This is a genomic window from Desemzia sp. C1 (assembly GCF_020882875.1).
Classification (GTDB): domain Bacteria; phylum Bacillota; class Bacilli; order Lactobacillales; family Carnobacteriaceae; genus Desemzia; species Desemzia incerta.
In genome coordinates this window covers 2165868-2223538 of record NZ_JAJIZP010000003.1, presented here as the reverse complement: position 1 = coordinate 2223538, position 57671 = coordinate 2165868, and the positions used below count along the sequence as shown (strand labels likewise).

The following is a 57671-nucleotide window of genomic DNA, read 5'->3' as shown; positions in this document are numbered from 1 at the left end:
CGAAATTTACTGGAACCAAACTGATCCGACAGATGCAATGGGGCAATTTATGGATCGCGGCAGCAGTTATCGACCGGTGATTTTTGTAGAAAATGAAGAACAACGTGCAGTTGCAACGGCTTCTAAAGAAACTTTAGCGGCAAGCGGCAAATACACTAAACCGATCGTTACTACTATAGAAGATAGTTGTCCATTCTACGAAGCCGAAGAAGAGCACCAAGAGTTTTACCGTAAAAATCCAGAGCGCTACCAGCAAGAAAAAGAAGAACGAAAAGAGTATACAAATAAACAAAAAATGGGGCAAGTTTGATGACTAGATCGTTTTACCATTATTTAATGACCGAAAGAGACGGCAACATGAAAGACCCGATAACGGTTTTTTCCAACGCTGCTTTTCGAGACACTGATTTTCCAAAACAATCAAAAGATTATCATGAAATCAGCCATTATTTAGAAATGTATGGCACCTATTTAGATTCGATGACTATTTTTGATGACGCATGGGAAAGATACCAATCAACAAAAAAATAAAAATTATTGGAGGAATTAGACATGAGTGTACATATTGAGGCTAAAGAAGGACAAATTGCAGAAACGATTTTATTACCTGGAGACCCATTACGTGCAAAATACATCGCAGAAACGTTTTTAGAAGATGTAGAACAATACAATTCTGTCAGAAATATGTTTGGTTATACAGGCACCTATAAAGGGGAACGCATTTCTGTTCAAGGAACCGGCATGGGGTTGCCTTCAATCATGATTTATGCAGAAGAATTGATCACACAATACAATGTTCAAAATTTGATTCGTGTAGGAACTGCCGGCGGAATGAAGGAAGACATCAAAGTACGTGACGTTGTTATTGCTCAAGCAGCTACAACTGATTCTAGCGCAGTAGCAAATACGTTTAATGGACAAGTTCATTTTGCCCCTATTGCTGACTTTGACTTATTGAAAGCAGCTTATGATTCAGGAATCGAAAAAGGATTGAATATGCGTGTAGGAAACGTATTGTCAGCGGACCGCTTCTACAACGAAGAATTGGACAAGAAAAAATTGGCTGATTATGGGGTAATGGCCGTTGAAATGGAAGCTGCGGGTCTTTATACATTGGCTGCTAAATACAATCGTAATGCATTGGCTATTTTGACAATCAGCGACCATTTGATAACCGGTGAAGAAACATCTGCTCAAGAACGCCAAACTACTTTCAATGATATGATCGTTATCGCATTAGATGCAGCTTTGAAAGTCAAAAAATAGTCTTAGAGAAGGAAAAGTGATACACTTTTTATCAAGTAAACAACTTGCCAACTTATGGTGATCAGAAAGGAGCACTTTATGAAAAATGACGATCAAAACAAGAAAAAGTTAAAACGTGTTCATCCTGCAGCTTTCGGCGCTTCTTTAGTGGTAGTAGCATTGCTATCCGTTGGCATGACACTGTTGGCGACACATGCTGCTGGACCGGATGTTCCAACTGCAGAGTCTTCCAGCTCAGCAGCTTCCAGTCAATCTGAATCTGCTGCAACCAGCAGCAGCGGAATTGATTACACTAAATTTGAATCGGTTTATAATACATTGATGACGACTTATTATGAAGAAGTCGATGGTGCAGCTTTAATGGAGGGTGCTCTTTCAGGTATGACAGAAGCTGTTGGAGATCCTTACACCGAATACTTGGACTTATCCGATTCAGCTAATTTGAATGAAAGTATTGATGCTTCGTTTGAAGGTATTGGAGCAGAAGTTCAAAAACAAGGCGATAATATCATGATCGTTTCTCCTATCGCAGGCTCCCCGGCTGAAAAAGCAGGATTATTGCCAAACGATATTATTCTTAAAGTAGATGATCAAGAATTAAATGGTCTTTCGTTAAACGAAGCCGTTTCTTACATCCGTGGAGAAAAAGGCACACAAGTCGTACTGACTATCCAAAGAGGAGATAGTACTTTTGAAGTAACGATCACAAGAGATACGATTCCTGTAGAGACGGTTATTTACAATCTTGATAAAGAAGACCCTACGATAGGATATGTAAGTATTACCAGCTTTTCGACACCGACTTATGAGGAATTAGTAGCGGCTGTTGAAGACTTGAGATCGCAAGGAGCGAAATCATTTGTCTTTGATGTTCGACAAAACCCAGGTGGTCTATTAGATGGCGCTATCACTATTTCAAATATGTTCTTAGAAGATGGAGAAGTAATCCTGCAGACAGAAGAACGGAATCAAGAACCTGTGCCTGTAGTAGCTGATGATGCTTCCTATGGCGAATTCCAAATCACAGAGCCTTCTGTTTTATTGGTTGATGAAGGAAGCGCCAGTGCCTCTGAGATTTTAGCAGGGGCCTTGCAAGAATCAGCTGAATTGCCGATCATCGGATCAAAAACATTTGGTAAAGGGACTGTACAGTCTGTTATTCCTTATGCAGATGAAAGCGAACTGAAACTAACGATTGGGAAATGGTTGACGCCTGAAGGCAACTGGGTCCACGATAAAGGATTAGAACCGGATGTTGTTGTTGAGCTGCCTGACTATGCCTACTTGTTGATGATCAATTCATCAGAAACTTACCAACAAGGTGACACTTCAGCGGAAGTGGAGAACTTAGAAAAAGTGATCGAAGCTTTAGAATATGAAGTTGGTTCTGCTGACGGTTACTTTGATGAGGACACTACTAAAGCAGTAGAAGAGTTTCAAGCGGATCAAGATCTAGAAGTGAATGGCGTTGTCACTGGAGATACCGCATTGGCGTTAATTACGGAGTTGCGCGAACTGATCGATGCAAATGATACACAATACGAGGAAGCAGTTGAATACCTTAAACAATAATTAATGAAAAAAGAAGACCCAGTGTCTTCTTTTTTTTCTGGAAACCAACAAAAACATAGTTATTTCAGCAAATTTTTAGTATGATAAAGATAAATGAAGTTTGGAGCGGGAATAAGATGAAAAAATATTGGAAGGAAAATTTGAAAGGTTGGCTGAAAGCAGCTTTATTTGCCTCTGTGGCAGTAGCCATTATAAAAAGCTTTCTTTTTCTTCCTGTTGCTATTGAAGGATCATCGATGTTTCCAACGTTTCAACAAAACGATCAAATCATCGTGGGAACGATCCATCAAATCGAACGGTTTGATGTCATTGTTTTTCGAGATGATGTCAATCGGACATTTGTCAAACGTGTGATCGGTCTTCCTGGTGAGAGTATTCGGTATGAAAATGATCAATTGTTTGTGAATGACCAACCAGTAAAGGAGTCTTTTTTGAACAATGATTATGTCGAAAAAGCAGGCGGAGTTTGGACTTCTAATTTTACTCTAGAAAGTTTGACCGGAGAAGCCGTGATTCCAGAAGGCCATTATTTTGTTTTAGGCGATAATCGACGGCTTAGCCATGACAGCCGATATTACGGGCCTATTCCTGCAGAGATGATCGTAGGAGAAGCCATTATGGTATACTATCCATTACCAAGAATATCTGTGGTCAATTAAATGATGAAGGTAGGAGATAGAAGTGCAAAACAATCATGACTCAACTAATAAGCAAGAGAATTCATCGTTTGAACCAAGAAAAACTAAATACCCTTCCCAGAAAAAGAAAGGGTCTAAGACACCTGATAAAGAACCTGTGAGTAAAGTAAGAGAATTTATCAGCACGCTGTTATATGTGGTAGTGGCTTTAGCCATCTTTTTACTAGTGAGACATTTTCTGTTTGCTCCGGTAAGTGTTGAAGGAGATTCTATGGTGCCGACGTTGCATGACAATGATCGGTTGATCTTAAACAAGGTAGCGGATATCGACCGGTTTGACATTGTGGTTTTTGACGCTCCCGACGAGCCTGGCAAACAATACATCAAACGAGTCATCGGTGTTCCTGGAGACATGGTGGAAATGAGAGACGATCGGTTGTATGTCAATGGAGAAGAAGTCCCTGAAGAGTATTTAAACAGCGAATATTTCACAATTGACGAGACAGATCAATTTACGGAAGATTTTAATCTGGCTATTCTAACAGGTCAAGATGTTGTTCCGGAAGGGCACTATTTCTTGATGGGAGATAACCGGATCAATTCAAAAGACAGCCGCTATTTTGGGTTCGTAAAAGACAGTCACATTACTGGAACGACGGATTTGAGAATCTGGCCGTTGAAAGATTTTGGAGACGTCAATCAAGCTAACGAGTAATCAGGAAACAAAACAAGGTGAATATACAATAGGATAAGACTAATCAAGAAACTTTGACCTAGCGCTTTGAGGTCAAGTTGTGATTAGTTTTTATTTTTGGAAAAAAAAAGAAATAAAGGACGTGAGACTTATGGCGACAATACAATGGTATCCAGGTCATATGGCAAAAGCAAAGAGACAAGTAGCAGAAAAATTGAAATTGGTAGATGTTGTTTTTGAATTGGTTGATGCACGACTTCCAGAATCTAGTCGAAACCCTGTGTTGGATGAGATCATTCAACACAAACCTCGTATTTTGATTTTAAACAAAAGTGATCTGGCGGACAGACGAGCAACTCAACAGTGGATCAGTTATTACGAAAAACAAGGTATTCCAGCTATTCCTATCGTAGCTCAAGAAGGAAAAGGAATGAAAGAAATCACCGCAAAAGCTCAAGAGTTAATGAAGCCTAAATTTGATCGTATGGCTGAAAAAGGAATGAAGCCGCGTCCGATTCGTGCAATGAGTATTGGTATTCCAAACGTAGGAAAATCTACACTGATCAACCGACTAGTGAAGAAAAACATTGCTAAGACTGGAAACAAGCCAGGTGTTACTAAAGCACAGCAATGGTTGAAACTAGGAAAAGAAATCGAATTATTAGACACACCAGGTATTCTATGGCCAAAATTCGAAGATCCTGCCATTGGAAAAAAATTAGCATTGACAGGAGCTATCAAAGATACTTTGCTGAATATAGATGACATTGTATTATATGGATTAAACTTTTTGAAAGAAAATCATCCGGATGCATTGGCTAAGAGATACAATTTGGACAAAGAAGACTTGAACTTGAGTGATGCTGAATTATTGATGCTGATCAGTGAAAAAAGAAACTTTAGAGACGATTACGAACGAGCAGCTGAAATGGTCTTACATGAGATCCGCAGTGGTAAAATAAGTCCTTTTACCTTAGACGTAGTGCCGGTTAGTCTGTCTGAAGGAGATAGCGAGAATGACTGATGCACAAAAGCCGCTGAGTATAACGGAAGTAAAAAACATTTTGCAAACGATTGTTGATCCTGATGATGAACGCTTAAAGGAATTTCGCTTAGACGCGCGTAAAGGCGTGATTGCGGCTGTAAGAAGCTGGGACAAAAAAGCAGAAAAACAGCAATTGGCACAAGAAAAACTCCAGGAAATGCTGGCGTACGAAAGACGAGCATGGGCTCATGGTAAAGGGTTTATTGCCGGAGTAGATGAAGTAGGCCGTGGACCATTGGCTGGTCCTGTTGTTTCTGCGGCTGTTATTTTACCGGAAGATTTCAATATCGTAGGTATCAATGACTCGAAACAACTTTCATTAGCTAAACGAAATGAGTTATTTGATATCATCCAAGAAAAAGCATTGGCTGTTGGAGTTGGCATCAAAGACGCTGCAGTTATTGATCAAGTCAATATTTATGAAGCCTCAAAATTAGCTATGCTGGAAGCGATCGAACAAATGCCGATTCAGCCTGATCACTTGCTGGTGGATGCTATGACGTTGCCGCTACCGGTCTCTCAAGAAAGCATCATTAAAGGAGACGCCAAAAGTGTCTCGATCGCAGCTGCTAGTATCATTGCAAAAGTCACTCGTGACCGAATGATGGAAGAATATGATGTTATGTATCCGGGATACGGTTTTCCAAACAATGCGGGATACGGCACAAAAGAACACCTGACTGCCTTAGAAGACTTAGGGGTTACTCCTATTCACCGCAGAAGTTTTGCTCCAGTGAGAGAAGCCTTACTCAACTAAGGTATATTCCATTGTCGCGAATATAAACAAGTTAAACACCCATAAACTGAGGTTTTTTAAACCTTTTTATGGGTGTTTTTTAGGTTTTTTTTATCTTTCACGTACTTCCTCTTTGTTTACGTATCTTTTAGGTAAAGGAGTGTGAAAGAGCATGTTGGAAATAGATAAAATAAATCAAGTCATGCTGCATTTTTCATTGTGCAAAGGACTTGATGCGACTCAACGCATTATGATGGGCGTCATTTTAATGGAAGAACCTAATGTAACGTTAGCAGAACTCGCTGACAGAGTTGGGATGAAAGAAAAGCAAAAAGCATTGTTTTACGCTAGTTATGCTGCTATAGATTTGGAGCAAATCATAGAAGACTACAAGAAGTTGGGAATTCAGTGGGTGTCTTTTTTTGATGCTTCTTTTCCACATTATCTGAGACACATTTATGACCCGCCATCATTGTTATTCTATAAAGGAAATATTGATTTGTTAAAAGAGAATTTATTGTCTGTTGTTGGTTCAAGAGCACACAGCCGATATGCTGCAGAAGTTTTGGAAGCTTTTGTTCCAAGGCTTATCGACAATGATTTTGTATTAGTCAGCGGATTAGCTAAAGGGGTCGACACATTGACTCATCAATTGACGATCAAGCATTCCGGAAAGACCGTAGCGGTTATCGGCTGCGGATTGGATCAATGCTATCCTTATGAAAATAAAGTCTTACAAGAAGTAATTGCAAAAGAACATTTGCTGTTGTCTGAATACCCAGCGGGCACTAAACCGCTTAGACACCATTTCCCGATGCGGAATCGGATCATTGCTGGAATCAGTTTAGGGACTTTGGTGATAGAGGCTAAATACCGCAGCGGCAGTTTGATTACGGCTAATATCGCATTGAAAGAAGGACGAGAGGTCTTTGCGGTTCCGGGAAATATTACGAGTCCATTCAGCGGTGGGACAAACGATTTGATCGTTCAAGGAGCGACATGTGTATTGAGTGGAGAAATGCTGGTCGAAAACTACTTGAAATAAAAAAACTTTTATATTTTATAATGGGATTAACTATAGAGGAAAGATTGGTGAAGAAACGTTGGTGCAGATTGACTTTGGGCCCTTTTTGAATAGGCTTTTGAAATAAGGGTATTTTCCTGTTTAGTTGAAAGTCTTTCATTTGAATAGTTGACAAACGACTAGTGAATAGCATAAGATGATTTACGATTTCAGTTAGCTATTATTAATCGATTAGATAAGTATAAACAAACTGTTCAAATGAGAGGAGTTTTTATTTGGCCTATAAATATTTGGTGATCGTTGAGTCGCCTGCTAAAGCAAAAACAATTGAAAAGTATTTAGGAAAAAATTACAAAGTGGTGGCAAGTTTAGGTCATATCAGAGATCTTCCTAAAAGTCGTATGGCAATTGATACCGAAAACAACTATGAACCCGAATACATTTCTATCAGAGGCAAAGGTCCTTTGATCAAAGAATTAAAAAAATTTGCAAAAAAAGCTGATAAAGTCTATCTCGCAGCCGATCCGGATAGAGAAGGAGAAGCTATTGCATGGCATTTATGCCACTTATTAGGCTTAGATATAGAAGATAAAAATCGTGTTGTCTTTAATGAGATCACAAAAGACGCTGTAAAAGGTGCTTTTAAAGAACCGCGCTCCATCAATATGGATTTAGTAGACTCTCAACAAGCTAGACGTGTACTAGACCGTTTAGTTGGATATACAATCAGTCCTATTTTATGGAAAAAAATCAAAAAAGGCTTAAGTGCGGGAAGAGTTCAATCAGTAGCCTTGAAATTGATTTGCGACCGTGAAGAGGAAATCAATCAGTTTGAACCTGAAGAGTATTGGACGATTGATGGTAACTTCAAAAAAGGAACAAAGAAATTTAAAGCAGCCTTTTATGGAGTAAATGGTAAAAAGACTAAATTGTCTGATTCCAAAGATGCTCAAAAAATCATCAAACAAATGGATGGCGATGAATTTGAGATTACTAAAGTAGTCAAAAAAGAACGGAAACGTAACCCGTCCCTTCCATTTACTACCAGCAGTATGCAACAAGATGCAGCGCGTAAAATCAATTTCAAAACACGTAAAACAATGATGATCGCTCAACAGTTATACGAAGGTATTTCTCTTGGACGTGGTGGAGCTGTCGGATTGATCACTTATATGCGTACAGATTCTACTCGTATCTCAGATACAGCTAAAAATGAAGTGTATGAGTTCATCCAAAAGACTTACGGCGACGAATATACGAATTCAAAAGCACGTGTAGGGAAAAAAGCTGAAAGTTCTCAAGATGCGCATGAGGCTATTCGACCTTCTAGTGTCATGAGAACCCCGGAAGAGATTCAAAAGTATCTATCAAAAGATCAGTATAAATTATACAACCTGATTTGGTCTCGCTTTGTAGCTAGTCAAATGAAACCAGCTGTTTTTGACACGATGACAGTAGATTTGGAACGCAATGATGTTCTGTTTAGAGCGAATGGTCAAAAAATGAAGTTCCCTGGATATCAAAAAGTCTATATCGAATCAACGGATAGCGGAAAAGCAGAAAAAGATAATGTTTTACCGCCTTTAGAAGAAGGGGAAATAGCTACAACAGTGGATATCGAGCCAAAACAACATTTTACTCAACCACCCGCTCGTTTCTCAGAAGCTACGTTGATCAAAACGCTGGAAGAAAACGGTGTAGGTCGTCCTTCAACTTATGCGCCCACATTGGATACGATCCAAAGAAGATATTACGTTAAGTTAGCTGCTAAACGATTTGAACCGACTGAATTAGGAACTATCGTCAATGGCATGATCGCAGAATTCTTCCCTCAAATTGTAGACGTCCACTTCACTGCAGAAATGGAAAAAAATCTGGACCAAGTGGAAATTGGAGAAGAAGAATGGAAAAACGTTATTGACCAATTCTACAAACCGTTTAAAAAAACAGTTGAAGTAGCAGAAGAACAAATGGAAAAAATTCAAATCAAAGATGAACCGGCTGGTTTTGACTGTGAAGTTTGTGGTCATCCGATGGTGATCAAAATGGGTCGATATGGAAAATTCTATGCATGCAGTAATTTCCCTGAATGTCGAAATACGAAAGCTATCGTTAAAGATATTGGAGTGACTTGTCCAACGTGTAATAAAGGAAACGTCATCGAAAGAAAATCGAAGAAAAACCGTATTTTCTATGGCTGCGACCGTTACCCAGACTGCGAGTTCATCTCTTGGAATAAACCAGTTGGCCGAAACTGTCCGAAGTGTGAGCATCACTTAGAAGAAAAGAAAGTCGCTAAGGGCAAACAAGTCATTTGCAGCAACTGTGATTATAAAGAAGAACTTCAAAAATAATTGGATAAATGAGGATAAAATCTGCTATTAAGTTTCGTTTAAAGAATCCTCAATCGATTGTAATCCCTTTTCTGGTATGATAAAGTTACTTTGTCATACGAGTGGAGGGATTTTTTTGAGCAATCAAAAGTTGATTGAGCTTTTCTTAAATTATTTGATTTCAGAGCGTGATTATTCCGTCCTCACTAAGAAAGCCTATCAAGAAGATATTGAGCAATTCAATGTTTTCTTGCAACAGACAGGAGATTCGGACTTTAGTAAAGTGACGATCCAAGATGTCAGGATTTACTTAGGCGAATTAAACGAAAATAAATTAAGCCGAAATAGTGTTTCACGAAAAATATCCAGTTTACGTGCTTTTTATCAATTCTTACTGCGAAATAACTTAGCGGAAGATAATCCTTTTTCCTATGTGCATTTAAAAAAGAAGAATTTACGGTTGCCTCGTTTTTTTTACGAAAAAGAAATGGATGTTTTATTTCAAGTAGTCAAAGGAGAAAATCCACTAGATTATAGAAACGAAGCGATTTTAGAAGTGTTGTACGGCACTGGGATTCGAGTCAGTGAATGTGCAGGGATTGAGATGAAAGACATCGATTTTGAATTGAATGTCTTATTGATTCGTGGAAAAGGAAACAAAGAACGATATGTTCCATTTGGTCATTATGCTGCAGTTGCTATCCAACAATACATCAAAAAAGCGCGTGACCCATTAATGAAAAAATATCAAAAAAGACATTCTGTTTTATTTGTGAACCACCACGGAGATGGGATCTCTTCAACAGGGATCGAATACGTGCTGAACCAAGTTATCAAAAAAAGCAGTCTTACTTCAGATATACACCCACACATGCTTCGTCACACATTTGCAACTCACTTATTGAACAACGGTGCTGACATGCGTACGGTTCAAGAATTGTTAGGACATTCGAGTTTATCATCTACTCAAATCTATGCTCATGTGACCAAAGAAAAACTACAAAAAAATTATCGTCAATTTCATCCAAGAGCGTAAGAACCTCTTGGTTAAAGTAAATGGAGGAATTTAAGATGACAGAGTTTCATTCTACAACTATATTTGCGATCCAACATAACGGAAAAAGTGCTATGGCTGGTGACGGTCAAGTAACAATGGGCGAGCAAGTCATCATGAAAGGAACAGCTCGTAAAGTAAGACGCTTATACAACGATGAAGTGGTTACGGGTTTCGCCGGCAGTGTAGCAGACGCGTTCACTTTGGAAGAGAAATTTGAAAGCAAGTTAAATGAATATAAAGGAAACCTGACGCGTGCAGCTGTTGAGTTGGCACAAGAATGGCGCACAGACAGAACATTGCAAAAATTAGAAGCGTTATTGATCGTGATGAATAAAGATGAAATGCTGCTGGTTTCAGGAAATGGCGAAGTGATTCAACCTGATGATGGCATACTGGCTATCGGATCAGGCGGAAACTTCGCTTTGGCCGCAGGAAGAGCTTTGAAGAAACATGGAGCAGATCTTTCTGCTGTTGAGATTGCACGAGAAGCTCTTGAAACAGCTGCAGACATTTGCGTGTTTACCAACCATAACATCATCGTTGAAGAGCTGTAAAAACCAAAACAGTTGGATAATATGAAACAAGGACGTGAAGATCAATGAATCAATTAGATAATATTACACCTAGACAAGTCGTGACTGAGTTGGACAAATACATTGTCGGTCAGCACAATGCGAAAAAATCAGTAGCTGTTGCTTTGCGCAACCGTTACCGTCGTTCACATTTGAATGAAGACATGCAGCAAGAGATCACTCCAAAAAACATTTTAATGATCGGAGCTACTGGTGTCGGTAAAACGGAAATTGCCAGACGTTTAGCTTCTATTGTAAAAGCTCCTTTTGTCAAAGTCGAAGCGACTAAATTTACAGAGGTTGGATACATCGGCCGTGATGTTGAATCTATGGTCCGCGATTTAGTAGAATCGTCTATCCAAATCGTCAAAAAACAACAATACTCGAATGTATATGTGCAAGCAGAGAAAAGAGCTATTGAACGCATTTCTAAAATCTTGGTACCAGGAATCAAAAAAGAACAACGCCAAGATAACATGAACAACAATCCCTTTGGAGCTATGTTCCAAAATATGGGCATCAATCCGAATGATCTAAATCCTGAAGAAGAATCTGAAGAAGTCACACCTGAGATCTCTACTAATCGGACGAAGATCCAACAGCAAATTCGCGACGGTTTATTAGATACCCGTGAAGTGACCATCAAAGTAGACGAACAAAAGAAACCGATGAATTCACCAATGAATGCTGGTTTGGAACAAATGGGGATCGATTTATCTGATACTTTTGGTGCTTTGTCTCCTAAGAAAAAAGTAGAGAGAAAAGTAACGGTTAAAGAAGCAATCGATATTTTCATCCAAGAAGAATCTGAAAAATTGGTTAACGCTGAAGACATCAATGCAGAAGCAGTCAAATTGGCAGAAAACTCAGGGATCATTTTTATTGATGAAATCGACAAAATCACCTCTAAAGGGAAAAATGATGGACAAGTTTCAAGAGAAGGTGTTCAAAGAGATATCTTGCCGATCGTTGAAGGGTCATCTGTCAATACGAAGTACGGTACTGTGAATACAGATCACGTTCTGTTTATTGCTTCAGGAGCTTTCCACGTTGCCAGACCAAGCGATTTGATTCCCGAACTGCAAGGACGCTTCCCGATTCGTGTAGAGTTGGACGATTTAACCAAAGAAGATTTCGTCAAAATTTTAACGGAACCAAACAATGCTTTGATCAAACAATACCGTGAATTGCTGAAAACAGAAAATATTACAGTAACATTCACTTTCGAATCGATTGAAAGAATGGCAGACATCGCTTACCAAGTAAATGCAGAAACAGACAATATCGGAGCCCGCAGATTGCATACGATTTTGGAAAAAGTATTGGAAGACTTATTATTTGAGGCTCCAGATATGCAAATGGGAGAAATCACGATCACAGAAAAATATATCGATGACAAACTCCAACATATCGTGGCGGACAAAGATTTGAGCCGTTATATCCTGTAACTTGGTGGTGAATGAAAGATGGAAGAATTATTAGAAAAAATGCGTAAAATGAATCGCATCCTTCAAACCGTTGGAGGAATCGTGGATTCGGAAAGTGCAGATGATCAGCTGCCTTTTACAAATTTGACCAAAAATTTGGGCAATATATTAGAAGCGAATACCTATTTGATTGATGAAAAAGGTAAATTGTTGGGCTTTTTTGAAAAACATGCCATCAACAATGATCGCGTAAAACAAATGTTGATCGAAAAACAATTTCCGGCGAATTACGCAAATAGTATGTTGGAGATTACACGCACAACGTCGAATATAGGGATTGAGAGCGACTATACTGTGTTCCCGATTGAGTCGCGGGAAATAGTGACTTCGGGATTAACGACGATCATTCCGATTTTTGTTGGCGGCGAACGATTAGGCACATTGATCTTGGCTCGAGAAACACCTGAATTCGGAAACAGCGATTTGATTCTTGGGGAGCATGCGGCAATCATCGTAGGCATCGAAGTCTTGAATATCAAAAAGCAAGGAATCGAAAAAGAGGCTCGTGACGATGCTACAGTCCAATTAGCTTTAAATACCCTGTCTTATAGCGAATACAAGGTTATAAAGGCTATATTTGAGCAATTAGACGGATTAGAAGGGCGAGTAACGGCTGCAAACATCGCAGACGAAGTTGGTGTTACCCGTTCTGTGATCGTTAATGCGTTAAGAAAATTAGAATCTGGCGGGATCATTGAATCTCGGTCTTTAGGTATGAAAGGGACATACATTCGAATCAAAAACGAAAAACTGCTCCAAATGTTGGAGAAAGAAATCGTCTGATTCGATTCTTGAACTTTTATCCCATAGAAAAAGCCTCTGTAGTGGAGGCTATTTTCTTATATTAAAATTGTTCTATCGAAAACCAATTATCTTATGAGGTGAAAAACTATGTCCATCATCCTAAAAAGCAATCAATTAACAGTAGTCGTTTCAACAAAAGGTGCTGAGCTTCAAAGTATCCAAAAAACGGATACGGGTGCGGAATACCTTTGGCAAGGAGATCCAACTTATTGGAATCGAAAAGCTCCCGTATTGTTTCCTATTGTAGGTCGATTGAAAGACAATCAATACACGTATAAAGGTCAATCGTATACGATGAATCAACATGGGTTTGCCAGAGATGCAGTTTTCACTGTCCTTGAAGAAACTGAAAACCGCGTTACATTGCAATTTAAAGCTAATGAAGAAACAAAAAAAGCGTATCCGTTTGATTTCTCCCTTTGTATTACCTATACAGTAATGGAGGACAAAGTGTCTGTAGAATATGCCGTCCAAAACACCAATGAATCAGAAGTACTTTATTTCTCTATCGGAGGACATCCAGGATTTAATGTTCCATTAACAGAAGATACCGCATTTGAAGACTATTACCTTAGTTTCTTGCCTAGAAAATCGCGCAAACAAATTCCTTTGAGCGGACCATTTGCCGATCCTGCACAAACAACTCTAGCTCAAACCAATACAACGCTTAGATTAAGCAGAGAGTTGTTTGAGAACGATGCTTTGGTGTTTGAAGTGAAAGAGAAAAATACATTTAGTATTCTCTCCGACAAAACAGAGCGTTCTGTCTCTGTGATGTTTGAAAACTATCCATATGTCGGAATCTGGTCTGTACCTGGAAAAGAAGCCCCGTTTGTGTGTATCGAACCTTGGCATGGAATCGCCGATACAGTGGATGCCTCAGGTGATTTAGAAGATAAATTAGGGATTCGTTCATTGCCTGGTAAAGAAACCTTTACTACGAGTTATACGATCCAATTGACTTGATAAAACGATTCAGTATACATAAAGACGTAACACCTTGTTGGCTAAAGGTGCTCCGTCTTTTATTGATTTTTTAGAACGTCTTTCCTACATTCGACAGGCAGAAGGTTTCTAAAGAAAAAAATAACCGTCCAATTTATTTAGGACGGTTATTTCTTCATTTTGGTACCTATTCTATTGCGTATGTTGCATCAAGGTTACTGTTCCTTTTTGTAACGAAAGCCAAAAGGAATTTTACTTTCTGTACCATTTTTGATCCGAACAATGTTTTCTCGGTGACGATAAGTAATAAAAATCGTCAATACAAAAGCGATGGCCGTTAAGATCCAATCATTGATAAACAATGAAGAAATCGTAATCAGTACTAGAGCTGTCATACTGCTTAAGCTGACCATGCGTGTAAAGTATAACAGAATACCAAATACTAAGATACAATAGATAAAAAACGGCGGATTGTAAGCTAGAACTACTCCTGCACTCGTAGCAACAGCTTTCCCACCTTTAAATTGCGCAAATAACGGATAAGTATGTCCTAAGACTGCCGCAAGCCCAACGACCATCGGGCTTAAATTTGAATCAAAAAAGTAAGGCAAGCTGGCACCCAAAGTCCCTTTGAGCAAATCAGCCGCTAAAACAGCTATTCCGGCTTTTACACCTAATACACGAAATGTGTTTGTGGTTCCCATGTTTCCGCTACCATGTTGTCGAATGTCAATATTGTATATTTTTTCCCCGATCCATACACCTGAGGGAATCGATCCTAGAAGGTACGATAGCACAAACATTAGTATTGTTGTCATCGATCCATTTCTCTCCTTACCAACTTGATTTGTCGCGTACGACCATTTTACCACTTATTTTTTTAAAATACTATCATAGAAATAACGGCTTCATGGAAGAAAGAGGGAAAGAGCATGAAGAATAACCTATTGAAAAAAGGACTTATTGAATAGAAGCTGCCATTTTGGTGAAATTTTTGGTATAATAATACGAACACTTATTCGGTTTCGAACAGATATTGACTACTATTCATAAAATAGGTATGATTTGAATGTTCTTTTTTGCTCAGATCTAAGGAGCAAAAAGCTGCATGATCCGCTATTGGATACAGGAATCAAAGAAATGCAACAGTGAATCATTTTGTGCAAAAGTTTGTCTGGACCGTAGAAAATACAGCTGTTTTAAAGCATCGATTGTTATTTTTTACGTTGTAATCGCAATAAGTGTGTTAAAATGATTTGGTCTATGAGTGGATGAAGCTCAACATTAGTCGTATGAACATACGATAAGAAATTGCATGGTATAGGGAGTTTTGAAAGATATGGCAAAAAATAATTATGAATACAATGATTCTTCCATCCAAGTATTAGAAGGTTTGGAAGCTGTCCGTAAGCGACCAGGGATGTATATTGGTTCGACGGATACAAGAGGATTGCATCATCTGGTTTATGAAATAGTAGACAACTCTGTAGATGAAGTGCTTTCCGGGTACGGAGATAAGATCGTCGTGACATTGCATAAAGACGAAAGCATCTCTGTTCGAGATAATGGACGCGGAATGCCAATTGGAATGCATTCATCTGGAATCCCCACTATCCAAGTCATTTTTACTGTTTTGCATGCCGGTGGGAAGTTCGGACAAGGCGGATACAAAACTTCAGGTGGTCTTCACGGTGTAGGGGCCAGTGTAGTAAACGCTCTTTCAGAGAAATTGTCAGTTACCGTTTACCGCGATGGCATCCAGTACACTCAAGAATTTGTTGAAGGCGGGAAACCAAAAGGAAAGCTGACTAAAAAGAAAAACACGACTGAAAAGAATGGTACAATGGTTCACTTCAAACCCGACCCGACAATTTTTTCAACCACAACATTTTCTTATGATGTGTTATCGGAACGGTTAAGAGAATCGGCCTTCTTATTGAAAGATGTCCGGATCGAATTGATCGATGAACGAAGCGACAAAGAAGAAATTTTCCACTATAAAGAAGGAATCAAAGAGTTTGTTGATTACTTGAATGAAGACAAAGACATCTTGACTCCAGTAGCCTACTTTGCTGGTGAAAGTAACGGGATCGAAGTGGAATTTTCTTTCCAATACAATGACGGCTATTCTGAAAACATTTTGTCTTTTGTTAACAATGTACGGACAAAAGACGGCGGTACTCATGAAGCTGGAATGAAAACATCCTTAACGAAAACCTTCAACGAATATGCCCGAAAAGTCGGCTTATTGAAAGAGAAAGACAAGAATTTAGAAGGTACTGACGTCCGTGAAGGATTGGCCTCGGTTATCTCTATTCGAGTACCAGAAGACTTGCTGCAGTTTGAAGGACAAACAAAGAGCAAATTGGGTACTCCTCAAGCTCGTTCGGCGATTGACGCGGTTATCAGCGACCAAATGAATTACTATTTAACAGAGAACGGCGAATTGAGCCAGCAATTGGTTCGTAAAGCTATTCGAGCAAGAGAAGCTCGTGATGCAGCGCGTAAAGCCCGTGACGAGTCCAGAACGGGGAAAAAACGCAAGAAGAACGATGCCCTTTTATCTGGTAAATTAACACCTGCTCAAGGGAAAAATGCTAAAAAGAATGAATTGTACTTGGTAGAGGGAGATTCAGCCGGCGGTTCAGCAAAACAAGGTCGAGACCGTAAATTCCAAGCGATTTTGCCTTTACGAGGGAAAGTCGTCAACACGGAAAAAGCCAACATCCAAGACATCTTGAAAAATGAAGAGATCAACACCATGATCTATACGATTGGTGCAGGTGTCGGACCAGAATTCACTATTGAAGACTGCAACTACGACAAAGTCATCATCATGACAGATGCGGATACCGATGGAGCTCATATTCAAGTACTGCTGCTGACGTTTTTCTACCGTTACATGAAGCCATTGATCGAAGCAGGGAAAGTCTATTTGGCATTGCCGCCTTTATATAAACTGTCTAAAGGTTTCGGCAAAAACGAAAAGATCGCTTATGCCTGGACAGATGATGAATTGGTGGATGTTACGAAAAAATTCGGTAAAAATTATGTCTTGCAACGTTATAAAGGTTTAGGAGAGATGAATGCCGATCAATTGTGGGACACGACCATGAATCCTGAAACGAGAACCTTGATTCGAGTCCGTATCGACGATGTGGCCCAAGCTGAAAAACGTGTGTCTGTCTTGATGGGGAATAAAGTTGAGCCAAGACGGAAATGGATCGAATCACATGTAGAGTTTTCACTTGAAGAAGGCGGAAGCATTTTAGAAAACTCTCAAATTATGAACGATAATGAATTAGAAGATGAAGGAAGTGCCATAGATGGAGAATAGAAACGATATTCAAGAACTTACTTTAGAAGAAGTTATGGGAGATCGATTTGGACGGTACTCCAAATACATTATTCAAGAGCGTGCGCTGCCTGATATACGTGATGGATTAAAACCTGTACAAAGACGAATCCTCTTTTCTATGAATGTGGAAGGAAACACCTCAGAAAAAGGGTTTAGAAAATCTGCTAAGACTGTCGGAAACGTTATTGGTAACTACCATCCTCATGGGGACTCTAGTGTATACGAAGCGATGGTTCGTTTGAGCCAAGACTGGAAACAACGTCAAGTTTTAATCGAAATGCACGGGAATAACGGGAGCATGGATGGCGATCCTCCTGCAGCGATGCGGTATACGGAAGCTCGTTTGTCTTCTTTTTCAGATGAATTGCTTAGAGACATCGATAAAGAAACCGTTGATTTTATTTTAAACTTTGATGATACGGCAGAAGAACCTACTGTTTTGCCAGCGCGTTACCCTAACTTGCTGGTCAATGGAGCTACTGGGATCTCTGCCGGGTATGCGACTGACATCCCTCCTCACAATTTGAGTGAAGTTATTGATGCAGCGGTATACTATATCGATCATCCTACAGCAACGACAAAAGAATTGATGCAATACCTTAAAGCACCTGATTTTCCGACAGGCGGAATTATCCAAGGGATCGATGGAATAAGAAAAGCCTACGAGACAGGCAGAGGGAAAATCATCGTTCGCTCAAAAACGGAGATTGAAGAACTGCGCGGCGGAAAACAGCAGATTGCTGTCTCTGAGATTCCTTATGAAGTCAATAAAGCCAATTTAGTGCGTAAAATAGACGAGATTCGTTTGAACAAAAAAATCGACGGTATCTCAGAAGTACGTGATGAAACAGATAGAGAAGGCTTGAGAATTGTTATAGAACTGAAAAAAGAAGCGAATGCTGAAGGTATTTTAACGTACTTGCTGAAAAATACCGAATTGCAAGTCAACTACAACTTCAATATGGTCGCTATCGATAATAAACGTCCGATGCAAGTAGGTATCGCTCGAATGTTGGAAGCGTATCTAGAGCACAAAGAAGAGATCGTCACTAGACGTACTCGTCATTTGCTGCGTAAAGCGGAACACAGACAACACATTGTAGTAGGGTTGATCAAAGCTGTTTCGATTATGGATCAATTAATCGCTACTATTCGTAAGAGTAAAGATAAAAAGAATGCCAAAGAAAACATTATGAAAGCATTCGGTTTTACAGAGATCCAAGCAGAATCGATCGTCTCTTTGCAACTGTATCGCTTATCGAATACAGACGTTACGGCGTTGGAAAAAGAAGCTGACGAATTGAAGAAAGCCATTGAAAGTTACCAAAAAATATTGAGTACTCCAAAAGAAATGAAACGTGTCATCAAAGCTGAGTTGAAAGAAATCAAGAAGAAATACGCTACTCCTCGTTTGACACAATTGGAAGAAAAAATCGAAGAGTTGAAGATCAATAAAGAAGTGTTGATCTCTGAAGAAGAAGTAGTTGTCGTTGTTACGAATGAAGGCTATATCAAACGTTCAAGTCTTCGGTCTTATACGGCATCTCCTGCTGAACAAATCGGAATGAAGGAAGGCGACTATCCGATTTTTGTAGATAAACTGACGACGTTGGATCATTTATTGATCTTTACCACTAGAGGGAATGTCATTTATCGTCCAATCCATGAATTGGTGGATGTGAAATGGAAAGACATGGGAGACCACATTTCTCAATACATCAGTTTAGAACCGGAAGAGAGAGTTCTAAAAGCGTTTGGATTCAAAGAATTTTCTGCAGGACCTACTTTTACGTTAGTATCAAAAGAAGGGTTCATCAAACAAACCGAGGTTGAAGCCTTTAAACCTTGGAGAAGTTACAAATCGAAAACGACGTCTGCCATGAAGTTAAAAACACCAACGGATCGGTTAGTAAATGTTGAAATGAGTGAAAATACCTTGATGCAAGATGTTTTCCTTGTGACCCATCGTGGATTTGGCTTGCGTTATGCCTTAAGTGAAGTGCCTGTAGTAGGTGCTAAAGCAAGTGGTGTCCGTTCAATCAATCTAAAAGAAGAAGACTATGTAGTAAATGGACTCTTGATCGACAATGAAGCTCCTAAAGTGGAATCTTTAGTTGTGTCTCAAAGAGGAGCCGTCAAGAAAATGGACTTAAGAGAGTTTGCTCCTTTAGCTCGAGCTCAACGTGGATTGATGGTCTTTAGAGAATTGAAGAAAAATCCTCATCGTGTTTCTTTAGTGGAAAAAGTCACTCACGAAGAGAATGAGTCATACTCAATCATCACAACGAAAGACAAAGTGATTGATGTGATACCGAAGAATTACGCTTCCAGCGATCGATACAGCAATGGTTCCTTTGTTTTAGACCAAACTGCTGATGGAGAACCAAAAGCGATCAAAGAGCCTAATATCGTTCATATCAAGGAAGAAACCACCTTATAGACCAAAAGAACTAAACCGGACCTGGTTTAGTTCTTTTTTTATTATCATTCAATTATAATAACTAAAACCTATTTCATGTGATTGTCATATCTATTTAAAAATAAACAGATAATGATGATGTTCACAAAATAAAAAAGCTGTTATTACAACAAAAAGTGCAAAATCATCCCGTAGCGGATACAACAGCTTGTTTAAAAAATTCAACAGATAATAGTTTCTATTTTTTTAATATGTGATATAATGAGCTTGTAAAAATACTTATTGCGTTAAATCATTTTATTAATGGAGGTTACTATATGGAACAATGGAAGAGATTCAAAGGAAAAGTATGGAAGGAAGAAGTAAATGTAAGGGATTTTATTCAACAAAACTATACTCCTTATGATGGAACAGATGAATTTTTGGCAGGACCAACACAAGAGACATTAACATTGTGGGATCAAGTGTCTGATTTAAACCGTCAGGAACAACAAGCTGGCGGTGTCTTAGATATGGACACAAAGGTCGTTTCTACGATTACTTCACATGATGCTGGGTATTTAGACAAAGACTTAGAAAAAATCGTTGGATTCCAAACAGAAAAGCCATTCAAACGCAGCTTGCAGCCTTTTGGCGGAATCCGCATGAGCGAAATGTCAGCAGAGTCTTACGGATATAAAATAGATCCAGAAGTGTCTCACATCTTCCGTGATTACCGCAAAACACATAACCAAGGGGTATTTGATGCCTATACAGAAGAAATGCGTGCAGCTCGACGAAGCGGAGTTATTACTGGCCTGCCGGATGCATATGGTCGTGGACGGATCATTGGGGACTATAGACGTGTAGCTTTATATGGTGTGGATTACTTGATCGAGAAAAAGAAAGAAGATTTAGATAATACCGGCTTTGGTACAATGAGCGAAAACATCATTCGCGACAGAGAAGAATTGAACGAGCAGATTCGTGCTTTAGCAGAATTGAAAGAATTAGGCCACATTTACGGGTTTGATATCTCTCAACCAGCCAGAACTGCAAAAGAAGCTTTCCAATGGTTGTACCTTGGTTATCTGGCTGCTGTTAAAGAACAAAACGGCGCAGCTATGTCACTAGGACGTACCTCTACATTCTTAGACATTTATATTGAGCGTGACTTAAAAGAAGGTGTATTGACGGAAGAAGAAGCTCAAGAAATCGTGGACCACTTTGTCATGAAATTACGTTTGGTCAAATTCTCCCGTACACCTGAATACAATGATCTGTTTTCAGGAGATCCAACATGGGTTACAGAAGCTATTGCCGGCGTAGGGATTGATGGTCGCCACATGGTAACAAAAAACAGTTATCGTTTCTTGCACACCTTATCAAACTTAGGACCAGCTCCTGAACCAAACTTGACGATTCTATGGTCTAAACAATTACCAGAGAACTTCAAACGCTATTGTGCAAAAGTATCGATTGCTTCCAGTGCTGTCCAATACGAAAATGACGATATCATGCGTGTAGAATGGGGAGACGATTACGGCATCGCTTGTTGTGTGTCTGCTATGAGAATCGGAAAACAAATGCAATTCTTCGGAGCTCGCGCCAACTTGGCTAAGACATTGTTGTATGCGATCAACGGTGGTATCGATGAAAAATCTAAAACACAAGTTGGACCTAAATACCAACCAATCACATCAGAATACTTGGATTATGATGAAGTCATGGAAAAATATCAAGCGATGATGGAATGGATCGCTGGTTTGTATTTGAACACGCTGAACGTCATTCATTATATGCATGACAAATACTCTTATGAACGTATCGAAATGGCTTTACATGACAGCGAAATCTTAAGAACGATGGCCACAGGAATTGCCGGATTCTCCGTAGCGATTGATTCACTTTCAGCGATCAAATACGCCAAAGTTAAAACGATCCGTGATGAAAATGGATTAGTCGTCGATTACAGTATCGAAGGAGATTACCCTAAATTCGGAAACAACGACGATCGCGCAGATGACATCGGTATTTGGTTATTGAAAACATTCATGAATGAAGTGAAGAAACATCCTGCATACCGAGGAGCAACTCATACAACCTCAATCTTAACAATCACTTCTAATGTTGTTTATGGTAAGAAAACAGGGAATACACCAGATGGACGTCGTTCAGGAGAACCGTTTGCTCCAGGTGCCAACCCAATGCACGGAAGAGATACACATGGAGCTTTAGCTAGTTTGACTTCAGTTGCTAAGATGCCGTACAAATATTCTTTAGATGGTATTTCAAATACGTTCTCCATCATTCCAAAAGCGCTAGGGAAAGAAGATGTGATCCAACAAGAAAATCTTGCCAGCATGTTAGATGGGTATGTGACAAAAGGCGGACATCATCTAAACGTAAACGTCTTTAACCGAGAAACATTGATGGATGCAATGGAACATCCTGAAAATTACCCTCAATTGACGATTCGTGTATCAGGATACGCCGTAAACTTTATCAAATTGACTCGTGAGCAACAATTAGACGTTATCAATCGAACAATGCACGAAAATATGTAAGTGAAGTAAAAAGAGAGAAGAGCTGGGAAAATGGTTTCCTGGTTCTTCTTTAATAAAGGAGTAATCGTTATGGAAGAGAAGAAGCCTGTCATAGGGTATGTACATTCAAATGAAAGCTTTGGTTCGGTAGATGGCCCGGGAATTCGTTTTGTCTCATTTATGCAAGGTTGTCGGATGAGGTGCGAGTTTTGCCATAACCCGGATACGTGGAATATCGGCGGAGGTACACCTTATACACCTGAGGAATTGCTCGAAGAAGCTTTGCAGTATCAAGACTATTGGGGACAAAGAGGCGGTATTACAGTAAGTGGCGGAGAACCTTTGCTGCATATTGATTTTTTGATTGAATATTTCAAGTTGGCCAAAGCAGAAGGGGTGCATACCACATTAGATACTTGCGGGCAGCCTTTCACTTATGACGAACCTTTTTTCAGCCGATTTGAAGAATTGATGGCGTATACGGATCTATTGTTATTTGATGTAAAGCACATTGATGATGAAAAACATAAAAAATTGACGATGCATTCTAACGTCAATATCTTGAATATGGCTCGTTATTTGTCAGAGATTGAAAAACCTGTATGGATCAGACACGTGCTGGTTCCTGAACGTTCAGATTTCGATGAAGATTTGATTCGACTAGACCAATTTATAAAGTCATTAAAAAATGTTGTGAAAGTAGAGATTCTTCCTTACCATAAATTAGGTGCATACAAGTATGCAGCATTGAACATACCGTACAAATTAGACGGGATAGAACCGCCTACAGCAGATAGAATTGAAAATGCTAATCGACTTTTACATGTAGACGATTACAAATTGTACCAATTTGTTCAATAATCCCTAAATTATTGATGAAAAGAGCATGAATTTGATTGCTCTTTTTTATATAGCTGTTTATGATAAAGGGGTTACAGACGCAAAAGGAAGTGAAGGAAAACTTAATGAACTTAGGAGATAAAAGTATTTTTTCCGGCAAGACATTAGATTATTTTTCTGAGTTGACGGAAACAATGAATTATACGCAAACAGCACAAAAATTAGGCATTTCTCAACCTGCCTTGACCCAGAGAATCAAAAAGTTCGAACACGCTATAGGCGCTCCATTGTTCTATTTCAAAGGCAAAGAAATGCGTCTGACTGAAGCCGGAGAAAGTATGGCACGAGCAACCCAATCTGTGCAAACGATATTTAAGAATGCTTTAGACGAAATAAATTCTATTGAAAGAGAAGAATCGGGGCACCTAAAAGTAGGGGTATTGCCCTCCATAGGGGATGAGCTCTTTGTTGAGTTCCTTGCTTATTATCACTGGAAAAATTCTCGTGGAAAAGTTTCTTTGAGTATTGTCCCTAGAGAAGAATTATGGGAGCAATTAGAGAAGAATCAACTAGACCTGGCAATATTATGCCTTCCGGATCAGATTATAAAAAATTGGAACCGGTATGCATCCAAAATGATTGCCAAAGAGGAATTGTTTCTTATCCACCAAAATGATTCTTGGAATGATAAATCATCGATAAACTTAAAAGAAACGTTACAAAACAAGTGGGCATTTTACCCAAATAAATTTTACATAAATGGCACTTTAAAGGCCAGTTTCGTTTACCAGAACCTTAATTTCCCGGAGATATCCGGTTATTTTTCGTCTCCTAGACAGCTCCAACTGTTCAGCCAGCGATCAGGACACTATACTGCTTTGCCTAAGTCATACATAGACGCTAATCCATTAGCCAAAAACCAGTATATGTTGCCGTTTGATCCGCCTATTACATATAATCTAGCCTTTGTCTTTAAAAAAGATAAAGCTCATTTGGACAGGATGAAGAATTTTTTCCTTTATTTTGATAAATTTTCTAAAGAAAAAGAGTCTGCCTCTAGACTAAAAAGCTAATTTGTTCTACTATAAAAGGTGAGAATCAAAATAAAGGAGTGTCACAATAAAATGAGCAAAATTTTAGTCTTTGGACATAAAAACCCGGATACAGACGCAATAGCATCTGCTATTTCATTTTCTTATTTGCAAAATGAGCTGGGTAAAGAAACAGAAGCAGTAGCCTTAGGGGAAATTGGAGAAGAAACTGCTTATGCCTTAAATTACTTTGGTGTGGAAGCTCCTAGAGTGATCGAAACAGCAGCAAATGAAACAAATACGGTATACTTAGTAGACCACAACGAAGCACAACAAAGTGTTTCAGATATCAAAGAAGTAGAGATTGCGTCTGTTGTAGACCATCACCGTATTTCGAACATTGATACAGCGAACCCACTTTATTACCGTGCGGAACCGGTTGGTTGTACAGCAACGATCATTTTGAAAATCTTTAAAGAAAATAACGTAACGATTCCTAAACACATTGCTGGTATCATGTTGTCTGCAATCGTTTCAGATACGTTGTTATTTAAATCACCAACGTCTACACTTGAAGATGAAGCAGCTGCTAAAGAATTAGCAGGTATCGCTGAAGTTGATTTAGATGTTTATGGACTGGATATGTTAAAAGCCGGAACAAACATGGGCACTAAGACTGCTGAAGAAATGATCGATATGGACGCTAAGAGTTTCCCAATGGGTGACAAAAACGTACGTATCGCACAAATCAATGTAGTTGATATCGAAGATGTATTTGCTAAACAAAGCGAATTGGAAAAAGCTATCCAAGAAGCGAATTTAGAAAACAACTACGATTTATTCATTCTTGTAGTAACAAACATCCTAGACAGTGATTCAATGGTGTTAGCATTAGGAAATCCAATCATTGCTGTTGAAGATGCTTTCGGCGTGAAATTAGAAAACAACAAAGCTTTGTTAAAAGGCGTAGTATCACGTAAGAAACAAGTGGTTCCACAATTAACTGAAGCCTTAACAAAATAAAGGAAAAAACCAATCGTTATTTATAGCGGTTGGTTTTTTATTTGCTTAAGAATCATTTCACGGACAAGTGTATGCAAATGAAGTTGAAATGAGCTTAAAAACGTCCTGAGAACACAGAATCAAAACTGAAACAAATCATCAGCAAAATAGGATTCATAATAAGAACGAAATTAATCGGATCAGCCAAGAAAACTTCAAACAGTAAAATACGTGAGTTTAAAAAATAATAACAAACAGTTAGTTGATTATTAAAAATTGAACTGATTAAAGAAACCATTTTAGATCATTAGATAGTCAGTCAGAATAAAAACAAAGTCAATAGCCAGTTAGAATTTAAATTAGTGCAGATACTAAAAACAAGCAAAAGAAAAATAATTTTCTAACAGCAAGTATGAAAAAGAACTAAAAGACCAAAAAAGAGCAAAATTTTAAAGTTATCTTGTGGAATCGACTCTAGAAACTACTTTGTATAATATATATTATGTAAACTAGGAAAAAGGTGAATTCAGGTGCTTGATCTGCAAGTCCTCATTTAGCTTTCTTCTCTCTCTTTTAACCTTTAAATAAATTATTTTAGTGTTATTTAGTGTTATATAGTTCAGTTAGATAAAATTCAGCTATTTTTACATTTTTTCTAAGTTTACATTTAGTTCGTCTAACTATTTTTTCCTAGTTAGGAATTTCTTGCAGGATTTAGTTTTTGTATTTAAAGCTTTGTTGCTAAATTATCATACTACGTTAGCTTCGAATAGTTTAGTTTTTTTTAATTGCTGAATAGAATTTCATCCAACTCATTGAACTAAGTATTGATCAGTTAGTATAAATTTATAAACCAAGTTATCCATTTACTTGTTAGATTTCATAAATTGCTTAGTAAACAGGATTTGTACAAACTTTACAAAAATAAGATTTTATTTAATCCTAATAGCTGTTTAGTATCTGTTTAATAGCAAGTTAAACATAATTGGATTTTTTTTGCTGCTGACAATTATTGTATTCATTTGCTGTGCAGCTTTAATTACACCAATACCTGAGAGCATGTGTTTATCAAGCGTTCTGACAGGTTCGTTTTATGGGTATTTCGCTCCTTTTTCTCTATTCATCATCTATTCCCCCTATGCCCCAGCCCCCTCTTCCCTTGTAGAAAAGCTGTATTTTAGAGGTTTTAAAGGTCTATTTAAATTTGTGTGGAGTATGCAAAAAAGCTGTTTAAAGAACAAAAAACATTCTTTAAACAGCTTTTGACTTATTCTATTCGATGATTTCCGTGTGGAAGCATCTTTCCATATGATTCAGCATCGTTTCTCCTAGATCAGTAAAAGTAGCGACGCCTTTTTTATGAACAGTCGTTTTGAACCCTTCTGCGTCTGCTCCTCCTGTGGTCAAGAACACACAGATATCCGTTGTTACGCCTACGATATGAACTTTCTCTACGCCCGACTCTCTCAATTCATCTGCCAGTGCTGTTTGAAAGAACGCATTGTAGTTTGTTTTTGGCGAATAAATCACCTGTTCATGATCTTTATTTTCTTGAAACCACGTATCCAATTCTCCATATAACTGTTGACCCTTGGTATTCACAACATTATGAGGCGGCCAAAGTTCAAAATGAGGATCATCTGGTTGGTGAGCATCCATTGAAACGACGACGATGTTCCCTTTTGATAAAAATTCTGTTGCTAATTGCTTGATATAAGGTACGATAACTTGTCCTGGTTTGCCGACGGTCAATGTTCCGTTATCGGCTACAAAGTCTTCACTCATATCTACGATCAATAAAGCTTCTTTTGGCATGTCTTTCCCTCCTTCAACTGATTTACGTTATCTATATATCTACTCTGCTTAAAAATCAATATAATTCTTTTACTACGTCGAACAAATCTGATTCTTTTTCGATTTGAGTCTTATTACCGATGACGACAACTGTACTGTCTCCTAATACCTCTTTCAGGTCCTTATGGAGCTCTGCTAAGGCTGTTGAGTCAGCTGCTAAGATCTCTTCTTTCAAATGAACCAGCTCTTCTTTCGTAAGCCCTGTTTTCAAACGATTAAAAGCTGTTAAACCTTTACTGAACGCCGATTTTGGTTGCTCCATAGGACTAATGGTTCCAATAATATACTTCAGCAATTCACTATCAGAAAGTTCTATTTGCTCGATATAACCGGGTAAACCTTTATAAGCAGCCAATGTTTTGCGAATGTTAGGGTCGCGGTAAGAACTTAAAGCAAAGCTTCCGTTTCGTTGGTGGTTGTACATGGATCCGTAAGCACCGCCTTTGACTCGGATTTCGTTCCATAAATAGCTGTAACGAATAGTCGTCGCTAACACTTTGGCAGTACCTGTATAAGCAAATGAGTCCATAGCATCTGAAGCAATGGCTACATAATTGACATCTTGAGCAGTTACGAAAGCTTCATTTTGTTTGGTACCGGGTTTAATAATCGCTGGCTGCCCTAATGCAGCTTCTGGAAGGTCATTAAAAGCCGTTTGAAGGGCTTCTTTTACTTCTTTTGCTCGTTCTGCTTCTCCTACATACAAGACGTGCAGACGACGTTTATTTGACAATCGTTGCAACATTTCTCCAAGTTGTGTTTTTACTTTATCAGCTTTTCCTGATTGCAAGTCGCTAAGAACTTCTTTCAAAAAGTGGAATTGATCCATTCCGCTGACCATTTCATTCAATTTCGCAGAAGCTTTGACTTGGCTGAGTCCACGGTTAGCAGCTAACACGTGAGAACGCGACTGAATCATCCGCTCAAATTGAGAAATCAGTTGCTGAACCACTGTAGTGATCTCTGCTTCTTCTTCAAATTGTGTATGGCATAAGATTTCTTGCATCAATAAGACCAATTCATTTAAAGAAGATTCCAATGCTTTTCCTCTCAATACAAAGTACGGCTTCAACTCACCTGAAGTATCTTCGTGAATGGTAATATTCCCATATATCCCACCAGTATACAGATCCAATTGACGTTGTAAAGCAGCTGAATCATACGTTTTAGTCCCCAACTTACCAACTAACCGACTCAATAGGCTTAACCATACATATTCTTCTGTTTCCACGTCTTTTAGATCCACATACAAACTAATGTAGTCGATACCAGCTGTGAATTGTTCCGCTTGATAAAAGCTGGTTTCTGCGTAAAACGAGCTTTCAGTTAAAGGATAATCCTCTACATGCGTACTCAAATCTTCTTTCGTCAATGTAGGGATTTTCGCCAAATCTTCCGGTTTATCTGGTGTTTCTTGACGTTTGATCAATGATTGTGTTTGATCAACTAGTTCTTGAATCTCTTCTTCAGATAAACTGGCTTTATACTCTTGTAATTTTGCATGAGATTCAGCTTCTATCCGATCGCTTTTACCAGGTTCGGCTTTTAATACGACAGCTGTATGCAAAGAGTTCTCCAGCAACTTTTGTTTGATCAGTTTTTCAAAGTACCCTTCTCTTGCTAATTCTCCCAACTGTTCTAAATAAGTCGTAAATTGCAGATTCGCATAAGGAGTTTCTTCATACAACCAAGAACGATACGCATTGATTGCGTAGATCACTCCTCTTGGACTATCTTCTGATATAGCCGCTTCTTTCGTTTGAAATGCGATCTTATTCAATGCTGCATCAATCAGCTCAGGATCAATCCCTTCCGTTACCAACTGAGTCAATGTCTTTTCTACAATTTCTTTAAACTGAGGCATCTTAGACGCATCAGAATATTTAGCCGTCATCATAAAAGCTGTTGGATAACCAAAGTCAGCTGCTCCACCAGAGATATCCCCTCCTATCTCTGCATCCAATAAAGCTTTTTTAAGTGGAGATTGATTATGACCAAATAACAGCTCTTCTACTACTTCTAGACCAAATCGATCCAACAGATCATCCGGTTCAGCAACATGCCAACCTAAAGCTAAATAATCTTTACCTGTCGGATCATCTCCTGTTGTGATTGAATAGGTACTCTCTACCAGCTCTTCTTCCGGCTTAGCCGCTTCAAAGGATAAATCAACCGCTTCTTCTGCCTTCCCTGCCCCATCGAAGTAAGCTTCCAATGCAGCAAACGTTTCTTGTTCATCGATTTTTCCATATAACACTGTCAATGAATTGCTTGGGTGGTAATACGTTTGATGGAATTGAATGAACTCTTCCTGCGTCAAACTAGGAATTGCGTAAGGCTCTCCTCCTGATTCATGACGATAAATACTGTTCGGATACAACTGACGTGTCAATTGATGTTGAACTTGTCGATCTGGAGAAGCTGTTGCCCCTTTCATTTCATTATATACGACCCCTTTATAGATCAATTCCTCTTCTGCTGATTCTAAATGATAATGCCACCCTTCTTGAGCCAATATTTGCGGATTAGAGTAAAAGTTGGGTTTAAATACGGCATCTAAATACACACTCATTAGATGCATGAAATCTTTTTGGTTCGTTGAAGCCACTGGATAGATCGTTTTGTCTGAAAATGTCATTGCATTGACAAACGTATTCAATGAGCCTTTGATCAATTCCACAAAAGGTTCTTTTGACGGGTATTTCTGTGAACCGTTCAAAACAGAATGTTCAATGATGTGAGCAATCCCATTATCATTATAAGGAGGTGTTTTAAAACCAATCGTAAAAGCTTTATTGGTGTCTTCATTTTCTAAGTACAACACTTGAGCGCCAGTCTCTATGTGTTCATACAGCTTTCCTACAGATTGAATATCCGGCAAGTCTTGAGTATCGATTTGTTTGAATGTCATAAAAAGCCTCTTTTCTTTTTTCATTTTATTACTTACTAGTAGTATACCATTGTTCTTGTTTTTGCTAAGAGGTTAAGGTATTTATTTACAAAAAAAGATTCGCTAAAATATGAATCTTAACGAATGATTCATTCTTTAGGGAATCTTTAGAAAATGATAAAATAGCTGATAATGATCAATAAGGTGCTTAATAGTGTTCCCAATAAGTAATACTCTGCAAATTGAGGGCTTTCCGAGATTTTATTGTAGCGAGCAATCGATTTAGCGGTCAAAACAAAGCCAATGGCGGTAAATTGGTTGGCCGACAGCATCAATAAAATAAAAATCCGTTCAAAGACTCCTATCAATGCACCGGCATTTGGTAAGCCGTCTTCTTCAACGACTGCTTCATTTATCGGTCGGTAATGATTCAACACTTTTTTGATCGTGATGCTGCATGGCTGCACTACCAAGAGCAGGATCAATACCCAAGACAAGACTACTGTGATATCTCCATTTAACAGCCTTAAAAAACGCATTGTCTCTGGCAAATAGGTAATAGATAAGGAACTTTCCATGAGGTAAACTGTACCCCCTATAATGACAAGACCATGCAACAACTGATCGACAAGGTAAATGACAGCTTCTTGAACGGGTTTTAAGAGCCCTTTTTGCACGAGTAAGAATTTACTTCCATCAATAATCAGATGCCCAACAGAAATCCAAAAGGCTGGTAAGATAAGAGAACTTCCAAATACAGGTAAAGTTACCCCAACCATTGAAATGAGGTAAATTAAACTGTGCTGCAGCAATCGAGGTATAGAATGGTCTTTTTGCACAGCCAATGCAGCAGATTGAAAATAAAAGTCGCCTAGAAGATGTCCAATGAGAAACGTAAGTAATGTGTTGAAAATCAAGCCAGTTCCTCCTTATCCAGTTGGGCTAAAAACAAGCTCGCATCAGATAAAGCTGTCTTGTAAGTATAATATTTAGCCGCATTTAACGCTTTATTGACACTAGACTGCCCGATGTTTAAAGCATCTGCGGTTTTGTATTGATTTTCGCCGTGTAAAAAATACGTATACATGATTTCTTTCTGGCGTTGGGTCCACTTTGATTTCAAAGCCGTCCCTAAAGACAAGACAGCATTCAGTAAACTATCATTTGCTTGATACCCTGTACCGGAACAAATCATGGCATTGGTTTCACTGGTTGCATATTTTGCTTCATTGGCTTCGATTGTGTCGATCATTTGGCGTGCACGATGATAAGCTGCTCCGTCCATTCCGGATGAGTTCTCTCGTTGGATAGGTGTACTGATCTCTCCAAGTCCAATGCCAAAACGAAACTCGACTGGAGACATAGCTAACTCGATCTCAAATAAAATCGTTAAAACCACTCGTTTGTTTTTAACGAGCCCTTGAAAACTGTCTCCTAATGTAATGACGAATTCAGCAGCAATATCCTCTGCGTAAGTTTGATTGATGGATTGTAAGACAGAACGAAACCGTTCTTGAACTTCTTCTCGATTACTGAGTGTCCGGGAGTCTTTAATGTCTCCTATAACAGCTGCATAAGTCAGTGATTCGTTTTGCTGATTCATAGCCTCACTCCTTTTCCCTATTTTAACATATGATTCCTTTATAAAGGAATCATAAATCAATTATTAACCTAGTAAAAATTTTTAACGGCAAAAAAGCCCTAGAACAAGTTAGTTCTTGGGCCATTTAATAAGGGGGCTGATTTTAACGGATAGAGTCAAACACTTCTGTCACTGTTTTAGACGGGTCGATTAACACAAACAAATGTCCATTCTCACCCATGTGTGTAGATTGATGCTTGTTGTCTAGTCCATCAACGTCTTGTGCTTCATAAGGGAAATAGATTCGTTCTGATTGAATCATATCGGCTTCATTGCCAGTAGGATTTTTATATAAGATGTCCATCGTTTCAATATCAGAGTATTTTTTGATGCGTTCAAACATGCCCACTTCAAGGCTGCCTAAATTGATATTTTCAGAGTCTACGCGGTCAGCTTCTGGCAACAATTCGATTTTGAACGATTGGCAAGGATGGATTTCTTGAAAGTCACTACCATTGATTCTGCCATAAGATGTCGTAACTTGTTTGATCCATAAGTCCCCAATCACTTCGCGGTTGATGATTAGTGTATCGCCATTTCGGAAAAATAGTTGTAATGCTATCATTTCTTTTTGCATATTGAACACTCCTTCAAGTTGTTTGTTCATTACTTCACAACTTGATTTTAGCATCTTTTTGAATCCATATCAATACTTTTTTAGAGTATTTGTTTAAATTAGTGAAAAAGTTATCAATTTAGTTTACCATAATAAAATTATGTCAAACTAGAGACGGAAGATAGTTTCGCTGCTGGTATTATATATGACACTCTTTCATAATTAAGTTCCCTTTTGACTTCTTCTTATAGAGAAATGGGAACGTAAAATCGATTTTCATTCCCTTTTAGGTAAAATCAGCACAAAAAAGGAACACAAGTTTAATTTGCATTCCTTTTTTTGATCTGATAGTTGAATTAAGGGTACGTAAATCCACTTTTGATACATGACTCCTATCCTACCCTACCACCTGGATTTATTACTGAATTGTATAGGATATCGAACTAAGCATTTTCAGCGGAAAAAGTTCCAATCGGCAATTGGTCATTGAGCAGCTCTCCATCTGGATCGACTTGCTCTTTTTGTTTCTTGCCGGATGTCCAGAATACCCATAAAATACCTATTGAAAGTACAGCAGCTGCTGCAAAAGTCATAGTCGTTAAGCCCATTCTTAATCCTATTGGTTCACTTAAGATATAAACCACTACTGCGTAAAGCATAAACGCTCCTGGCAATAACGTGACTAAATAGTTTTTCCCTTTAAGGTACAAGTAACGCGTGGAAACCAATAGAGAGATTACGGCTGTCACTTGATTTGCCCAGTTGAAGTATCTCCATAGAATATTGAAATCCATATTGGTTAAAATAAAGGAGATCAAATACAAAGGAATAGTGACCATCAAAATTCTTTTGATCGTATCTTGTTTGATGTTCAAGTAATCGGCTAATATCGTTCGCAAACTTCTGAATGCGGACAATCCTGAAGAAATCGGTAATACGATTACCCCAATAATGGCAATTGTCCCAAAAACATTTCCTAGCAGCATGATGGATACTTCATTAACAACTAGTGAGGCTGTACCCGCATCAATCATTTGACTCAACGTTTGTCCATCAAATAAACTCATTGAAGCTGCTGCCCAGATCATCGCAATGACTCCTTCAGCAATCATCATACCGTAAAAAGTAAAACGTCCTTCTTTTTCATTCGTGCTGGTTCTAGAAACCATTGGCGCTTGAGTCGCATGGAATCCAGATAAGGCTCCACAAGAAATTGTAAAGAAAAGGGCTGGGAAGATCGCTAAACCACCTGGATGGAAATTTTGAATGGTATGGATGGTCAGATTTGGAATAGGACTGCCGCTGAACAATAAACTGATTCCGATTGCGATCGTGCTAATGATCAATATCGCACCGAACCATGGGTATACTTTTCCTAAAGCCTTATCGATCGGCAAAATCGTAGAAATAATGTAGTACACAAAAATCAATACTACAATCACGCCTAATCCCAACCAATTTGGTGTGATGCTGTTGATCAAGTTGGCTGGTGAAGTAACAAAGACCGTTCCTACTAGCATCAATAACAGCATAGTAAAAATGTTGACCACGTGTTTGACCGGTTTTCCTAAGTATTTGCTAGCCAATTCCGGCAAATGTGCTCCGTTATTTCTCAATGAAATCATGCCTAACATATAATCGTGAACAGCTCCTGCAAAAATACATCCGACAATGATCCAAATATAAGCTACTGGTCCATACAAAGCTCCCATAATGGGTCCGAAAATAGGTCCTGTCCCTGCAATGTTCAATAATTCAATAATAGCGTTTTTCCCTTTTGACATAGGCACAAAGTCATACCCGTCTTTTAGAACTTCTGCAGGAGTTTTCCGACTAGGATCGATCGAAAAGTTTTTCTCAATAAATTTCCCATACGTAAAATACCCGATAATCAATAAAGCAATACCGCCTAATAATGTGATCATGTTCTTTCCTCCTTTATTTTTTGTACACCCTTTCATTCCACAAGATAAGTGTACTCAATACTATGAGGAAAATGCCTTTTTGCAGCTGAAATAGCAAAACTGCAAGCTGAGATGCACACTTGCAGTTCTAAGATTAACTCTATTAAGACAATCCGATTTTTTCCTTGAATTCTTTCATATAGGACCGGCTTACAGGGACTTTCAATTGATTTGACATCGTCAGCTGAAAGGTGTGATTGAACCAGGGTTGAATTTCTTTTATTTTCGCGGTGTTGATCAAAAAAGAACGATGCACACGAAGAAACAGCCCGTACATTGACAGTTGTTCTTCCCAAGTATTCAATGTACCACTCAATGTGTAGTCTTTATTGTCCGTATAGAGACTGACTTCTCCATGCTGGACACTAACTGCAACGATAGAATCAACTTTTAATAAAAAGATCCGGTCTTCTACTTGGACAGGAATCGTTCCAACGTCAGGATGTTCAAAGACTCTTTCTTTTGCAGACGATTGCGTTGCTCTATGAGTTTGGGCGGCTTTTCTAACTGCTTGTTGAATACGCTCTAATGAAAAAGGTTTTAATACATAATCTCGGGCGTTTAATTCAAAAGCTTGAAGAGCATATTCGTCATAAGCCGTAGCAAAGATGATAATAGGTGGATGTTCTAAGCGACTTAACTTGTCTGCCAACGTTAACCCGCTTTCTTCCGTCAAATGGATATCCAAAAAAATCAATTCTATTGGACCTTCAATCAAACGACCTACCGCTTCTTCAATAGTCTCGGCTTCTTTAATAGACGTGATTTCAGGACACTGTCTTAATAGATAGGTCAATTCGTTTCTAGCTAATGGTTCGTCATCTACGATCAATGTATGCATGTTTTCCCTCCTCCAATTCTCTTCGTTGAATTCTGCACGATACAGTGGTTCCTTTGTGTGTTGACTGAAACTGCAGTTTTGCCGATTCTCCAAAAAGTCCGATCAAGCGTTTATTTAGATTTTCCAATGCAGATCCGGAACCTTTTTCAGAAGGAATGATCTCTTTGCCCAGTTTATCAACTAGTGCAGGATCGATTCCTACCCCATTATCACTTACACTGATTTGGATTGTTTCTTCTTCTCCATGAACATCTACCCAAACGTGATTGCCTGTTTTACGGTGTTTAAACGCGTGTCTAAAAGCGTTCTCGACCAACACTTGAATCAAGAAAGGCGGTAACAAGGTTTGTTCCAGTTCTTTGTCGTAGTCGATCGTTAATTTATACCGCCCTGGGAAGCGAGCTTCCTCTAATGTTTGAAAAGCTTCTACTTGCTGCAGTTCTTTGGTTAAAGGAATCATATTGGTTCTTGCCCCGGTTAAATTGGATCGGAAAAAATTGCTCAACTGAATCAGGAGTGTTCGAGCTTTTTCGCTATCTATACGGATCAAGGCTGAGATCGTATTGATTGAATTGAAGAAAAAATGCGGATTGACTTGAGACTGCAAAGATTTTATCTCCGCATCTTGTAAGAGTTTGCTTTGTTCTTCTATTTCACCCAATTCGATTTGTTGAGAAAAGATATTGCCTAGTCCTTCTGCTAACTGTCGTTCCACAAAAGTTAGTTTTGACGGATCCGTAAAATACAATTTTAACGTGCCGACTGTTTTATTTTTTGACTGCAAAGGAATCACAATAGCCGCTGCTAAAGGACAGTCAGAACGATTGCAGCCGATTTCCTGGCGCGAATGCGCTTCTCTTAGTTTGCCCGAACTCAACACTTGCTTAGACAGATCCGTGATGATCTCGGTAGATGGAATATGGTGATCACTGGCTGCTCCGACATGAGCTAAAATTCGATCTTGATTGGTGATACTGACAGCGTCTACTTTCATCCATTCTTTAATGGTTTTTGCAGCTTTTTCACACGATTCTTCGTTTAACCCAGAACGGAAATAAGGCAGTGTCTGATTCGTTAATTGCAACACATCGTGCGTTTGGACAGCTTTTGTCTGTTCTTCCTGCTTTAAAGTCGTGTCGATAATGGATAAGAAAACTGCTGTACCAATACTGTTGGTCAATAACATCGGCAAGGCGATAAAACGAACCAGCTCCCACGACTCGGCGAATGAACTGCCTAATAGTAAGATACACAGCATTTGAACCAACTCCATCAAAAAGCCGATTTTTATCCCGTCAACGGCAGATGGATAGTTTCCTTTTTTAACAAAGCGTCCACCGAAATGGCCTGAAAACAATCCGATCAATAAGGATGAAATAACGTAAATATGCACGTTTCCTCCTCCTTGGAAGTAGCGGACTACTGCAGATATCAGTCCTACAATCGTCCCAACGAGTGGGCCCCCGATCAATCCGGAGACACCGATCGTCAATACCCGTGTGTTCGCAAGAGCCGAGTCTGCAGATAATTGAGTGACAAATTGGTTCATGATCAGTTGATCTTTGTTGATCTCGACTCCTGTGTAATTTGAGATCAATGCAAACACACCAAAAACCATGATTAATTTGATTTTAACAGACAAATCTTTTCGGTTGGCTAAAGCTGTTTTGAAGTAAGAAATATTGATCAACAGGTAAGCTAATAAGATAATCAAACCGCTTCTTTCAAGCAGTAGGATAAATAATGACAGCATAAGCACTCCTCCAGTAAAGTAGACAAAAACTATTTTCTACTCTTAGTCTACACCATTTCTGAAAAAAATAATGGTATTTTTATGCATCAATTTATTAAAATCGGGGGAAAACGAAGGCTTTTATTAGAAACCTTTCCAAAAGATTGCAATCTTTTTAAGGATGATGTATAGTTTGTAACTGTTGATGAACTGAATATTATTCAATGTGATGTAGAGGTCGCGGTAATTAAGAGTAAGAGTATCTGAAAGGAATTATCGCCGAAGTGCTAATGTACTGGGGCTGCGCTGAATAAGCGTAGCACTGCCTAAGCAAATTGCCCAAATTTGCTATAGGAGCGCTCTTCATGTTGTGGGCAGAAGGTATAGTCTAGTATAAATAAAGCTATGGGCCCTTTTGCTCATAGCTTTTTTGTGTATTTTTTTTACTTTTTCTGCTGCCTCTTCAAAAGCATTTTAATGAATAGTATTGATTTCGATAAAATACTAGGAGGACTTATTATTATGTTGCAACAAAAAAAATCACGAATTCCACATACATTCGTGACACTACTTTCTTTTACGATCGTTATGGCGATCATGACATATGTTTTACCGGCCGGTCAATTTGAACGTGCTGAAGTTGACGGACGGACAGTGGTTATTCCTGATTCTTACACTATCGTTGAATCGAACCCACAAGGATTTTTTGATGTATTAAAATCCGTTCCAAAAGGAATGACGGAGACAGCTGACATCATTTTCTTCTTATTCATCGTAGGAGGAGCATTCCAATTGATCACAGATTCAGGTATGATCAGCTCTGGAATCAACTTATTGGTTAAAAGACTGCAAGGAAAAGAAAAATGGGTCATTCCGATTTTACTATTAGTCTTTGGTGTGTTGGGCTCTACAATGGGGCTTTCAGAAGAAACGATTGTATTTATCCCAATCGGTGTAGCCTTAGCATTGGCTCTAGGTTATGACGCCTTAGTCGGTGTATCGATTATTTCTTTAGGAGCAGCCATCGGATTTTTCGCCGGATTCATGAATCCTTTCTCTGTAGGAGTTGCTCAAGAAATTGCTGAATTGCCGTTGTTTTCTGGAGTCGGCTTTAGAATTATTATTCTTCTTTCTCTATGGGTAGCTACATCTGTATTCTTGATGCGTTACGCAGAGAAAGTAAAGAAAAATCCAGAAACAAGCTTGTTGTATGACTGCAAAGCAGGTACCCATGTGACTGCTGGAGGAATCGATTTTGAAAATCTTCCTGCTTTCACTAAAAGACATTTAGCTACATTGATTGTATTTATTGGCGGTTTTGCCATTATTGGTTACGGTGTATTCCAATACGGCTGGTTTATTGTCGAGATTGGTTCAGTTTTCCTTGGAATGGGTATTTTAACTGGATTGATTTCAAGAATGTCTCCAAGCGACATCGCAGAATCATTTGTCGTTGGAGCGAAAGAAATGGTCTTCGCTGGATTAGTTGTAGGGATCGCTCGTTCAATCTTAGTGGTTATGGAAGATGGATTGATCATTGACACATTGATCAACTATTTGTCTCATTTGATCAGTTCTCTACCGGATTCATTAGCAGTCGTTGGAATGTACATCACTCAAATCGTGATCAACTTCTTTATTCCGTCTGGAAGCGGACAAGCAGCAGCTACTATGCCAGTAATGATTCCATTAGCGGATACATTGGGTATTACACGTCAAACTGCTGTTTTAGCGTTCCAATTCGGTGATGGTTTTATGGATTCGATTATCCCAACTTCTGGTGTATTGATGGCTCAATTATCCATCGCTAAAGTATCTTATGATGTTTGGTTGAAATTCATTGGTAAATTGATGTTGATTTGGTTGGTTATGGGAATGATTTTCTTATTGATCGCGAACTACATTCAATACGGACCGTTCTAATTAAACGCAAATAAAAAGAGTGAGGCCTTTGAGCCTCACTCTTTTTTACTGTCAAACAACTTATTTTCTTTGATCAAATGAATAAGCCGTTCGGTCAGTGAAGCTGTAAAGCCCCACAAATAATGATCACTTAAATTGTAAAAAGGAATCGTGCTTTTAGGTTTTCCGAAATTGTATTGTTTTCCATTTGGAATGCGGTCATAAGGAAAATCAGGCGGGTACTTCATCATTCCTAAGACCGTATAATGATCCGGTTCATTGTCTATAAAGTATTGAATCGGCACCGTATAGATTTCTTCTACTTCTTCATTCCAAATAATATCCAGCAAGTCTACCCCTTTGATTTCGGCTAATACTGAATGAATGACACGGTTGTTCTGAACGATGTAATCCATTGCTCCTAAGACATGAATTGATTCGATTGGGATCTGCAGCTCTTCAACAGTTTCACGAATCGCTGCTTCTTTAACTGTCTCATTCGGCTCAACTCTGCCGCCAGGAAAAGATGTGTCTCCTGGTTGGGAGATATGTTGGCTGCGCACCTCATACAACAAGTGCGGAATACCATCTACTTCAATGATAGGGATGAGTACGGCGTATTCTTTGGTTACGTGTAACGGTTTTGGCTGGTATTGAGCGAAAAACGTTTCTATGTTGTCTATCAAATCATTCTTCTTTCCTTTCAGCAGATTTCTTTGAACTCTTTAAGGGATACCGCACAAAAGGACGATACATTAAGCGACCATTTACGCGTACGCTTTCAAATAAAGTCAAATACTCTAATTGGACGGGGATTGGATGCTCTAATGATGGGTTGAAAGAAATTTTGGCGCTTTCTTTCCATCCAATGTTTCGTCCTAGAGTGATGTGAGGTGTGTAAGGCTGTTTTTCAATAATAAACGATTTCTTTCTCATTACAGTATGCAGCCGTTCATACAGTTGCAGCAATGGGTCGCTTGTTTTTGGACCGGCCCATAGAATCAAGCCTTTTTTCTTTTGAAATGCACCAAGTACCTCTACTGACAGATCAAAAGGGCTCGTTTCAGCTGCTGTTTCAGCGACTATCGTTCTTAACTGACCGATTTCTTTTGGATTGGCTTCACCAATGAATTGAAGGGTGAAATGAAAATTGTGTTTATCCGTGAAACGGCCTTTTTTTGCAGCAGGAATCATTTGCTGCTGCACATTAAAAAGAGCCTTTTTTGCTGTTTCGTCCAGTTCAAACCCAACAAAAACACGCATCCATTTTCACCCCCTGCGTCATGTCAGTCTTATGATTTCTTTCTTCTCCACCATTTTTTCTTCTCTTTAGGACTAGATAGTTCAGTTGACGAAAGATCCTCTGTTTCAGTGGTTTCGACCGCTTGTTTTTTACTGGACTTCTTCAGTCTCTCTTCAAATTTTTCCCGCATCAATGTTTCAATATTAGCTAAGTCAGGATACTTTCCATCTTTTTCTCCTTGAGCAATAATAGAAAGAACTTCAATATAACTCATGGCCAAAGCTGTCGTTATAATGGATGCTGTTGTCCCGCTGATGATACCTCCCGCAATCGTTCCAGCTCCGGGGATAAATTTGACCACATTGGATACGATATAACGTCCAGCGTAAGTAGCTCCGCTTGTTCCTCCAATGGCCGCCACTAAACTGGTGATCGTTGCTTTGTCCATGGAGATGCCGAATATTGCTGTGATATGCGCCAATAGACCCACTTGCATAGGAACAAGCAATGAGGCATCAGAAAATGGTATCGGCAAAAATCCGATCCCAAAAGAAGACACAATGTATTTTGTCGCCCATGTGCGAGCAGATTTGGCTTTAAGAGCGATATCTACTTGCTGGGCATTATTAAAAGCTTCTTTTGTTTCCTCAGGAATAATTTCAAGAGTCGTCAAGATCAATTCTTTTAATCCATAAGCCGGTATGGATAAATCCTCCATGATCATGAAATCTTCTGACATCACATTTAATACACTGACGACATTTAAATTTAAACTTTCTATATACGCTTTGAATTCTTTAGCAGGTTCACCGATAGATTGAGTCAAAACGATGATAACGGGTACTTTTTCGCTTAATTCTTGAATCATCTCTAATTCCATGTCTTCAATGCGAGACGAGCCTGCATTGATGCAATAGTAAGCGACATGAATGGCTTCTTTAGGTCCTTCTTCTTTCTTATTCTTAATGGTTTGGAACAATTCTTTTTTGATCCGCTTTTGCGTCTCTTCATTTAATTCCAATCCTTTTGTATCGTATAACACAATAGGAAGACCTTCTTTAGAGATTCGTCTCAAATGCTGTGTAACCGGTTTTCCAATTCCTGTAGCAGCTAACCGTTCTCTAAAGACGTTATTGATCAACGTGCTCTTTCCAACACCAGTCTTCCCTACCAGTAAAATATTGATAGGGTGCATATTCGCAACCTCTTCTTTTGTCTTATGCAAAATATCTTCTACTATATTGAAATCTGGCGGCTTCTTCATTGCTTTAACCTCCAACTCTTATTTGCAGTATCTTGATTGCTTCTAGTTTATCATACCGACTTGGTGATCCAAAGGAATCAAGCGTTGTTGTTTGGTAAAAGAAAAAGAGTCGAGACACACGGTCTCAACTCTTTTGACACACATTTAATTGTAAGGATTATCGGACAACTTTTCGACTTCAAGTGGTTGCCATCCTTGACCATCTACCCATTTCAATACTACACGATAAGTATCTGTTTGGTCTTTATTAGATACTGTTGTTTCTACTTGTTGGTCGCCGGCATTTCCGACCCACCATTCGATCATGTCATTTTCGCTTAAACCGGTTGCCACAGAAGTAGCTCTCTTGATCTCGATGCGGTCTTGCGATCCTTCAGAATAGTTGGTGACGTGTTCTCCGGTTTGCTCAGTACCTACTGGCTCCCACTCTCCTTCAACTGCTTCTTCGTCTTCATCCTCTGATTCATCCGACTCCGTTTCAGAAGATTCTTCACTATCCTGTGAAGAACTTGCTTCAGAGCTCTCTGAACTTTCTGAACTCTCAGACTCAGAACTGCTTTCTTCTTCACTGCTTTGGGAACTTACTGAGCTGGATTCTGTTGAATTATCCAAAAATGAATTTTCATCATCATTTCCACCGCCGCCGAATAAGGTATAGGCTAGGAAAAGCAGACTCAAAATAAGAATAACGACTAGGACAATGGTAATATTTCGTGTAATAGCCTGTTCTTTCGTTTTAGATGAGCGGTTATTGTTTGCTCGTGTAGGTTTCTTAGGGTCTTTCATTCTTATCTCTCCATTCATTCTGCTGATGCTGAAAAGTGATGCACTTTTCCTACAGATTAGTATACCATTGATGAGGATGACAAATCATTTCGAAATGATTACTTTTAGATGACCGAGGAACAAGAAATTATTTTTTAACAGAACAAAGACGTTACTTAGTTTTCTTAGGAGCGACCCGTAACAACGGTTTAGCAATAATCGGCCCCAGAATTCCAGCAGCTACAGCTTCTGCTACACCATTTGTTAGAACGACTCCGCCTAAGACATACATCAAATTAGAGCTGTCCACGTTAATAGCTGCCGCATAATCATCTTTATAGAATAAATAAATGAAACTCAACACGACTATTGTGTTCGTTAAGGAAGCTAAGACAGCGGATAAAGCCATTCCGAAGGTTTGCTTGCCTTTTTTTCTAAACGTGTAAAATACCAGCCCAGCTACCAAACCAACTAATATACGAGGCAGTACAGAAATCAGCGGATTGGTAAAAATCAATGGATCTAGAGGTGTTTGAGGTGCTGCAAAAGCACGGATCAAACGAACAACTCCCCAGATTCCCCCAATGATCATGCCTTCTTTAGTCCCTAAAGATATAGCGGCTATAATAACTGTGATGTGAATGATCGTCGGATTCAGAGGCGGAATAGGGATATAGCCTAGAAACGGCACAAAACTTTGCAATAAAATAATAGCCGTAAAAATACCCAATACCGCAATACGATAAGCTTTGTTTTTTGTATTTTTCATGATGGTTTCCTTTCTTTTAACATCTTCTTCTCTCTATTTTAACGAATCGTCCATTAAAACGCACGAAGAAAAATAGCTGGAGAAGATTTCACCTTAAATGTAATCATCCATGTATTGATCTAACAATTCAATAACAGGTTCTCTTCCATAATCTTGGATAAAGTCATTGAACAGTCCTAAGAAAATGCTGCCTTTTTTAGCTGTTCCTTCGCTTTCGTCTTCAAAGTAACGGATAAAGTAAGTACGGTAATCCTGGTAGCCGTCTACAAATCCTAAACTCTTAATGAATCGGTTTTCTTCCACTTCCGCATCCAAATCTTGTTCCAATTTTTTGATCTCTTCAGATTGGTCAACGATCATTTGAGCCAATTCTTCTTTTGATAAATGAGTTAATGTAGTAAAATCCATGTGTTTATCTCCTTGCTGTTTCTTCTTTTAATTGAGTTTCAAACTGACTCATACTGCGATTAGCGCGCCCTAATAATACCAGAAACAATTGTTTCTCATCAGTAGGCCAACCCCTTAAAATATACCCCAATTGCTGTTCAATCTCGAACAGAAGGGTGTTTGTCAATGTAAGGGCTTCTTCCGTCAAAGATAAATAAGAAAATCGTTTGTCACTGCCGACCTCTTTCAAGAGCCAGCCTTTTTTGCCTAATGCATTGACTTGACGACTTAAAGTAGATTTATCTAATGATGTGATGGCAGTCAATTCTTTCAGCGTCTTTTTTTCATCTTTAATCGTTTTCATAATTAAAAAAGCAGATTGATTGACACTGTGTTTAGAGAGAACTGTATGCATCAATTTACGGTAATGACCGTGAAATTCTTCCATTTTGATCAATAAATCATGACTAGAAACTTCGTAATCCATTTGGTTGACCACCCTTTCGATAAGACGTATGTATACGCTATTTGTATGTAGCAACTATATAGGATTTAAAAGTTAAAAGCAATATTTATCCAGAGTAAAATCAACTATTTTATGTAACTCCTGACAGCACTTAAGGAACCCGACTTCATAGAGTCGAATTCCTTGAGTGGTTTCCATTATTTAATTGTTGCATCCTTCAATCACTGCAATAACTTGCGTTTAACCTAACAGCATTTCATTTGAAAATTGATTTCCAGCTGTAGCTTTCTGGAATAATTCCATTACATCTTGAACAGTCAGTTGTGCCTTTTCTTCGCCACTGACATCAACAACTACTTGTCCTCTATTCATCATAATCATTCGATTGCCGTAATATAATGCGTCTTGCATATTGTGAGTGATCATTAATGTCGGCAATTGTTCTTGTTCAACGATCTGATTGGTCAAAGATAAAATTGTCTCAGCTGTTTTAGGGTCTAAAGCAGCTGTGTGTTCGTCAAGCAACAGCAATTCTGGACGTTTCATCGTAGCCATTAATAACGTGATCGATTGTCTCTGCCCTCCAGACAACAACCCCATTTCTGCCGTCAAACGATTTTCCAGTCCTAATCCAAGCGGCTCTAATAATGATTTAAAATAGTCTTGTTCTTTAGCGGAAGAACCAAATTTAAGGGTTCTGCGCTGTCCCCTTCTTAACGCAATAGCGAGATTTTCTCCCACTGTCATACGAGGTGCTGTTCCCATCAAAGGATCCTGGAACACTCTGCCGACTCTTCCAGCTCTTCGCTCTTCTTTCAGCTTCGTTACATCGTCATCGTTGATGTTGATTTGTCCGGAATCGACTAAAACATTTCCAGCAATACTATTCAGTAAAGTCGATTTCCCTGATCCATTTCCTCCAATGATCGTAATGAAATCTCCTTTATTTACATCTAGAGATAAAGCTTTTAACACGTGGTTTTCATTTGCCGTTCCTTTTTGAAAAGTCTTGGAAATCTCTTTTAAACTTAATACAGGTTGATCAGTCATTATTCTACACTCTCCTTTCCAGTGAAGAAATTCAATTTTAATGCCGTGCGGATACTTGGTAATGCTAAACAAATCGCTAACAAAATTGCGGAGATCAATTTCAAGTCATTCGGGTTCAAGCCAATCAAAATAACCAATAAAATAATCAATCGGTAAATGATCGCTCCTAGGATGACACAGATCAAACGGTTGATAAAGGTCAAATTACCAAAAACCACTTCGCCTATGATAACAGCGGCTAAACCAATAACGATGGTCCCAATGCCCATACTGATATCTGCGTAACCATTGTCTTGAGCAATCAATCCACCAGCCATAGCGATGATTCCGTTAGAAAGCATCAACCCCATAATTTTAGTGCGATTAGTAGGGATTCCCATTGCACGAGCCATTTTTTCATTATCTCCAGTTGCAATGACTGCTTGTCCAAGTTCTGTTTTAAAGAACAAAGCTAGCAGCATGATCATGATGACAACGATCGCCAACCCTAAAAATATAGCATCGAATTGATTGGGTAAATTTAAAGATTTAAAAATATCTGTTACACGTGTCTGTCCCAATAAACTTAAATTAGCTCGATTCATTATGCGCAGATTAATAGAATACAAACCCGTCATCGTTAAGATTCCGGCTAGTAAACCTGGAACATTTCCTTTAGTGATCAAAAATCCAGTAATGGATCCCGCCAGCATGCCGACTAAAAAGCTGATAAAAGTGGCTAGAAATGGATTCATTCCATTAATGATCAGTTGAGTAGTGATGGCTGCACCTAGTGGAAAGGAACCTTCAGCCGTCATGTCTGGTAAATTCAAAATACGATAAGTAATAAAAATGCCTAATGCCATTGTTCCCCACAAGAGACCTTGCGAGGTGGCCGTTACGATTAAGTCCATGTATGATTCCCTCGTTTCGCTTTTTTAGTCTATGTTGACTGCTTGTTCTAAGATGCTTTGCGGAATAGTAATGCCTAACTCTGCAGCTTTTTCTTGGTTGATAAAAATATCTCCTTGTTCCAAATACTGAATCGGACTCGTTGCGGGCTCGATTTCGCCTTTCAGAATGGCTGCGGTCATTTCACCAGCCAATTTGCCCAGTTCATACTGATTCAATCCTACAGTCGCCAATCCTCCTTGCTCTACCATCGTATCTACAGCTGGAATGATCGGAATCCCTTCAGCATCTGTCGCTGACACGAGTGTATTCATTGCACTTGCAATCGTGTTGTCGGTCGGAACCCATATAGCATCCACTTGAGAAGCCAAAGCAGCACCGATTTGAGCAACATCATTTGTGGAAGACACGGTCATGGTCGTTGTTTCAAAACCGAGTTCTTTTGCCAGTTCTTCAGCTTGTTTCCCTTGAACGATTGAGTTGTCTTCACTGGAAGAATACAAAATACCAATATTTTTGGCGTCTGGCAGCAAATCTTTCAATAAATTCAGTTGCTCTTTTATGGGAGTTGCATCACTGACACCAGTAATATTTCCACCTGGTTGTTCATTGCTGGCCACTAAATTAGACGCTTCTGGATCCGTAATAGCGCCTAAAACGATTGGAATATCAGAAGAAGCATTTGCCAATGCTTGAGCAGCTGGTGTGGCGATGCCGATCATGATATCCGCATCTCGACTCACAAATCGAGTGCTCATTGAATTTAAGTTGCTTTGGTCTCCTTGAGCATTTTGGAAATCTAAGATCATGGTTTCCCCATCTACAAATCCTTCCTCGTTCAATGCATCAATGATCCCTTGTGAGATTAAATCTAAAGCGGGATGACTCGTTAGTTGCAATAGTCCTACTACTGGCAAATCTTTTTGTGCTGTCTCCGTCGTGGAACGTACATCGGAAATAAAAGCATAAGTTAATAAAATCGTTAAGATAGCTATGAAGCCAATCATTTTTTTCATGTCATTTCCTCCTTTAAATGTAATACGCTAGTACATCAACTCGGCTTCGCCATCGTTTAGTCAGCTTGATCATGTGTTATCCCCCTTCAAATAAATAAAAAAAAAGAAACAGTATTCGCCTAGGCGCGGGACTGTTTCTTGACAAACAAAAACCCGCATAGAATAAGATTACTCTATGCGGGTATGCTTTGATCGTAGACTCAAATAAACCAACATAGATACAAGTTCAGTTCACTGAAGGTTGTATCTATGATTTTTCATAAATCAACCTATCTATTTTGGCTTTGCCAATCCATATGTAATTGTTGGACAGTGCGATAGTGTTGGTTCATGTTGAATCTCCTCTTCGTTAAAATGATAGTAAATCAATAGTACGCTTCCAGTGAATAACTGTCAAGCCCAAAATCAACCATTTTTTTGATCAATGATAAAAACAGACCGTTCTCTCTTTAACCGGTTGTAATGGCCGATTAGTCTGACCAATGACTTTTTCAAATGCTTTAACAAAGTCAGTCGGTAAAGAAATAGGCTGTTTCATAACGATCCACGTGACTGGTCCCATTGTTGGCGGTGTCGTCAGTGATCCGCTGTAATGATAAAAAGATGAATCGTCAGGAATCAATACATTTAAATCCAGATTAAGCGTGTAGTGTTTTTTTAGTGAGTCTTCTTTCAAAAATCGATTGTACAAATCTCCTGATAAAGGCGATACAGCACCGTAATCAGATTGTCCCATGACACCGCACACCAATAATTGATCATCGTCAGAACGATACACAAAATGGATCTCCATTTCGAAAGAATGGTCATCTATTGTATGTTCGCTTGGTAAATGTGCATGGATGTCTTGTAATACGTACATTTTATCCTGGAAAACTACAGAAGCTTCGTTGCCTTCTGCTGGTGATAAATGGACCGTATGATTGAAAAAGTCAGTTTTTATTTTGACTTTTTCTTTTTTAAATAAAATCGTATCGTCTTTTTTAGGTTCTTGACGAGTTGCTGCTGTGTTCAAAGAGATAGGAGATTGCCATGAGGCTTCCTCTTCTGCCCTTTTAAAATCTGTACATAATCGGCTCCAATACTCTGGGCCATTTTGTCCTTGGTAACTCCATTCCATTTTTTACACCTCTTTTTTGTTAAAACAAGGTATATAGTACCCAATATGCCCTACTGATTTCAAGTGATTTGACTTTTCGGTCAAAAAACAAAGCGGCTTCGCTATTTTTGAGGCATTAAAAATGTTATACTCTTTAATAGACAACTTATCTCCCGCAGTAAGGTCAGATAAGGATGAATAGTCAGAAAGAAGGGATACACATGTCATTTGATGGTGTTTTTACCCATGCAATGGTCGCTGAATTAAAAGAGGCTTTAGTGAATGGAAGAGTCTCAAAAATTCATCAACCTTACCAAAATGAATTGATCCTCGCTATACGAGCGAATGGAAAGAACCAAAAAGTACTATTATCGGCACACCCTAGCTATGCCCGTATTCAATTGACGAGCATTCCTTATGAAAACCCGGATTCGCCTCCTCAGTTTTGTATGATGGCGCGCAAGCATCTAGAAGGGGCCGTACTAGAAAACATCGAGCAAGTCGAAAATGATCGGATCATCAAATTTCTTTTCAAAAGTCGCGACGAGATCGGCGATATCCAAAATGTGATGCTGGTTGTGGAATTAATGGGAAGACACAGCAATATTTTCATTATCGAACAAGACACAATGCGCATTTTGGATGCGATCAAACACATTCCCAGCAGCCAGAATTCTTACCGTTTGATCATGCCGGGCACTACTTATATCGAACCTCCTCATCAAGATAAATTGAATCCATTTGAGGTGTCTAAAGAAAACTTCCCAACTGACTTAGGAATGGCTGAAGAATTAACGATCGAAAAAAGTATCCAACGTCATTTTCAAGGAATCGGTACAGATACAGCTAAAGAATTAGCTCATCTAGCTCAAAATGACCGTACTCAATTGCCAGATAGTTTCTTGAGTTTCTTCAACACGATCAAAGACTATCAGCTGCAACCGGCAAAAACGACTGTTGACAACAAAGAGTGGTTTACACCAGTGCCTTATGCTTCTTTGAATGGTGCTGAAACCCACTTCTCTTCTCTTAGTGAATTGTTGGATGACATTTACCGCAATAAAGCCGAAAAAGATCGTGTAAAACAGCAAGCAGCGAACTTATTCCATGTGCTACAGACTGAAACTTCACGAAACAAGAAAAAATTGACCAAATTACAGCGTACCTTAGATGAAACTGAGCAAGCTGATGAGTACCGCATAAAAGGCGAAATCCTCACTGCTTACTTGCATGAATTAACAAAAGGGCAAGAATCGGTCGAACTGCAAAACTTCTATAACGACAATGAGCCGATAACGATTACGCTGGATCCGAGAAAAACACCTTCTCAAAATGCGCAAAAATACTTTTCAAAATATCAGAAATTAAAAAATGCCGTTATTTTTGTCACGGAACAACTTAAACAAACACGTGAAGAAATCGACTATTTAGAATCTATTACGACTCAATTGGAATTAGCTACTCCAAAAGACGTTGCTGAGATTCGTGAAGAATTGATCCAACAAGGCTACTTGAAGAAGAAAACGAAAAAGAAACAAAAAAACCAAAAAGCCAGCAAACCGGATCAGTACAAATCCACTGACGGAACAACCATCTTAGTAGGAAAAAACAATCTTCAAAATGATCAATTGACCCTGAAAACAGCTCGCAAAACGGATATTTGGCTGCATACGAAAGATATTCCTGGTTCACATGTCATCATTCAAGACAGCGATCCAAGCGAAGAAACGCTCTTAGAAGCAGCCAACATTGCAGCTTACTTCTCCAAATCTAGATTATCCGCTTCTGTTCCAGTAGACTATGTGGACGTTAAAAAAATCCGCAAGCCAAATGGAGCTAAACCCGGTTTTGTGATTTATGAAGGCCAACAGACTCTTTACGTCACTCCAGACGAAGATCTGGTTGAACGCTTAAAAGTATCGTCTTAAACGGGTATACACCAAAAAGACACTCAATGGAATTTACTCATTGAGCGTCTCTTTGGGTATATCTGTAAGCCTGAAAGTACTCTACTTGATAACCTGCTCTTATTTTAGGTGCTACTTGTTAAGTAGAAGCGCTCTACTTGATAAGCCGCTCTTATTTTAGGTGTCACTTATCTAGTAGAACCCCCGTATTTGATAACCTGCTGCAATTTCAACCATCACTTAGCAACTAAAAATCTTTATTCAAATAAACAACCCCGACCTCATCACCGATAGAAGTGATGAGGCCGGGGTTGTTTATTGTATTCTTTTTAGTAATCAGGTCTTAGTTAGCTAGTTTTTGAATCAAGACATGATTTTCTCCGTCCACTTCTTCTACGGCCACTTTCACCTGTTCATCCAATGACGTAGGGATGTTTTTACCAACAAAATCAGCACGTATAGGCAGTTCTCTATGTCCTCTGTCGATCAAGACAGCTAACAAGATTTTTTCAGGACGCCCGATATCCATCAAGGCATCTAAGGCCGCTCGGACTGTTCTCCCAGTGTAAAGAACGTCATCCACTAAAACGACTTTTTTACCTTCAATAGAAACCGGCATAGAAGCTCCCTTCACCTCAGGATCAGTGTCTCGGCTTGTGTGAACATCGTCTCGGTACAATGAGATATCCAACTCCCCAACCGGTACTTCTACACCTTCCAATTGATTCAGTTTCTCTGCAATACGTTGAGCGATAAAAACCCCTCTTGTTTTGATACCCACCAAAACGATATTGTCGACCCCTTTATTGCGTTCAATGATTTCATAAGAAATCCGCGTCAAAGCTCGCCCGATCGCAGCGGCATCCACTACTTCTACTTCAGACTGATAAACCATTGTCTTCCTCCGTTCGTTTGCGTATTAATAACTATTACTCTGAAATATTGCGCAATTTGTTGAGAGTTTCTTCAAATATCTCAGGAATCTCTTTTTCAAATACCATCATTTCATTATTTTTAGGATGTTTGAAGCCTAATTTTTTTGCATGTAAAAATTGACCGTTTCCTGGTAATGTTTTACGAGGTCCGTATACAGGATCTCCAGCGACTGGATAGCCAATGTATTTCATGTGTACACGAATCTGGTGTGTACGTCCTGTTTCCAAAGTTAAAGAAACTAAAGTAAAGTCTTTAAAACGTTCTAAAACTCTAAAATGCGTCACAGCGTCTCTTCCGCCATCAACGATATCTTGTTTTTTACGGTCTAATTTTGAACGGCCAAGTGGAGCATCGATCGTTCCTTTTTCATGAGGAATGACTCCGTGTACTAAAGCAACGTATTCACGAATACTCGTTTTGTCTTTCAATTGTGCCGCTAATTTTTCATGCGCCAAGTCGTTTTTTGCGACCATCAATAATCCAGAAGTATCTTTATCGATTCTGTGTACGATTCCTGGACGAATCTTCCCATTGATTCCTGACAAATCATGGATATGATACAACAAAGCGTTTACTAAAGTGCCGTTTGGATGACCTGCAGAAGGGTGAACAACCATTCCTTGAGGTTTATTGATCACTACTACGTCTGAGTCTTGATACACGATCTCTAGAGGGATGTTTTCTGCCACTACATCCAATTCTTGCAGTTCAGGTTCAGTGATCTTTATTTCATCGCCTTCTTGAACTTTGTAATTCGTTTTTACGGCTTCATCATTTACCAATACATAACCATCTTTGATCCACAATTGGATTGCTGATCGTGTTTTATCAGGGATGATCTCTGCTAATACTTTATCGATCCTTCCCTTTTGTTGTTTTATTGTAATTTCATATTCATTTGACATGCGTATAGACTCCTTTTTTGTTAACCCGTTTGTTTTTTCTTTTTTTCTTTCTCTTTTCTTTCATCCGCAAATACATAAATGACCAACAGAACGACTCCTATAGATAATAAACTGTCTGCTAGATTAAAAATCGGAAAATTAATGAACTCCAATTTGATCATATCTACGACATACTGCAACCTTAAGCGATCAATAAAGTTCCCAATCGTTCCAGCCAAGATAAAAGTCAACGCCCATGAGAATAAGCGGTCTCCTTTTCCATATTTCTGCATGTTATAAACCAGGACTACCAGAACAACTGATGTCACAATATAGAAGAACCACATTTGTCCTTCTAATATACTCCAGGCAGCTCCATCATTTTGGATATAGGTCCAAGACAACACTCCTGGGATAAATTCAACGGTTTCATACAATGCAATATTGTCTACGGTAAGTATTTTTGTCCATTGATCTAAGCCCACCATTAATACAGCTAAGATGTAATATATATACATTTCGAACCCTCACTTCACTCTCTAATTATAACACATTCTTATTTTACATGATTCTGAAGGTAAGAGACAGGTTTATTTTCAAAACCCCTTATGAATAGCCTTTCATTTTATGGCACGAATATGAGAACTTCTCGAAAAAATGTCTTTTCCTTTGGTGATGAGAAAAGCGTTTGCTATAATTAGACCAAGTTCCTTTTCAACGAATGAAACATACGTCAAGTCATAAAGGGAGTTAAACAATGAAAAAATTACTTAGCGCTGCAGGTTTGCTGGGAATCAGTACTGCTCTAGCAGGCTGCGATACTGGCTTTGCACAAGCCGAAGACATTACTGCTCAAATTGAAACAGAAGAAAGCACGATTGTAGAAAAATTGTATGCCATTACTTCCAAAGAGGCTTCCGTACAAAGTGAATTTGAAAAAACATTGACGGAAGATGAAGAATTGAGCACATTAAAAGACGGCTCAGCTTCTATCTTTGAAAATATTGAGACTCGTCAAACCGATTTAGACAGCTTGAAAGAATCTAGTGAAAACTTAAAAACTCATTTGGATGAATTGACTAAAATCGACAACGAAGAGTTGCCTAATGAAGAACTGACTGCTGTGGAAGATAATCTAAAAACCGTTAAAAGTACCTTGGATCAATTTATTGAACAATACAATGGTTCTTTAGAAGAGCAAGAAAAATACTTCCAATCCCTCACTGCAGAAGATGCGACTTATCAAACTCTAGAGTCCGGCATTGAGCAAATCAATGGAAGTCACGCAGGAACGAATGATTTATTGATTCAATTAGATGACCAATTGGTCCAGTTACAAACTTCTCGTACTGAAGCAACTGCTGCTTTAGAAGAATCACAAAAATAAACCGATCAGGAGGCTGAAAGATGAAACACAAATTAGTAGCTTTTGCATTATTCAGCACCGTCCTACTGGCAGGGTGCAACCAAGAAACGGCTGAAGAAACTGACACATCTTCTTCTGTTGCTTCAAGTGAAGTGGCAGAACAAGAAAGCTCATCGGAATCAACAGCTGAATCAGAATCAGAAGAGCCAGTTGAAGAAGATGTAGAGTATCGTTACCAAGTGAATCAAACCAATTATGCTATTGAACCGATTGCTGAAGCAGCTGGAGAAGAAAAAGTCGCTCTATTGACGTTTGATGATGCACCTGACGAATACAGCGTGGAGATCGCGCACAAATTGAAAGAAATCGATGCACCTGCCATATTCTTCGTAAATGGGATGTACATAGAATCTGACGAAGGAAAAGAAGCATTAAAAGAAATTTATGAATTAGGATTTGAGATTGGTAATCATACTCAAACACATCAAAACTTACAGACGATTTCGCCTGAGGAACAAGAAGCTGAAATCTTAGAGACCAGTCAATTGATCGAAGAAGTCACTGGTCAAAAACCGCGCTTCTTCCGTGCCCCTCATGGTGCGAATACAGATGTTTCCAGAGAAATCGTTGAAGCAGAAAACATGACGTTGATGAATTGGACGTTTGGCTATGATTTCCAACCCGGTTACCAAGATGCTGAATCATTGATCGACATTACATTGAATACTGAATTATTGTACAACGGAGCCAATATTTTAATGCATGATAGAGAATGGACAAATGAAGCGATCCTTCCGATCATTGAAGGCTTAGAAGAAAAAGGCTACAGTTTTGTAGACCCTACGTTGATTGCTTCACCAGAAAGCGAGGAAGAGTAAGATGAAAAAACACCGTTTAAAATGGTTTATTCCAGTTTCTGCTGCGTTGTTGATGGCTGCTTTTTCAACTGAAGCAACTGCAGAAGAAAAAACTGAAACACAATTATTGACGATCCACAACGAATCTTTATTGACGATTCCTGAAAAGTTTCCTAGCCAATTCGCTTACGATAGCGGGATTAACATTGATTATCCTGAAGATGGCGTTAAAGGGATTTATTTGACGGGTCATTCGGCAGGCGGTGCCCGCTTAGCAGACTTGACTAAGTTATTGAATGACACCGAGTTGAACGCAATGGTTATTGATGTGAAAGATGATTTCGGGGATATGACATTTGATTTGAAATCTGATAACCCATTGATCAAAGGAAGTACTCAAAATTACGTTTCTGATCCTGCTCAAATGATGAAGCATATGGAAGAACACCAAATCTACCCTATCGCTCGTGTAGTAGTGTTTAAAGATACCCGTTTAGCAGAAGCTCGTCCAGAATTGAGTTTCACGCATGAAGACGGTTCAGTATGGAAAAATGGACGTGGAGAAAGTTTTGTTAATCCGTTCTCTCAAGAAGTTTGGGAATACAATGTAGAGATCGCTAAACAAGCTGCCAAAATGGGATTCAAAGAAATCCAATTTGACTATGTTCGTTTCCCTGAAGGTTTCGAGACTCGTTCTGATGAACTGAAGTATACTTACGGCGGTTATCAAGAAAAAGGGCTGGATGATATTCAACAACGTGTAGAAGCTGTAACCGACTTTGTGAAATACGCTAAAAAAGAATTGGAACCTTATGGCGTAGACGTTTCTGTAGATATTTTCGGCTATTCTGCTACTGTTCCTGAAGCACCAGGGATAGGACAAAACTTCTCTAAGATCTCAGAAAACGTAGACGTAATTTCTTCAATGATCTATCCAAGTCACTGGGGTTCATATTTCGGAATCGCTAAACCCGATCTGGAACCGTATAAGCTGGTTTCCGAATATATGAAAGTTGAAAATGACGTATTAGGCAAATTAGATACCCCTCCTCAATCTCGTCCATGGCTGCAAGATTTCACAGCTTCTTATTTAGGAGCGGGAAACTACAGAGAATATGGACCAGCGGAAATCGAAGCTCAAATCAAAGCCTTGAAAGAAGCCGGTGTCAATGAGTTCTTATTATGGGACGCAGGCAACACTTACACTAGAGGTGTTAATTACGATTTAGAATAAAAAGTATCTCGTCAAATGACAGTGGGTGGAATTTTTTCCAGAAACGAGGATCGCTTTGTAAAAGCCCCGGGAGCGATTGGAGCCAAGGTCTCCAAACTTGCAAGCTTCAAACAAAAATTAAGCGCTGAAGCGCTAAGTTTTTGTAATTCACATTGCATCCTTTACGTGGCTACTGGCGACCTCATTTCCTCCAAAAATTTTAACAATTAATTTTCCAATATTATAGGTTTTTATCAACATCAGATGATAAACAACATAAAACTACAACAAAAAGTCCTGGGATCATTTGATCTTGGGACTTTTTGTCGTTATTTAAATGAGTTCTGCAACATTTGGCGTTGGTCAGTAAAAATTAAGTTTCTTTTTACCCCATCTTTTTAAAAAACTCGCCCCTAGAAATTTCAGGAGGAATATAGGGTGACTTGCAGCCATGAAGAAGGATGCAATGAGAATTACTTAGTGTACGGCTTCAGCCGCTACACTAAGTTTGAAGCTTGCAAGCTTTGAGACGATTTTTGGCTCAAGGCGGTCCCATGGCTCTCCGTAAGTCACCAAATAGACCGGAGGAAATTTCTTTAACAACGCTAGAAGATGAAGTACTTTTTAAATCATTTCACTTCTACTACGCTTGCGTTGTCCAACAAGCATAAATAAACGGCTGTGACGGGTTTGTCTAGGATGGATTCTAAGGCAGACTTATACAAAAGCAATTGCCCTTTGTATTTGTTGAGCATCTCTTCTTCTGCTCGTTCTTTAAACCGCTCTAAACGGTCAGTTTTGTAATCGAACAAGACTACATAGTCAGAATATTCGATGTATCCATCAATGATCCCATGTATCAGAACCTTATCTTTCACACTATCATCCATATCGGAAAAAATAGATGACGCACTCATCAATAAAGAAAAGACTTTTTCTCTCTTAACGTATTCGGCATCTTTCACAATCAATTCCCCGACTGGTGTAGTGAAAAAGGCGACGATTTTTTCGGCTTCGATTCGTTTTGCGGTTTCTTCTTGCAGCAATCCTCTCTCGATTAGTTCAGCAATCAATGTACGAACAGATTCAAGCGTCGGTGTTTGGTGCAAATCGATCGATTGCAGCACCAAGTGAGTCGCTGTCCCGATCTCCACACTTGTTGGAGCTGTCGTTTCCGTTAAGAAAGTGGGCCTTCTCAATTTGTCTTCTGTATACCGATTTTGATTTCTGGGTTGACTGATATCGATTTTCGCCAGTTGCCCTTCATGAGGCTCTTCAAACATACGCTTAATTTCAGATACAGATTGATAACTCGTTGTATGAGTTGCAGCTTGATGAGCGTACTTATGCTCCAATAGTCGTTTGACTTCCTTAAACTCTTGATGCAAAGGATCACTCAGTTCTACAACTGGAGCGGCTTCTAATTGCTCCAACCATTTTACAGCATCAAAATCTACTTCTAATGCTTCATTTTGCTGAAGCAGTTCTTTTTCATTCGTAAAATGAACACTGAATGAAGCAGGATGTTTTTGTACTTCTCCATTTTTAGCCGTAATGTGCAAGAAATCGTTCTGGCTGTTTGGATGACGGACGATCGCCAACCCAATCCATTTCATCAGACTATTGGCTGTTAAGCGCAAGTCGCTCGGCAATACGGTTTGTTTATGAGAGCTGACGACGCCCCAATCTTTCCAAGCGGCTTCTTCATTTTTATAGGAACCGACTAAATACAGTTTTTCTTCTGCTCGAGTCAAGGCTACATATAATTTACGCATTTCTTCCGCCAATAATTTTTTCTTTTTCTCAACTTTAAGAACTGTTTCTGGAAGAGTAGTAAAACGGACTCTCTTTTGCAAGTCTTTGTACTCTGTTCCTACTCCCAAATGTTCATTGAACACATAACTGTTCATCGTATCTTGCAAGTTGAACCTCTTCGTCAAATCTAAAACAAAAACCACTGGAAATTCCAATCCTTTACTCGCATGGATCGTCATGATCCGAACGGCGTTCTCATCTTCAGAAAGAGCGGTTGGTTCAGCCAAGTCTTTATCTTTTTGCTGCATTTTTTCGATAAAACGGACAAATTGGAACAATCCTTTAAAGCTGGTCTGTTCGTAACTAGCTGCTCGTTCGTATAACGCATGCAAATTGGCTTTCCGCTGTCTTCCGGAAGCCATTCCGCCGACATAATCCAAGAAGTCCGTTTCTTGATAAATACTCCAAATCAGCGTCACGATAGATCCCCTGCGAGCAATTTCTCTCCACGTATTCATTCGCTCTAAAAACAAACCGATTTTTTCATACAGTCGATCTGTAAAAGAGGTTTCTTTCGTCGTTCCCGGGTAGTCACGGTAAAACGTCAAAACGGCATCGTAGTAGTCGCCCGTTTTCTTCGTGATTCGGATATACGCCAATTCCCTTTCGTTCAGTCCTACTAGAGGTGAACGCAGCACACTAGCCAGTGGAATATCTTGATACGGATTATCAATGACTTTCAACAACGACATCATGATCGTCACTTCAGTCGTCTGGAAATAATTTTGTGTATCATTGACCAGTAAAGGAATGCCTAATTGTTTAAACAAAGCTTGAACGGTCGCGTTGTTTTTCTTAGTCGGTGTCAATAGCACGATATCTGAATACTGGATCGGACGATGAGTTTTATTCTTTTTATCGTAAATTGGGAATCCTTCATCAATCAGCGATTTGATTTTTTGTCCGACCATCATCAATTCGCCTTCTGTTTTTGTTTCAATTCCGAACTCGTCCATCTCTTCTTCCAGTTCTGTTTCGTCTTCGGTTTCCTTTTCAAAAATAAGAATTTCGGGC

General features: G+C 39.0%; 50 protein-coding genes and 1 riboswitch (2 of these 51 cut by a window edge). Of the genes, 26 read left to right on the top strand and 24 right to left on the bottom strand.

The window, feature by feature from the left end; translation table 11 throughout:
- The 15 genes from msrA to LMF32_RS11115 all read left to right on the top strand — a co-directional run.
- Nucleotides 1-310 carry the 3' portion of a peptide-methionine (S)-S-oxide reductase MsrA gene (gene msrA / locus LMF32_RS11185; protein ID WP_230524797.1) on the top strand. 212 nt of this gene lie to the left of the window's left edge, so only the last 310 of its 522 coding nucleotides appear in the window; the start codon falls outside the window, past its left edge; its stop codon occupies nt 308-310.
- Complete coding sequence (locus LMF32_RS11180; protein ID WP_230524796.1) at nt 310-531, top strand: YozE family protein; 222 nt, start codon at nt 310-312, stop codon at nt 529-531. Before msrA ends, LMF32_RS11180 begins: the two co-directional genes overlap by 1 nt.
- A gap of 21 nt (nt 532-552) precedes the next feature.
- The gene (deoD, locus tag LMF32_RS11175; protein ID WP_230524795.1) at nt 553-1266 is read left to right on the top strand and encodes a purine-nucleoside phosphorylase; all 714 of its coding nucleotides are present in this window, start codon (nt 553-555) and stop codon (nt 1264-1266) included.
- A gap of 78 nt (nt 1267-1344) precedes the next feature.
- On the top strand, nt 1345-2838 hold the full coding sequence (locus tag LMF32_RS11170; RefSeq protein ID WP_230524794.1) for a S41 family peptidase: 1494 nt from the start codon (nt 1345-1347) through the stop codon (nt 2836-2838).
- Between the two features lie 116 nt (nt 2839-2954).
- Nucleotides 2955-3497 carry a signal peptidase I gene (gene lepB / locus LMF32_RS11165; protein WP_230524793.1) on the top strand — a complete coding sequence of 181 codons (543 nt, stop codon included), beginning with the start codon at nt 2955-2957 and terminating at the stop codon, nt 3495-3497.
- 22 nt (nt 3498-3519) lie between these two features.
- A complete protein-coding gene (gene lepB, locus LMF32_RS11160) occupies nt 3520-4191 on the top strand; it encodes a signal peptidase I (protein ID WP_280521784.1) in 672 nt (223 codons plus the stop codon).
- 130 nt (nt 4192-4321) lie between these two features.
- Nucleotides 4322-5194, top strand: coding sequence for a ribosome biogenesis GTPase YlqF (gene ylqF / locus LMF32_RS11155; RefSeq protein WP_230524792.1), 873 nt, complete (start codon nt 4322-4324; stop codon nt 5192-5194).
- Nucleotides 5187-5972, top strand: coding sequence for a ribonuclease HII (locus tag LMF32_RS11150; RefSeq protein ID WP_230524791.1), 786 nt, complete (start codon nt 5187-5189; stop codon nt 5970-5972). Before ylqF ends, LMF32_RS11150 begins: the two co-directional genes overlap by 8 nt.
- 151 nt (nt 5973-6123) lie before the next feature.
- On the top strand, nt 6124-6996 hold the full coding sequence (dprA, locus tag LMF32_RS11145; RefSeq protein WP_230524790.1) for a DNA-processing protein DprA: 873 nt from the start codon (nt 6124-6126) through the stop codon (nt 6994-6996).
- Nucleotides 6997-7250: 254 nt separating this feature from the next.
- The gene (topA, locus tag LMF32_RS11140; RefSeq protein ID WP_230524789.1) at nt 7251-9329 is read left to right on the top strand and encodes a type I DNA topoisomerase; all 2079 of its coding nucleotides are present in this window, start codon (nt 7251-7253) and stop codon (nt 9327-9329) included.
- A 115-nt stretch (nt 9330-9444) separates the two neighbouring features.
- Nucleotides 9445-10344, top strand: coding sequence for a tyrosine recombinase XerC (xerC, locus tag LMF32_RS11135; RefSeq protein WP_223155977.1), 900 nt, complete (start codon nt 9445-9447; stop codon nt 10342-10344).
- A 35-nt stretch (nt 10345-10379) separates the two neighbouring features.
- A complete protein-coding gene (hslV, locus tag LMF32_RS11130) occupies nt 10380-10919 on the top strand; it encodes an ATP-dependent protease subunit HslV (protein WP_092480070.1) in 540 nt (179 codons plus the stop codon).
- 44 nt (nt 10920-10963) lie between these two features.
- Nucleotides 10964-12385: an ATP-dependent protease ATPase subunit HslU gene (hslU, locus tag LMF32_RS11125; protein ID WP_230524788.1), complete on the top strand. Its 1422-nt coding sequence runs from the start codon at nt 10964-10966 to the stop codon at nt 12383-12385.
- 18 nt (nt 12386-12403) lie between these two features.
- Entirely contained in the window at nt 12404-13207 is an 804-nt protein-coding gene (gene codY, locus LMF32_RS11120) for a GTP-sensing pleiotropic transcriptional regulator CodY (protein ID WP_092480068.1), read from the top strand.
- Nucleotides 13208-13315: 108 nt separating this feature from the next.
- The gene (locus LMF32_RS11115; RefSeq protein ID WP_230524787.1) at nt 13316-14194 is read left to right on the top strand and encodes an aldose 1-epimerase family protein; all 879 of its coding nucleotides are present in this window, start codon (nt 13316-13318) and stop codon (nt 14192-14194) included.
- A gap of 194 nt (nt 14195-14388) precedes the next feature.
- Here the strand turns inward: LMF32_RS11115 and plsY are convergent, their stop codons facing one another.
- The gene (gene plsY / locus LMF32_RS11110) at nt 14389-14991 is read right to left on the bottom strand and encodes a glycerol-3-phosphate 1-O-acyltransferase PlsY (protein WP_223155976.1); all 603 of its coding nucleotides are present in this window, start codon (nt 14989-14991) and stop codon (nt 14389-14391) included.
- A 521-nt stretch (nt 14992-15512) separates the two neighbouring features.
- Between plsY and parE the strand changes: the two genes are divergently transcribed.
- From parE to LMF32_RS11080, 6 genes are all read left to right on the top strand, one after another.
- Entirely contained in the window at nt 15513-17510 is a 1998-nt protein-coding gene (gene parE, locus LMF32_RS11105; protein WP_092480066.1) for a DNA topoisomerase IV subunit B, read from the top strand.
- Entirely contained in the window at nt 17500-19971 is a 2472-nt protein-coding gene (gene parC, locus LMF32_RS11100) for a DNA topoisomerase IV subunit A (RefSeq protein ID WP_230524786.1), read from the top strand. Before parE ends, parC begins: the two co-directional genes overlap by 11 nt.
- A 296-nt stretch (nt 19972-20267) precedes the next feature.
- On the top strand, nt 20268-22496 hold the full coding sequence (pflB, locus tag LMF32_RS11095; protein ID WP_230524785.1) for a formate C-acetyltransferase: 2229 nt from the start codon (nt 20268-20270) through the stop codon (nt 22494-22496).
- 69 nt (nt 22497-22565) lie between these two features.
- Nucleotides 22566-23336, top strand: a complete 771-nt coding sequence (gene pflA, locus LMF32_RS11090) for a pyruvate formate-lyase-activating protein (RefSeq protein WP_230524784.1) — start codon at nt 22566-22568, stop codon at nt 23334-23336.
- Nucleotides 23337-23440: 104 nt separating this feature from the next.
- Entirely contained in the window at nt 23441-24388 is a 948-nt protein-coding gene (locus LMF32_RS11085; RefSeq protein WP_230524783.1) for a LysR family transcriptional regulator, read from the top strand.
- Between the two features lie 51 nt (nt 24389-24439).
- The gene (locus LMF32_RS11080) at nt 24440-25369 is read left to right on the top strand and encodes a manganese-dependent inorganic pyrophosphatase (RefSeq protein WP_230524782.1); all 930 of its coding nucleotides are present in this window, start codon (nt 24440-24442) and stop codon (nt 25367-25369) included.
- A gap of 1251 nt (nt 25370-26620) precedes the next feature.
- Here the strand turns inward: LMF32_RS11080 and LMF32_RS11075 are convergent.
- The 8 genes from LMF32_RS11075 to LMF32_RS11040 all read right to left on the bottom strand — a co-directional run bounded on the left by LMF32_RS11075 (nt 26621) and on the right by LMF32_RS11040 (nt 36848).
- A complete protein-coding gene (locus LMF32_RS11075) occupies nt 26621-27163 on the bottom strand; it encodes an isochorismatase family cysteine hydrolase (protein ID WP_230524781.1) in 543 nt (180 codons plus the stop codon).
- A gap of 55 nt (nt 27164-27218) precedes the next feature.
- Complete coding sequence (locus LMF32_RS11070) at nt 27219-30113, bottom strand: insulinase family protein (protein ID WP_230524780.1); 2895 nt, start codon at nt 30111-30113, stop codon at nt 27219-27221.
- A 146-nt stretch (nt 30114-30259) separates the two neighbouring features.
- On the bottom strand, nt 30260-31009 hold the full coding sequence (locus tag LMF32_RS11065) for a DUF3307 domain-containing protein (protein ID WP_230524779.1): 750 nt from the start codon (nt 31007-31009) through the stop codon (nt 30260-30262).
- A complete protein-coding gene (locus LMF32_RS11060) occupies nt 31006-31695 on the bottom strand; it encodes a SatD family protein (protein ID WP_230524778.1) in 690 nt (229 codons plus the stop codon). The genes LMF32_RS11065 and LMF32_RS11060 overlap by 4 nt, the downstream gene beginning before the upstream one ends.
- 142 nt (nt 31696-31837) lie before the next feature.
- A complete protein-coding gene (locus LMF32_RS11055) occupies nt 31838-32311 on the bottom strand; it encodes a hypothetical protein (protein WP_230524777.1) in 474 nt (157 codons plus the stop codon).
- Between the two features lie 422 nt (nt 32312-32733).
- The gene (locus LMF32_RS11050) at nt 32734-34215 is read right to left on the bottom strand and encodes a carbon starvation CstA family protein (RefSeq protein ID WP_230524776.1); all 1482 of its coding nucleotides are present in this window, start codon (nt 34213-34215) and stop codon (nt 32734-32736) included.
- A gap of 142 nt (nt 34216-34357) precedes the next feature.
- On the bottom strand, nt 34358-35095 hold the full coding sequence (locus tag LMF32_RS11045) for a LytTR family transcriptional regulator DNA-binding domain-containing protein (protein WP_230524775.1): 738 nt from the start codon (nt 35093-35095) through the stop codon (nt 34358-34360).
- Nucleotides 35073-36848 (bottom strand): sensor histidine kinase, encoded by a 1776-nt coding sequence (locus LMF32_RS11040; protein ID WP_230524774.1) that lies wholly within the window; start codon nt 36846-36848, stop codon nt 35073-35075. Before LMF32_RS11040 ends, LMF32_RS11045 begins: the two co-directional genes overlap by 23 nt.
- Before the next feature lie 203 nt (nt 36849-37051).
- Nucleotides 37052-37199: riboswitch (Lysine riboswitch) on the top strand.
- A gap of 150 nt (nt 37200-37349) precedes the next feature.
- On the opposite strand from LMF32_RS11040, the gene LMF32_RS11035 reads away from it, so the two are divergent.
- Nucleotides 37350-38750 (top strand): TIGR00366 family protein, encoded by a 1401-nt coding sequence (locus tag LMF32_RS11035; RefSeq protein WP_230524773.1) that lies wholly within the window; start codon nt 37350-37352, stop codon nt 38748-38750.
- A 35-nt stretch (nt 38751-38785) separates the two neighbouring features.
- Here LMF32_RS11035 and LMF32_RS11030 read toward each other — a convergent pair whose 3' ends face one another.
- The 11 genes from LMF32_RS11030 to LMF32_RS10980 form a co-directional block, all read right to left on the bottom strand.
- Entirely contained in the window at nt 38786-39415 is a 630-nt protein-coding gene (locus LMF32_RS11030) for a CoA pyrophosphatase (protein ID WP_230524772.1), read from the bottom strand.
- A 1-nt stretch (nt 39416) separates the two neighbouring features.
- Nucleotides 39417-39992 (bottom strand): RNA 2',3'-cyclic phosphodiesterase, encoded by a 576-nt coding sequence (gene thpR / locus LMF32_RS11025; protein WP_230524771.1) that lies wholly within the window; start codon nt 39990-39992, stop codon nt 39417-39419.
- 29 nt (nt 39993-40021) lie between these two features.
- Complete coding sequence (locus LMF32_RS11020; protein WP_230524770.1) at nt 40022-41236, bottom strand: GTPase; 1215 nt, start codon at nt 41234-41236, stop codon at nt 40022-40024.
- 144 nt (nt 41237-41380) lie between these two features.
- The gene (locus LMF32_RS11015; protein ID WP_092480048.1) at nt 41381-42022 is read right to left on the bottom strand and encodes a YrrS family protein; all 642 of its coding nucleotides are present in this window, start codon (nt 42020-42022) and stop codon (nt 41381-41383) included.
- 151 nt (nt 42023-42173) lie between these two features.
- Nucleotides 42174-42770 (bottom strand): ECF transporter S component, encoded by a 597-nt coding sequence (locus LMF32_RS11010; protein WP_092480047.1) that lies wholly within the window; start codon nt 42768-42770, stop codon nt 42174-42176.
- Between the two features lie 93 nt (nt 42771-42863).
- The gene (locus LMF32_RS11005; protein ID WP_092480046.1) at nt 42864-43178 is read right to left on the bottom strand and encodes a hypothetical protein; all 315 of its coding nucleotides are present in this window, start codon (nt 43176-43178) and stop codon (nt 42864-42866) included.
- A gap of 4 nt (nt 43179-43182) precedes the next feature.
- Nucleotides 43183-43644: a winged helix DNA-binding protein gene (locus LMF32_RS11000; RefSeq protein WP_230524769.1), complete on the bottom strand. Its 462-nt coding sequence runs from the start codon at nt 43642-43644 to the stop codon at nt 43183-43185.
- Nucleotides 43645-43863: 219 nt separating this feature from the next.
- Entirely contained in the window at nt 43864-44673 is an 810-nt protein-coding gene (locus LMF32_RS10995) for an ATP-binding cassette domain-containing protein (protein ID WP_092480044.1), read from the bottom strand.
- Nucleotides 44673-45566 (bottom strand): ABC transporter permease, encoded by an 894-nt coding sequence (locus tag LMF32_RS10990; protein ID WP_230524768.1) that lies wholly within the window; start codon nt 45564-45566, stop codon nt 44673-44675. Before LMF32_RS10990 ends, LMF32_RS10995 begins: the two co-directional genes overlap by 1 nt.
- Nucleotides 45567-45590: 24 nt before the next feature.
- On the bottom strand, nt 45591-46580 hold the full coding sequence (trpX, locus tag LMF32_RS10985) for a tryptophan ABC transporter substrate-binding protein (RefSeq protein ID WP_092480042.1): 990 nt from the start codon (nt 46578-46580) through the stop codon (nt 45591-45593).
- Between the two features lie 421 nt (nt 46581-47001).
- Nucleotides 47002-47700, bottom strand: coding sequence for a carbonic anhydrase family protein (locus LMF32_RS10980; protein WP_230524767.1), 699 nt, complete (start codon nt 47698-47700; stop codon nt 47002-47004).
- 200 nt (nt 47701-47900) lie between these two features.
- On the opposite strand from LMF32_RS10980, the gene LMF32_RS10975 reads away from it, so the two are divergent.
- Nucleotides 47901-49607, top strand: a complete 1707-nt coding sequence (locus LMF32_RS10975; protein WP_230524766.1) for an NFACT RNA binding domain-containing protein — start codon at nt 47901-47903, stop codon at nt 49605-49607.
- A gap of 322 nt (nt 49608-49929) precedes the next feature.
- On the opposite strand, the gene pyrR is transcribed toward LMF32_RS10975, so the two are convergent.
- The 3 genes from pyrR to lspA are packed head-to-tail and all read right to left on the bottom strand — an operon-like array spanning nt 49930 to nt 51924.
- A complete protein-coding gene (gene pyrR, locus LMF32_RS10970; protein ID WP_188204653.1) occupies nt 49930-50481 on the bottom strand; it encodes a bifunctional pyr operon transcriptional regulator/uracil phosphoribosyltransferase PyrR in 552 nt (183 codons plus the stop codon).
- Between the two features lie 34 nt (nt 50482-50515).
- Nucleotides 50516-51427, bottom strand: a complete 912-nt coding sequence (locus LMF32_RS10965; protein WP_230524765.1) for an RluA family pseudouridine synthase — start codon at nt 51425-51427, stop codon at nt 50516-50518.
- Between the two features lie 20 nt (nt 51428-51447).
- Nucleotides 51448-51924, bottom strand: coding sequence for a signal peptidase II (gene lspA, locus LMF32_RS10960; protein WP_230524764.1), 477 nt, complete (start codon nt 51922-51924; stop codon nt 51448-51450).
- Between the two features lie 239 nt (nt 51925-52163).
- On the opposite strand from lspA, the gene LMF32_RS10955 reads away from it, so the two are divergent.
- The 3 genes from LMF32_RS10955 to LMF32_RS10945 are packed head-to-tail and all read left to right on the top strand — an operon-like array spanning nt 52164 to nt 54863.
- Nucleotides 52164-52793, top strand: a complete 630-nt coding sequence (locus LMF32_RS10955; RefSeq protein ID WP_230524763.1) for a YkyA family protein — start codon at nt 52164-52166, stop codon at nt 52791-52793.
- A 20-nt stretch (nt 52794-52813) separates the two neighbouring features.
- The gene (locus LMF32_RS10950) at nt 52814-53650 is read left to right on the top strand and encodes a polysaccharide deacetylase family protein (protein WP_092480035.1); all 837 of its coding nucleotides are present in this window, start codon (nt 52814-52816) and stop codon (nt 53648-53650) included.
- A gap of 1 nt (nt 53651) precedes the next feature.
- Entirely contained in the window at nt 53652-54863 is a 1212-nt protein-coding gene (locus tag LMF32_RS10945) for a putative glycoside hydrolase (RefSeq protein WP_230524762.1), read from the top strand.
- Nucleotides 54864-55471: 608 nt separating this feature from the next.
- On the opposite strand, the gene addA is transcribed toward LMF32_RS10945, so the two are convergent.
- Nucleotides 55472-57671 carry the 3' portion of a helicase-exonuclease AddAB subunit AddA gene (gene addA / locus LMF32_RS10940; RefSeq protein ID WP_230524761.1) on the bottom strand. 1586 nt of this gene lie beyond the right edge of the window, so the window shows 2200 of its 3786 coding nt (coding positions 1587-3786); its start codon lies off the right edge, out of view; the stop codon is at nt 55472-55474.

What these genes read in the sequence shown, in the direction of transcription:
- LMF32_RS11180 (WP_230524796.1), top strand. Translation starts at nt 310, where the DNA reads ATGACTAGATCGTTTTACCATTATTTAATGACCGAAAGAGACGGCAAC.
- deoD (WP_230524795.1), top strand. Translation starts at nt 553, where the DNA reads ATGAGTGTACATATTGAGGCTAAAGAAGGACAAATTGCAGAAACGATT.
- LMF32_RS11170 (WP_230524794.1), top strand. Translation starts at nt 1,345, where the DNA reads ATGAAAAATGACGATCAAAACAAGAAAAAGTTAAAACGTGTTCATCCT.
- lepB (WP_230524793.1), top strand. Translation starts at nt 2,955, where the DNA reads ATGAAAAAATATTGGAAGGAAAATTTGAAAGGTTGGCTGAAAGCAGCT.
- ylqF (WP_230524792.1), top strand. Translation starts at nt 4,322, where the DNA reads ATGGCGACAATACAATGGTATCCAGGTCATATGGCAAAAGCAAAGAGA.
- LMF32_RS11150 (WP_230524791.1), top strand. Translation starts at nt 5,187, where the DNA reads ATGACTGATGCACAAAAGCCGCTGAGTATAACGGAAGTAAAAAACATT.
- dprA (WP_230524790.1), top strand. Translation starts at nt 6,124, where the DNA reads ATGTTGGAAATAGATAAAATAAATCAAGTCATGCTGCATTTTTCATTG.
- hslV (WP_092480070.1), top strand. Translation starts at nt 10,380, where the DNA reads ATGACAGAGTTTCATTCTACAACTATATTTGCGATCCAACATAACGGA.
- hslU (WP_230524788.1), top strand. Translation starts at nt 10,964, where the DNA reads ATGAATCAATTAGATAATATTACACCTAGACAAGTCGTGACTGAGTTG.
- codY (WP_092480068.1), top strand. Translation starts at nt 12,404, where the DNA reads ATGGAAGAATTATTAGAAAAAATGCGTAAAATGAATCGCATCCTTCAA.
- LMF32_RS11115 (WP_230524787.1), top strand. Translation starts at nt 13,316, where the DNA reads ATGTCCATCATCCTAAAAAGCAATCAATTAACAGTAGTCGTTTCAACA.
- plsY (WP_223155976.1), bottom strand. Translation starts at nt 14,991, where the DNA reads ATGACAACAATACTAATGTTTGTGCTATCGTACCTTCTAGGATCGATT.
- parE (WP_092480066.1), top strand. Translation starts at nt 15,513, where the DNA reads ATGGCAAAAAATAATTATGAATACAATGATTCTTCCATCCAAGTATTA.
- parC (WP_230524786.1), top strand. Translation starts at nt 17,500, where the DNA reads ATGGAGAATAGAAACGATATTCAAGAACTTACTTTAGAAGAAGTTATG.
- pflB (WP_230524785.1), top strand. Translation starts at nt 20,268, where the DNA reads ATGGAACAATGGAAGAGATTCAAAGGAAAAGTATGGAAGGAAGAAGTA.
- pflA (WP_230524784.1), top strand. Translation starts at nt 22,566, where the DNA reads ATGGAAGAGAAGAAGCCTGTCATAGGGTATGTACATTCAAATGAAAGC.
- LMF32_RS11085 (WP_230524783.1), top strand. Translation starts at nt 23,441, where the DNA reads ATGAACTTAGGAGATAAAAGTATTTTTTCCGGCAAGACATTAGATTAT.
- LMF32_RS11080 (WP_230524782.1), top strand. Translation starts at nt 24,440, where the DNA reads ATGAGCAAAATTTTAGTCTTTGGACATAAAAACCCGGATACAGACGCA.
- LMF32_RS11075 (WP_230524781.1), bottom strand. Translation starts at nt 27,163, where the DNA reads ATGCCAAAAGAAGCTTTATTGATCGTAGATATGAGTGAAGACTTTGTA.
- LMF32_RS11070 (WP_230524780.1), bottom strand. Translation starts at nt 30,113, where the DNA reads ATGACATTCAAACAAATCGATACTCAAGACTTGCCGGATATTCAATCT.
- LMF32_RS11060 (WP_230524778.1), bottom strand. Translation starts at nt 31,695, where the DNA reads ATGAATCAGCAAAACGAATCACTGACTTATGCAGCTGTTATAGGAGAC.
- LMF32_RS11055 (WP_230524777.1), bottom strand. Translation starts at nt 32,311, where the DNA reads ATGCAAAAAGAAATGATAGCATTACAACTATTTTTCCGAAATGGCGAT.
- LMF32_RS11050 (WP_230524776.1), bottom strand. Translation starts at nt 34,215, where the DNA reads ATGATCACATTATTAGGCGGTATTGCTTTATTGATTATCGGGTATTTT.
- LMF32_RS11045 (WP_230524775.1), bottom strand. Translation starts at nt 35,095, where the DNA reads ATGCATACATTGATCGTAGATGACGAACCATTAGCTAGAAACGAATTG.
- LMF32_RS11040 (WP_230524774.1), bottom strand. Translation starts at nt 36,848, where the DNA reads ATGCTGTCATTATTTATCCTACTGCTTGAAAGAAGCGGTTTGATTATC.
- LMF32_RS11035 (WP_230524773.1), top strand. Translation starts at nt 37,350, where the DNA reads ATGTTGCAACAAAAAAAATCACGAATTCCACATACATTCGTGACACTA.
- thpR (WP_230524771.1), bottom strand. Translation starts at nt 39,992, where the DNA reads ATGCGTGTTTTTGTTGGGTTTGAACTGGACGAAACAGCAAAAAAGGCT.
- LMF32_RS11020 (WP_230524770.1), bottom strand. Translation starts at nt 41,236, where the DNA reads ATGAAGAAGCCGCCAGATTTCAATATAGTAGAAGATATTTTGCATAAG.
- LMF32_RS11015 (WP_092480048.1), bottom strand. Translation starts at nt 42,022, where the DNA reads ATGAAAGACCCTAAGAAACCTACACGAGCAAACAATAACCGCTCATCT.
- LMF32_RS11010 (WP_092480047.1), bottom strand. Translation starts at nt 42,770, where the DNA reads ATGAAAAATACAAAAAACAAAGCTTATCGTATTGCGGTATTGGGTATT.
- LMF32_RS11005 (WP_092480046.1), bottom strand. Translation starts at nt 43,178, where the DNA reads ATGGATTTTACTACATTAACTCATTTATCAAAAGAAGAATTGGCTCAA.
- LMF32_RS11000 (WP_230524769.1), bottom strand. Translation starts at nt 43,644, where the DNA reads ATGGATTACGAAGTTTCTAGTCATGATTTATTGATCAAAATGGAAGAA.
- LMF32_RS10995 (WP_092480044.1), bottom strand. Translation starts at nt 44,673, where the DNA reads ATGACTGATCAACCTGTATTAAGTTTAAAAGAGATTTCCAAGACTTTT.
- LMF32_RS10990 (WP_230524768.1), bottom strand. Translation starts at nt 45,566, where the DNA reads ATGGACTTAATCGTAACGGCCACCTCGCAAGGTCTCTTGTGGGGAACA.
- trpX (WP_092480042.1), bottom strand. Translation starts at nt 46,580, where the DNA reads ATGAAAAAAATGATTGGCTTCATAGCTATCTTAACGATTTTATTAACT.
- LMF32_RS10980 (WP_230524767.1), bottom strand. Translation starts at nt 47,700, where the DNA reads ATGGAATGGAGTTACCAAGGACAAAATGGCCCAGAGTATTGGAGCCGA.
- LMF32_RS10975 (WP_230524766.1), top strand. Translation starts at nt 47,901, where the DNA reads ATGTCATTTGATGGTGTTTTTACCCATGCAATGGTCGCTGAATTAAAA.
- pyrR (WP_188204653.1), bottom strand. Translation starts at nt 50,481, where the DNA reads ATGGTTTATCAGTCTGAAGTAGAAGTAGTGGATGCCGCTGCGATCGGG.
- LMF32_RS10965 (WP_230524765.1), bottom strand. Translation starts at nt 51,427, where the DNA reads ATGTCAAATGAATATGAAATTACAATAAAACAACAAAAGGGAAGGATC.
- lspA (WP_230524764.1), bottom strand. Translation starts at nt 51,924, where the DNA reads ATGTATATATATTACATCTTAGCTGTATTAATGGTGGGCTTAGATCAA.
- LMF32_RS10955 (WP_230524763.1), top strand. Translation starts at nt 52,164, where the DNA reads ATGAAAAAATTACTTAGCGCTGCAGGTTTGCTGGGAATCAGTACTGCT.
- LMF32_RS10950 (WP_092480035.1), top strand. Translation starts at nt 52,814, where the DNA reads ATGAAACACAAATTAGTAGCTTTTGCATTATTCAGCACCGTCCTACTG.
- LMF32_RS10945 (WP_230524762.1), top strand. Translation starts at nt 53,652, where the DNA reads ATGAAAAAACACCGTTTAAAATGGTTTATTCCAGTTTCTGCTGCGTTG.